This is a genomic window from Armatimonadota bacterium (genome assembly GCA_037138755.1).
Taxonomy (GTDB): domain Bacteria; phylum Armatimonadota; class Fimbriimonadia; order Fimbriimonadales; family Fimbriimonadaceae; genus Fimbriimonas.
In genome coordinates, this window is the sequence record JBAXHT010000001.1 from 1892486 (window position 1) to 1948671 (window position 56186).

The 56186-nt window shown below is 54.2% G+C and carries 56 protein-coding genes; 40 read left to right on the forward strand and 16 right to left on the reverse strand.

Features of this window, described 5'->3' with window-relative positions; all coding sequences use genetic code 11:
- Position 1: 1 nt before the first annotated feature.
- From WCK51_08975 to WCK51_08985, 3 genes are all read left to right on the forward strand, one after another.
- Complete coding sequence (locus tag WCK51_08975; protein MEI7577013.1) at positions 2-646, forward strand: YggS family pyridoxal phosphate-dependent enzyme; 645 nt, start codon at positions 2-4, stop codon at positions 644-646.
- Positions 647-666: 20 nt separating this feature from the next.
- Complete coding sequence (locus WCK51_08980; protein ID MEI7577014.1) at positions 667-1077, forward strand: cell division protein SepF; 411 nt, start codon at positions 667-669, stop codon at positions 1075-1077.
- A gap of 76 nt (positions 1078-1153) precedes the next feature.
- The gene (locus tag WCK51_08985; GenBank protein MEI7577015.1) at positions 1154-2461 is read left to right on the forward strand and encodes an MFS transporter; all 1308 of its coding nucleotides are present in this window, start codon (positions 1154-1156) and stop codon (positions 2459-2461) included.
- A gap of 548 nt (positions 2462-3009) precedes the next feature.
- Here WCK51_08985 and pheS read toward each other — a convergent pair.
- Positions 3010-4038 carry a phenylalanine--tRNA ligase subunit alpha gene (gene pheS, locus WCK51_08990; protein MEI7577016.1) on the reverse strand — a complete coding sequence of 343 codons (1029 nt, stop codon included), beginning with the start codon at positions 4036-4038 and terminating at the stop codon, positions 3010-3012.
- A gap of 43 nt (positions 4039-4081) precedes the next feature.
- On the opposite strand from pheS, the gene WCK51_08995 reads away from it, so the two are divergent.
- From WCK51_08995 to rpmA, 12 genes are all read left to right on the forward strand, one after another.
- Positions 4082-4564 (forward strand): GNAT family N-acetyltransferase, encoded by a 483-nt coding sequence (locus WCK51_08995; protein MEI7577017.1) that lies wholly within the window; start codon positions 4082-4084, stop codon positions 4562-4564.
- A 49-nt stretch (positions 4565-4613) separates the two neighbouring features.
- Positions 4614-5237 carry a flagellar basal body-associated FliL family protein gene (locus tag WCK51_09000; GenBank protein ID MEI7577018.1) on the forward strand — a complete coding sequence of 208 codons (624 nt, stop codon included), beginning with the start codon at positions 4614-4616 and terminating at the stop codon, positions 5235-5237.
- 117 nt (positions 5238-5354) lie between these two features.
- A complete protein-coding gene (fliM, locus tag WCK51_09005) occupies positions 5355-6380 on the forward strand; it encodes a flagellar motor switch protein FliM (GenBank protein MEI7577019.1) in 1026 nt (341 codons plus the stop codon).
- Positions 6381-6384: 4 nt separating this feature from the next.
- On the forward strand, positions 6385-7296 hold the full coding sequence (gene fliN / locus WCK51_09010) for a flagellar motor switch protein FliN (protein MEI7577020.1): 912 nt from the start codon (positions 6385-6387) through the stop codon (positions 7294-7296).
- A 9-nt stretch (positions 7297-7305) separates the two neighbouring features.
- Positions 7306-7836 carry a flagellar biosynthetic protein FliO gene (locus WCK51_09015; GenBank protein MEI7577021.1) on the forward strand — a complete coding sequence of 177 codons (531 nt, stop codon included), beginning with the start codon at positions 7306-7308 and terminating at the stop codon, positions 7834-7836.
- A 3-nt stretch (positions 7837-7839) separates the two neighbouring features.
- On the forward strand, positions 7840-8601 hold the full coding sequence (gene fliP / locus WCK51_09020) for a flagellar type III secretion system pore protein FliP (GenBank protein ID MEI7577022.1): 762 nt from the start codon (positions 7840-7842) through the stop codon (positions 8599-8601).
- 39 nt (positions 8602-8640) lie between these two features.
- Positions 8641-8913 (forward strand): flagellar biosynthetic protein FliQ, encoded by a 273-nt coding sequence (locus WCK51_09025; GenBank protein MEI7577023.1) that lies wholly within the window; start codon positions 8641-8643, stop codon positions 8911-8913.
- Entirely contained in the window at positions 8913-9071 is a 159-nt protein-coding gene (locus tag WCK51_09030; GenBank protein MEI7577024.1) for a hypothetical protein, read from the forward strand. Before WCK51_09025 ends, WCK51_09030 begins: the two co-directional genes overlap by 1 nt.
- Before the next feature lie 118 nt (positions 9072-9189).
- Entirely contained in the window at positions 9190-9960 is a 771-nt protein-coding gene (locus tag WCK51_09035; protein MEI7577025.1) for a flagellar biosynthetic protein FliR, read from the forward strand.
- A 3-nt stretch (positions 9961-9963) separates the two neighbouring features.
- A complete protein-coding gene (gene flhB, locus WCK51_09040) occupies positions 9964-11028 on the forward strand; it encodes a flagellar biosynthesis protein FlhB (GenBank protein MEI7577026.1) in 1065 nt (354 codons plus the stop codon).
- A 221-nt stretch (positions 11029-11249) separates the two neighbouring features.
- Positions 11250-11564 carry a 50S ribosomal protein L21 gene (gene rplU / locus WCK51_09045; protein ID MEI7577027.1) on the forward strand — a complete coding sequence of 105 codons (315 nt, stop codon included), beginning with the start codon at positions 11250-11252 and terminating at the stop codon, positions 11562-11564.
- A gap of 21 nt (positions 11565-11585) precedes the next feature.
- Positions 11586-11846: a 50S ribosomal protein L27 gene (gene rpmA / locus WCK51_09050; GenBank protein ID MEI7577028.1), complete on the forward strand. Its 261-nt coding sequence runs from the start codon at positions 11586-11588 to the stop codon at positions 11844-11846.
- Positions 11847-11896: 50 nt separating this feature from the next.
- Here rpmA and WCK51_09055 read toward each other — a convergent pair whose 3' ends face one another.
- Together WCK51_09055 and WCK51_09060 are read right to left on the reverse strand one after the other, a co-directional pair.
- Positions 11897-12736, reverse strand: a complete 840-nt coding sequence (locus WCK51_09055) for a hypothetical protein (protein ID MEI7577029.1) — start codon at positions 12734-12736, stop codon at positions 11897-11899.
- 42 nt (positions 12737-12778) lie between these two features.
- The gene (locus WCK51_09060) at positions 12779-14332 is read right to left on the reverse strand and encodes a hypothetical protein (protein MEI7577030.1); all 1554 of its coding nucleotides are present in this window, start codon (positions 14330-14332) and stop codon (positions 12779-12781) included.
- A gap of 196 nt (positions 14333-14528) precedes the next feature.
- On the opposite strand from WCK51_09060, the gene WCK51_09065 reads away from it, so the two are divergent.
- The 5 genes from WCK51_09065 to WCK51_09085 all read left to right on the forward strand — a co-directional run bounded on the left by WCK51_09065 (position 14529) and on the right by WCK51_09085 (position 21565).
- Positions 14529-14783, forward strand: a complete 255-nt coding sequence (locus tag WCK51_09065) for an AbrB/MazE/SpoVT family DNA-binding domain-containing protein (protein MEI7577031.1) — start codon at positions 14529-14531, stop codon at positions 14781-14783.
- Positions 14780-16111: a TolC family protein gene (locus WCK51_09070; GenBank protein ID MEI7577032.1), complete on the forward strand. Its 1332-nt coding sequence runs from the start codon at positions 14780-14782 to the stop codon at positions 16109-16111. Before WCK51_09065 ends, WCK51_09070 begins: the two co-directional genes overlap by 4 nt.
- Positions 16108-17541, forward strand: a complete 1434-nt coding sequence (locus WCK51_09075; protein MEI7577033.1) for an efflux RND transporter periplasmic adaptor subunit — start codon at positions 16108-16110, stop codon at positions 17539-17541. The genes WCK51_09070 and WCK51_09075 overlap by 4 nt, the downstream gene beginning before the upstream one ends.
- Positions 17541-20981: an efflux RND transporter permease subunit gene (locus WCK51_09080; protein MEI7577034.1), complete on the forward strand. Its 3441-nt coding sequence runs from the start codon at positions 17541-17543 to the stop codon at positions 20979-20981. Before WCK51_09075 ends, WCK51_09080 begins: the two co-directional genes overlap by 1 nt.
- Positions 20982-21076: 95 nt before the next feature.
- Positions 21077-21565 (forward strand): fasciclin domain-containing protein, encoded by a 489-nt coding sequence (locus WCK51_09085; GenBank protein ID MEI7577035.1) that lies wholly within the window; start codon positions 21077-21079, stop codon positions 21563-21565.
- Here the strand turns inward: WCK51_09085 and WCK51_09090 are convergent.
- Positions 21562-22623 (reverse strand): glycosyltransferase family 4 protein, encoded by a 1062-nt coding sequence (locus WCK51_09090; protein MEI7577036.1) that lies wholly within the window; start codon positions 22621-22623, stop codon positions 21562-21564. The two genes, WCK51_09085 and WCK51_09090, sit on opposite strands and share 4 nt — an antisense overlap.
- A 98-nt stretch (positions 22624-22721) precedes the next feature.
- Between WCK51_09090 and WCK51_09095 the strand changes: the two genes are divergently transcribed.
- The 4 genes from WCK51_09095 to WCK51_09110 are packed head-to-tail and all read left to right on the forward strand — an operon-like array spanning position 22722 to position 27444.
- Entirely contained in the window at positions 22722-23990 is a 1269-nt protein-coding gene (locus WCK51_09095) for an MFS transporter (protein ID MEI7577037.1), read from the forward strand.
- A 10-nt stretch (positions 23991-24000) separates the two neighbouring features.
- Positions 24001-24447: an Hsp20/alpha crystallin family protein gene (locus WCK51_09100; protein ID MEI7577038.1), complete on the forward strand. Its 447-nt coding sequence runs from the start codon at positions 24001-24003 to the stop codon at positions 24445-24447.
- Positions 24447-26885, forward strand: a complete 2439-nt coding sequence (gene lon, locus WCK51_09105; protein ID MEI7577039.1) for an endopeptidase La — start codon at positions 24447-24449, stop codon at positions 26883-26885. Before WCK51_09100 ends, lon begins: the two co-directional genes overlap by 1 nt.
- A 4-nt stretch (positions 26886-26889) precedes the next feature.
- Positions 26890-27444 carry a hypothetical protein gene (locus WCK51_09110; protein ID MEI7577040.1) on the forward strand — a complete coding sequence of 185 codons (555 nt, stop codon included), beginning with the start codon at positions 26890-26892 and terminating at the stop codon, positions 27442-27444.
- Here the strand turns inward: WCK51_09110 and mgtE are convergent.
- Together mgtE and WCK51_09120 are read right to left on the reverse strand one after the other, a co-directional pair.
- A complete protein-coding gene (gene mgtE, locus WCK51_09115; GenBank protein ID MEI7577041.1) occupies positions 27441-28856 on the reverse strand; it encodes a magnesium transporter in 1416 nt (471 codons plus the stop codon). The two genes, WCK51_09110 and mgtE, sit on opposite strands and share 4 nt — an antisense overlap.
- A gap of 139 nt (positions 28857-28995) precedes the next feature.
- Complete coding sequence (locus WCK51_09120) at positions 28996-29532, reverse strand: HD domain-containing protein (protein MEI7577042.1); 537 nt, start codon at positions 29530-29532, stop codon at positions 28996-28998.
- Between the two features lie 26 nt (positions 29533-29558).
- Between WCK51_09120 and WCK51_09125 the strand changes: the two genes are divergently transcribed.
- From WCK51_09125 to WCK51_09135, 3 genes are read left to right on the forward strand one after another with little or no spacing between them, the layout of a single operon-like run.
- A complete protein-coding gene (locus WCK51_09125) occupies positions 29559-30443 on the forward strand; it encodes a hypothetical protein (protein MEI7577043.1) in 885 nt (294 codons plus the stop codon).
- Complete coding sequence (gene ppk1, locus WCK51_09130; GenBank protein ID MEI7577044.1) at positions 30440-32506, forward strand: polyphosphate kinase 1; 2067 nt, start codon at positions 30440-30442, stop codon at positions 32504-32506. The genes WCK51_09125 and ppk1 overlap by 4 nt, the downstream gene beginning before the upstream one ends.
- 10 nt (positions 32507-32516) lie before the next feature.
- Positions 32517-35012: a hypothetical protein gene (locus WCK51_09135; GenBank protein ID MEI7577045.1), complete on the forward strand. Its 2496-nt coding sequence runs from the start codon at positions 32517-32519 to the stop codon at positions 35010-35012.
- Here the strand turns inward: WCK51_09135 and WCK51_09140 are convergent.
- On the reverse strand, positions 35003-36103 hold the full coding sequence (locus WCK51_09140; protein ID MEI7577046.1) for a sugar phosphate nucleotidyltransferase: 1101 nt from the start codon (positions 36101-36103) through the stop codon (positions 35003-35005). The genes WCK51_09135 and WCK51_09140 overlap by 10 nt on opposite strands.
- 63 nt (positions 36104-36166) lie before the next feature.
- Here WCK51_09140 and WCK51_09145 point away from each other — a divergent pair, with 63 nt between their 5' ends.
- From WCK51_09145 to WCK51_09185, 9 genes are all read left to right on the forward strand, one after another.
- Positions 36167-37282, forward strand: a complete 1116-nt coding sequence (locus WCK51_09145) for a TIGR03790 family protein (protein ID MEI7577047.1) — start codon at positions 36167-36169, stop codon at positions 37280-37282.
- Between the two features lie 56 nt (positions 37283-37338).
- On the forward strand, positions 37339-38010 hold the full coding sequence (gene plsY / locus WCK51_09150; protein ID MEI7577048.1) for a glycerol-3-phosphate 1-O-acyltransferase PlsY: 672 nt from the start codon (positions 37339-37341) through the stop codon (positions 38008-38010).
- 73 nt (positions 38011-38083) lie between these two features.
- On the forward strand, positions 38084-38791 hold the full coding sequence (locus WCK51_09155) for a zinc ribbon domain-containing protein (protein ID MEI7577049.1): 708 nt from the start codon (positions 38084-38086) through the stop codon (positions 38789-38791).
- Positions 38788-39873 carry an LptF/LptG family permease gene (locus WCK51_09160; protein MEI7577050.1) on the forward strand — a complete coding sequence of 362 codons (1086 nt, stop codon included), beginning with the start codon at positions 38788-38790 and terminating at the stop codon, positions 39871-39873. Before WCK51_09155 ends, WCK51_09160 begins: the two co-directional genes overlap by 4 nt.
- On the forward strand, positions 39870-42110 hold the full coding sequence (locus tag WCK51_09165) for a hypothetical protein (GenBank protein MEI7577051.1): 2241 nt from the start codon (positions 39870-39872) through the stop codon (positions 42108-42110). The genes WCK51_09160 and WCK51_09165 overlap by 4 nt, the downstream gene beginning before the upstream one ends.
- A gap of 206 nt (positions 42111-42316) precedes the next feature.
- Complete coding sequence (locus WCK51_09170; GenBank protein MEI7577052.1) at positions 42317-43177, forward strand: alpha/beta hydrolase; 861 nt, start codon at positions 42317-42319, stop codon at positions 43175-43177.
- A 75-nt stretch (positions 43178-43252) separates the two neighbouring features.
- Complete coding sequence (locus WCK51_09175) at positions 43253-45139, forward strand: glycosyltransferase family 39 protein (protein MEI7577053.1); 1887 nt, start codon at positions 43253-43255, stop codon at positions 45137-45139.
- A 9-nt stretch (positions 45140-45148) separates the two neighbouring features.
- Complete coding sequence (locus tag WCK51_09180; GenBank protein ID MEI7577054.1) at positions 45149-46153, forward strand: lactonase family protein; 1005 nt, start codon at positions 45149-45151, stop codon at positions 46151-46153.
- Between the two features lie 170 nt (positions 46154-46323).
- Complete coding sequence (locus WCK51_09185; protein MEI7577055.1) at positions 46324-46815, forward strand: hypothetical protein; 492 nt, start codon at positions 46324-46326, stop codon at positions 46813-46815.
- 33 nt (positions 46816-46848) lie between these two features.
- Here WCK51_09185 and WCK51_09190 read toward each other — a convergent pair whose 3' ends face one another.
- From WCK51_09190 to WCK51_09210, 5 genes are all read right to left on the reverse strand, one after another.
- Positions 46849-47208, reverse strand: a complete 360-nt coding sequence (locus tag WCK51_09190; GenBank protein ID MEI7577056.1) for a hypothetical protein — start codon at positions 47206-47208, stop codon at positions 46849-46851.
- Entirely contained in the window at positions 47192-47950 is a 759-nt protein-coding gene (locus WCK51_09195; protein MEI7577057.1) for a hypothetical protein, read from the reverse strand. Before WCK51_09195 ends, WCK51_09190 begins: the two co-directional genes overlap by 17 nt.
- 186 nt (positions 47951-48136) lie before the next feature.
- Positions 48137-48526, reverse strand: coding sequence for a 50S ribosomal protein L7/L12 (gene rplL, locus WCK51_09200; protein MEI7577058.1), 390 nt, complete (start codon positions 48524-48526; stop codon positions 48137-48139).
- Between the two features lie 61 nt (positions 48527-48587).
- Positions 48588-49115 (reverse strand): 50S ribosomal protein L10, encoded by a 528-nt coding sequence (rplJ, locus tag WCK51_09205; GenBank protein ID MEI7577059.1) that lies wholly within the window; start codon positions 49113-49115, stop codon positions 48588-48590.
- A 227-nt stretch (positions 49116-49342) separates the two neighbouring features.
- Positions 49343-50608, reverse strand: a complete 1266-nt coding sequence (locus WCK51_09210) for a hypothetical protein (GenBank protein ID MEI7577060.1) — start codon at positions 50606-50608, stop codon at positions 49343-49345.
- A 65-nt stretch (positions 50609-50673) separates the two neighbouring features.
- On the opposite strand from WCK51_09210, the gene WCK51_09215 reads away from it, so the two are divergent.
- A complete protein-coding gene (locus WCK51_09215) occupies positions 50674-51018 on the forward strand; it encodes a PadR family transcriptional regulator (GenBank protein ID MEI7577061.1) in 345 nt (114 codons plus the stop codon).
- A complete protein-coding gene (locus WCK51_09220) occupies positions 51008-51652 on the forward strand; it encodes a hypothetical protein (protein ID MEI7577062.1) in 645 nt (214 codons plus the stop codon). The genes WCK51_09215 and WCK51_09220 overlap by 11 nt, the downstream gene beginning before the upstream one ends.
- 323 nt (positions 51653-51975) lie before the next feature.
- On the opposite strand, the gene WCK51_09225 is transcribed toward WCK51_09220, so the two are convergent.
- From WCK51_09225 to WCK51_09235, 3 genes are all read right to left on the reverse strand, one after another.
- Positions 51976-52470, reverse strand: a complete 495-nt coding sequence (locus WCK51_09225) for a DUF1269 domain-containing protein (protein ID MEI7577063.1) — start codon at positions 52468-52470, stop codon at positions 51976-51978.
- Positions 52471-52572: 102 nt separating this feature from the next.
- The gene (locus WCK51_09230) at positions 52573-53223 is read right to left on the reverse strand and encodes a BON domain-containing protein (GenBank protein MEI7577064.1); all 651 of its coding nucleotides are present in this window, start codon (positions 53221-53223) and stop codon (positions 52573-52575) included.
- 87 nt (positions 53224-53310) lie between these two features.
- Positions 53311-53862, reverse strand: a complete 552-nt coding sequence (locus tag WCK51_09235; protein ID MEI7577065.1) for a hypothetical protein — start codon at positions 53860-53862, stop codon at positions 53311-53313.
- Between the two features lie 86 nt (positions 53863-53948).
- On the opposite strand from WCK51_09235, the gene WCK51_09240 reads away from it, so the two are divergent.
- On the forward strand, positions 53949-54305 hold the full coding sequence (locus WCK51_09240; protein MEI7577066.1) for an immunoglobulin domain-containing protein: 357 nt from the start codon (positions 53949-53951) through the stop codon (positions 54303-54305).
- A 54-nt stretch (positions 54306-54359) separates the two neighbouring features.
- Entirely contained in the window at positions 54360-55442 is a 1083-nt protein-coding gene (locus WCK51_09245; GenBank protein ID MEI7577067.1) for an acyl-ACP desaturase, read from the forward strand.
- Positions 55443-55488: 46 nt separating this feature from the next.
- Here the strand turns inward: WCK51_09245 and WCK51_09250 are convergent, their stop codons facing one another.
- On the reverse strand, positions 55489-55725 hold the full coding sequence (locus WCK51_09250; protein ID MEI7577068.1) for a hypothetical protein: 237 nt from the start codon (positions 55723-55725) through the stop codon (positions 55489-55491).
- Between the last annotated feature and the right edge of the window lie 461 nt (positions 55726-56186).

Sequence of the window (56186 nt, forward strand, 5' to 3'; positions counted from 1 at the left end):
AGTGATCGACCGCTATCGAAAAATTCAGACCCGAATCGACGAGGCATGTCAGTCGGTAGGAAGGGAATCATCTTCGGTCACTCTCATCGCAGTCTCGAAAACCTATCCTGCTTCGGCGATCAAGGAGCTATACGACTTAGGGCATCGCGACTTTGGCGAGAGTCGCCTGCAGGAACTGATCCCAAAATGGGAAGAGCTTCCCAAAGACATTCGATGGCATTTCATCGGAAAATTGCAGTCGAATAAAACAAAAAAGGCAGCCGAGATCTCACACTCGCTTCACACGATAGAAACAACTTCTCAACTGAAAGAATTACACAAATCAGCAAGACGAGTTGACGTGTTCATCGAACTGAATATTGCCGAAGAGCAACAAAAGAGCGGAATTTTACAAAATTCGCTTGACAGCTTTGCACAGGATGTCATAAGATGTGAGCAGGCAAATTTGTCAGGTCTGATGACAATCGGCCCAGTCGCAGAGGATCCCGAGCAGTCGAGACCCTACTTCAGGAAGCTCCGGCAACTTGGGGAAGCGATTGGAACCAAGAATCTCAGCATGGGAATGAGCCTCGATTTTGAAGTGGCAATCCAGGAAGGAGCAACCCACATCAGAGTTGGCACTCTGCTTTTCGGAGCACGAAATTAAAAAGGAATCAATAAGAACTCATGGAAGAGATGGTAATGGACAAACCGTCCGTGTTTGGCAAAATCGCCAACCTATTCACACGCACTGAAGAAATCGATGATTTCGAGCCCGATGTCATGGAGCAAGCCGTGGTGCACAGCCCAATGCGACCGAGCCACCGCTATACGGTGACCATTCGTCGCGAAATGCAGCACTTCGACGACGCCATGGCGGCCGCAAACGGCCTGAAGCACGGCGAACAACAGATTTTGAACCTGAGCCTTCTGGCCCCAGAGGTCAAAGAAAAGGTTCTCAACTTCCTTTGCGGCGTTAACTACGTTCAAGAAGGAACCTGGGAAGAGATTGGACCGGACGTTTACCTGGTCGCTCCCAAACAAGCCTTAGTAGAGGTTGCTCCTGCAACCCCGCGGATGAACGCTCTCAAGAATTAAGAGAAGAGCGTCGCCTTCCTCCATTGCTCCCGCGTTTTGCCGACGCGGGGGCTTTTTTGTGGCTATAATCCGCCAAATGGATATTGCAACCAGAACTCGTGCGAAGATCACGAAGCGGCTCATCCCGTTTCTGTTGATTCTTTTTCTGCTTGCATTTCTAGATCGCACGAATGTCTCAATTGCCGCCCTCGGGATGAAGAAGGATCTCGGCTTCACCGAGGCGATTATTGGCACAGGGGCGGGGATCTTCTTCCTTGGCTACTTCCTGCTCGAGATTCCGGGGACGCTGATTGTTGAGCGCTGGAGCGCGAGGAAGTGGATCGCAAGGATCATGGTGTCGTGGGGCATCATCGCTACCTTGATGGGCTTCATCGGTCTCCCTATCTTCTCCGCTTTCGGGTTAGAAGATCAGTTTTATGGACTTCGATTCATTCTCGGTTTAGCCGAAGCGGGGTTCTTTCCAGGCGTGATTGTTTACCTCTCCCACTGGTTTCGGGCGGAGGATCGGGCGAAGACGAAGTCGCTGTTCCTGATAGGCATTCCGTTGGCGACGATCATCTCAACGCCGCTGTCCCAGTTCATCATGCATTCGGTCGATTGGATGGGATTGGCCGGTTGGCGCTGGGTGTTCTTCCTGGAAGGCGTTCCGTCGGTGATCATGGGTGTCGTGACGTGGTACTACCTCACTGATCGGCCGGAGCAAGCCACTTGGCTGGATGACGAAGAGAAGGCTTGGATAACGACCGAGCTTGCCAACGAGAAATCGGCGAAGATGTCGCTTGGCGGCGACCAGATCAAGGCAGGGCTGCGGAATCCGCAGATTTGGCTGCTCGCACTGATCTACCTGTTTGCCGTGACCGGCATGTACGGATTTACGTTCTTCCTGCCGGCGATTGTTGACAAGTTTAAGGGCACTTCTGTCGTGGTTCAGACTCTGATCTCTACAGCGCCGTACATGCTTGGTTTTGGAGGAATGCTCTGGGCGGGCGCGCACTCGGATCGTACTCGCGAGCGGCGGTGGCATACCGCTATTCCGTTGTTGCTAGCTTCGGTGGCGATGGGTTGCGCGGCGTTGTTTGCATCATCGACGGTTTTGGCGACAGTGTTTATGTGTCTGTTAGGGCTGACGTTGTATTCGTACCTGCCTGCGTTTTGGACGCACCCGACTTCGACGCTGACGGCTTCGTCAGCGGCGTTTGCGGTTGGGCTGATTAACTCGGTGGGGAACCTGGGCGGGTTCTTTGGGCCAAAGATTGTTGGGGAGCTGAAGACTCGGTCGGGGTCGTTCGAGAGCGCATTGTGGTTTTTGGCGGGGTGCATTTTGGTCGCAGGGGTTTTGGCGACGATGTTACGAGCTGGGCGCGGACATGCGGTTAGCGAGTGACTTGGTGGAGAGAACTGCGACGGATTTTGGTGGGGAATCAGGTTCAAGGAGTTGCTCATTTTAGGATTTTGGTGGGGACAGGTGGGGACAGCTTTTGCAGGGCGGAGTGGGTGTAGCGAAAACAGAGTGGCGGTCGTGTGTTGAGTTGAGTTCGTTGAACGGTTTAGCTTCAGACGTGCGGATTCCTTTTTGAATGGTGGGTAGGACGAGGCAGCTTTTCTGCCACTCGTCTTGAGATATGGCTGGGCGGTATGGTGGTGGTCTGAGGGAGATTGTGAAAATTTGATCATCACTCTATAGGCAACGAAACGAGGCGAAAGTCAACCAGGTTCGAGTCTTTTGTTGCAGGACTTCGCTGTTAGGCCGGGCTCGGACTGTGGACGGGTGGCTCAGGCGCACTTCCACCCGCCGGCCCAATGCCACACCCCACCCAAGACAGGTTTGCTCCTATCGCATTCTCCTATGTCGAACACGATAGGAGCAAACCTGCCTCGGGACCCGTGCCCCCTGGCGGGTGGAAGCTCGCTCGGAGTTGAAGCTTGCCAGTTTTACCGCAGTTCAATCGGCTCGGCTCTGAACTGCTCTAAGAACCGGAGATCGTTCTCCATGAAGTGGCGCAAATCGTCGACCCCGTAGCTCATCATCGGAATCCGCTCGACGCCCAGCCCGAAGGCGAAGCCGGAATACCGCTCGGTGTCGATGCCGTAGTTTTCAAGAATGTTCGGGTGAATCAGTCCGGCTCCGCCGAGTTCGACCCATTTGCCGCCGAACAGCTTAGGAGTCGAGATGGCGTAGTCGACGCCGGGCTCGACGAAGGGGAAGAAGTCGGGGCGGAATCTCACCGTAACTTCGCTGCCGAACATTTCGCGGGCGAAGAGGCAGAGAGTGCCTTTGAGGTTCGCCATCGAGACCCGTTCGTCGATCATGAAGCAGTCGACTTGGTGGAAGGTGTGGCTGTGCGTGCGGTCAACCGCTTCGTTTCGGTAGGTGCGACCGATGGTAAAGGCGCGGAGCGGCAGAGTGCGTTTGCCTTGTTGGACTTCTTCGAAGACGCGGCCCTGGAGGGCGGTGCATTGGGTTCTGAGGACGTGGTTGTCGTCGATATAGAACGTGTCCTGATCGTCCATCGCCGGGTGGTCGGGTGGGTAGTTCAGGGCGTCGAAGTTATAGCGGAAATGCTCTAGTTCCGGGCTTTCGAGGTATTCGAATCCGAGTCCGCCGAGGACCCGCTTGATGCGGTTCATCGTCTGTTGAAGAACGTGCTCGTAGCCGACCTGAGTCGGACGTCCGGGCATGGTCACATCAATCCGTTCCGCCTCGAACTGGGCGGCGAGTTCGCCTCCCTTCAAGTCTTCTTCCCGAACCGCAAGAGCCTCCTCAACCGCGCCCTTGGCAGCGTTGACAGCCTGGCCAAAAGCCCGCTTATCGCCCTGATAGGAGCCGACTTCGCGGAGCTTTCCACTGATTAATCCGTTGTTTCCCAAGAACTTGATCTTCAGGTCCCGCAATTCGGCGGTAGAGCCTGCCGAAGCAATTTCGGACAGGGCTTGGGCTTGGAGATCGAGCACTTCTTGCATGAGAGACCCCTAGGTTGTACCTTGCCGAGGGTTACACTGAGGCGTGCTGACAAAGCGATGGATCTCGGTTGAGGACTTCCAAATGATGGCAAGATCGCATCAAGAGTTCCTTGATGCCACGGGTCTGACCGCGGCAGAAGGTGCCCTTCTCCCGGAAGAGTTCCTGAGGGACATCGTTGAAAAGTACGCAAAACAACCCGAGTGGTTGGGGTTCCTCGCAATCCGTAACGGTCTGGTCGTCGGGTCGGGAGCATTTAAGGATCCACCTTTGGAAGGTTGGACGGAGATCGGCTACGGAGTCGCTCCCGAAGTTGAGGGTCAAGGAGTGGCCACTCAAATCACGACCTGGCTCTGTGAGTACGCCTCTTCGATGGGCGCAACCACTGTACGAGCCAATACTCTCCCAATTGCACCGGCATCGCAAATGGTGCTTCAAAAGAACGGATTCGAGTTCGTCGGAGTGTTTGAGGATCCGGAGGACGGAACTGTCCATCGGTTTGAAAAGCAACTCTCGCAAAAACACTAGGTCAGCACGATTACCTGCTGTGGAACCTACTAGGCACGGAGAGGGAGTTATGTCAGCGAAAGCAGAAAAGAAAGAAGAAGGCGCAGAGGGCGGAAAGAAGAAAGGCGGGAAGCTACCAATTATCCTGGCTTTGGTGCTCGTCCTTGGGGGAGGCGGCTTCTTTATGATGAAGGGCAAGGGCAAAGAAAAGAAGAAGGAGCCTGAAATCAAGTTGGCTCATGCTGAGCTCGAGATGAAGGACGAGTTCACGATCAACTTAGCGGACGGGATGACCTACGCCCGTTGCAAAGTTGCGTTCCTTCCCAAGGAAGGATTCCAGGCGGCAACGTTTGATGCTCATGCTGGTGAAGTGGCCGACGCCGTCATCACGGTGATCAAGTCGACCAAGAAAGAAGAAACCCTTACCGAAGCTCATCTCACGGCGATGAAAATGAAGATTGCCGCGAAGTTGAACAAGATCTTCCACGAAGAGAAACCCGAAGAGGAAGAGGAGTCCGATAAGGACACCAAGAAGAAAAAGAAAAAGAGTGACGAGGACGCAGGGGCTAGTCACGGCAAGAAGAAGTCGAGTCATGACGAAGAACCCGTCGAGGAAGAAGAAATCCCAGAGGGCTGGCACTCCGCAAAGGGTCCGATTCTGAAAGTTTTCTTCAAAGCATTTGCAACGCAGTAATCGTCGAAGCAGAGAGTGGGGCAAAACCTAGAGCAAGTCTCTAGGTTTTTTGCCGTTTCCCCTTAAGAATTTGGGGGTTGTGCCGAAATCAACTGTAGACCTTTTGGGGAAACGCAGTTGTCAGACATCCTATCACAAGCCGAAATAGAAGCACTCTTGAATACGCTCGGCGCCGAATCCGGCGGTGGTGGCGGTGGTAGTTCGCCGATGGGTGGTGGTGGTGCTCCTAAGCCAAAAGGAAGCGGAGCACGTGCCCCGAAGACGCAAAACTACTCTTACGAGGTTTACGATTTTAGGCGTCCAGACAAGCTGTCCAAGGATCAGCTTAGGACGCTCTCCATGCTCCATGACACGTTCGCTCGAGCGGCTGGATCGGCACTCTCGGCTCAAACTCGATCGCAAATCAACATCGAAATGATCTCGATGGAGCAGATTCCCTACGACGAGTACTTGCGATCAATCAGTGCTTCGGTGTTCGGAATCGTCTCGCTTCCTCCGCTGAACGGTCAGATTGTCGTTGAGTGCGAGATGGGGCTGATGTTTGCTTTGGTGGACAAGATGCTTGGCGGCCCTGGCCGTCCCATGGAACGAAGTGTTCTCACTGACATCGAAAAGCCTCTTGTTCGTTCTATCTTGGATCGAATGCTCGGCGCACTCAAGCAGTCATGGGAAGGCGTCGTCGTTGTATCGCCAAGCGTGGACGGTCTAGAGACTTCGAGCCAGTTTGTTAGTGTTGCCCCGCCAAATGACATCGTGCTTGTCATCCTCTTTGAAGTCAAAATTGGCGAGATGCGGACGGCGATGAGCATCTGTATCCCCTATCTGGTTCTCAAACCGATCACGATCAAGCTCAGTGCTCAGAAGTGGTTTGCATCAAGCGGCAAGCGGCAGAGTCCAGCGATTCGTCGACTTGTGTCGAACCAGGTCACCGCCACCGAAGTGCCTTGTCAGGTGCTTTTGGGTAAAGCGGTTGTTCCTTTTGAAGAGTTTTTGGAGGTCAAGGTTGGCGATGTGATCAAGCTCGACCAGATGACTGAAAAGGACCTCACTTTTATGATTGCTAACGTGCCGAAATTCAAAGGGCGACCGATGATGAATGGCAAGCGCTACGTTTTCTCCATTACCGAACCTATCCAGCAGTAAGAACATGACTCAGTTACAACTCATTCAACAATTTAGCGAGCTGCTACCGTCGATCTGGGAGACCGTCGGCGAAACCGTCAGTTCTAACTCCCCGGTCCCGGCGAAGTTCTCATCGCCGATCGCAATGCGGGCTAACGTATCCGAGGTTTCGGCCGAGCTTGCAGGGAACATCCTTGCGATCCAGTTCGCGATGGCCAACAACCCCGAAGCGATGCAAATGATCCTGGTTCGGCCCGAGACAGTTCTTGAAGTTGCAAAAGTCGTCACAGGGATGTCTTGGGAAGAAGTCGATGATGACGTAATGGCCGAAGTTCGGCCCTTCGCCGAGTCGATTGTTCAAGGTTTGTGTTTAGGACTTGGAAACGCGCTGCTTGACACCGTGGTTGCAACGGGCATGAGCATCCGCTACCAAATGATCCAGCTCGCCGATAACCTTGCCCACGCTCCTTCGGTTCTGCGTTGCAACATTGCGATGCAGATTGGCGAGGAGACGGGCGTCATTCTTTGGCTGATGGACGACGATACTGCGAAGCAGATCGTCGGCGGAGACGAGGAGGAAGAGGCCCCGATTGGAGTGCCAGGAATTCCTGCGATGCAGATGGGCGGAATGCCCATGATCGGAGGATCTGCTAAGCCTGCCTTTGAGCACGATTCCTCGATGGACGTGCTACTTGATGTGCCGTTGGAAATTTCAGTCGAACTAGGGCGGGTGAAGATGGTCGTTCGCGACGTTCTTGACCTCGGAACTGGTTCGATAGTTGAAGTGGATAAGGCGGCAGGTGAGCCAGTTGACGTGATGGTTAACGGACGTTTGGTTGCCAAAGGTGAAGTTGTGGTTATCGAAGACAACTTCGGTGTTCGCATCACCGAAATTCTGAACCCGGCTGAGCGGTTCCGAATGGACGCCGCTGCTTAAGAGGATTTGATGTTACGTTTCTTCGCTCTGCCGGCCCTCTTGGTTTCTGCTGCGGTTTCGGCTGCGCAGAGCGGAATGCTTGGCACAAAAGGCGAGTCCGCCACCCAGTTCACCCCGACCGCGAGTTCGGGCGGTGGTCTGCTCCAGATGGTGGTTGCGGTTTTTGTCGTGATGATTCTGATGAAGCTGTTCTTGCCGAAGATGATGGCAAAGTACGGTTCCAAGCTTTCGACAGGGTTGAACTCGGCGATTAAGGTCGAGGAGTCGGCTTCGTTTGCTGGTGGCTCGATTCACTTGGTGACCGTCCGAGGACGAACCTTGCTTCTTGGATCGACTCCGACGACGATTTCAACGCTGGCTGACTTGGGCGAGGCACCGAAGAACGATCCGGGGCCGACGTTTATGGAGATGGTCGAAGCCGCCCCTGAGCTCGAGTTTCCGACTCCGCCTTCGATGGATCAGATGCGGGCCGCAATTAGTGTTGCCGAAGAGAACGAAGCTGCAATCGCGCTTCAACGACTGAATCAATTGATGAGATAACCCATGAAAAAGCTTCTATGGATCATTCTGGTACTTGGCTTGGTGGGTATCGCATCCGCTCAAGCAGGGATCCCCTCTATTAGTATCGGCTTGGGCGCTCCTCAGTCTGGAGCAAAAATTAACCCAGGTGGTGGCAATACTGAAGTTGCGACTTCGTTGCAGATTCTGGCGATGCTGACGGTGCTTTCATTGGCACCGGCCTTGATGATTCTCACGACGGCGTTTACTCGTATCGTCATCATCTTTAGCTTCATCCGCACGGCTCTGGGCACCCCGACAATTCCACCAAACCAGGTGGTCATTGGGCTGTCGTTGTTCTTGACGTTCTACGTCATGGGGCCAACTTGGACGAAGGTGAACGACACTGCGATTCAGCCGATGCTTGCGAAGAAGATTGACCAGAAGGTCGCCTTAGAGCGAGCCAGCGGCCCGGTACGAGACTTTATGCTGAAGAACACCTATGAGAAGGATTTGAAGCTGTTCTTGGATCTTCGGAAAGAGAAGCCCGCGACCAAGAAGGAAGTTTCGCTGACCTCGCTGGTTCCTGCCTTCGTGATCTCCGAGCTTAAGACCGCCTTCATCGTTGGCTTCTATATTTTCATCCCGTTCCTCATCATCGACCTCGTCGTGGCCAGCGGCCTCATGAGCATGGGAATGATGATGCTCCCGCCCTCAATTGTCTCCCTGCCTGCCAAGTTGCTGGTCTTCGTACTTGCCGACGGCTGGGGGACCCTAGTCTCCGCGATCTTAGCCGGGTACAGATAGCCCGCCTAAGACTGAAGACCAAAGACTCAAGACTTTGCAATGAACCAAACTCTCGCTCTCGATACCGCGCGACTCGGACTCCAGACCGGACTTCTTGTCTCGCTGCCGGTGCTCGCCACCGCGCTCTTTCTCGGCCTCATCGTCTCCGTCTTCCAGGCGGTGACCCAGATTCAGGAAGCAACGCTCGCCTTCGTTCCCAAACTCATTGGAGTGGGAGTGGCGACGGCGTTCATGGGGAACTGGATGTTGACCACGCTGGTCCAGTTCGTCCACCTCTGCTTCCAACGTGCGGCGAATATCGGGTGGCAATAATGCAGTTGGAAGCCGTTGAACAGCCAGTGCGGCTGACCGTCATCGAGGGCGGACTTCGACCGAATGGTGAGACCGAGCTGCCTTACTCTTTTGACCTCAAAAACCTATTCAGAAATCTAATGAACGAATCAGATCAGATGACACCCTCGGAGAAGTAGTAAGTCGATCAACTCTCCCGGTTCGCTTCGCTTACCGACCTCCCTAATCTTAGGGAGGTACTGCGGAGAATCGAACTACTATCCTCCAACCTCAAACTTCAAACCGTTAACCACCAAAATGCCCCCCCTCAACGACTTCCAGGCCCTGTATGCGTTCTTCATCGTGTTTGTGCGATGCAGTGCGGCGGTCTTGTCGTCGCCGCTTTTCGGAGCCCAAAACACACCGGTACAGATTCGAGTGTTTACTTCGCTTGCACTGAGCGCAGCACTGAGCATGGTCGTTCAAGCGAAAATCGGACCAGCACCGGAGCACCTTGGTGGAATGCTAATGGCACTCCTCAATGAAGTCGGCGCAGGGCTCCTCATCGGACTCCTGATGCAGATGACGATCCATTTCGCGACGATGGCCGGCTCGTTCTTGGACCTCCAGATTGGCCTGGGTATGAGCCAGACGCTCAATCCGGTTCTCGGAATTCAGGTTTCGGTGATGGGGCAATTCAAGACGATGCTCGCGATCATGTGTTTCTTGGCAATGAACGGTCACCACATCGTCATCCAGGCCATTGTCAAAAGCTACCAAACCGCCCCGACTCTCACCGCGAATCACATGGGAATGATTCACAACGGGATCATGCAACTGATCGCCCAGGGCATGCTCATCTCGGTTCAAATTGCCGCGCCAGTGCTTGGCGTTTCGATGATTATCGACGCAGCTCTCGGCCTTATGTCGAAGGCATTGCCTCAGCTTCAGCCGATTCAGATTGGCACTCCGGCGAAGCTTGGGCTGGGTATTGCCGCCGTTTCAATGACCCTTCCTGCCCTGGTGGCAGCAACCAACGCGGGGATTTCCCGTTCCGCTGAGTTGATCGGAAAGATCTTTGGAGGCTAACAGATGGCAGAATCCGCAGGAGAAAGGACAGAACAGCCAACAGACCGTAGGAAGCGCGAGGCGCGCAAGAAAGGTACGGTCACTAAGTCAACCGATTTGATCGGCGCTCTCGTTTGGCTCGCGCTGCTGATCGCGATTCCCGCAATTTTTCGCATGGGGTTCACCGGCTTCATGGAAGGATTCAAAGCTGCCGTTACAACGAGTTCCACTGAGCTTACAGTTGGAGGAATTCAGCGTGTGACCAAAGCGGCAATGTTTCCGATCTTGCCTGCGCTCGCGCTGCTGATGAGCGTTGCGATGATCGTAGGAGTTGCGGGAAACGTTGCTCAAGTCGGCTTTGCCTTCTCTCCCGAGGCGATGAAGCCGACCTTCCAGAAGTTGAATCCGATGAACGGGTTCAAACGGCTATTCGGCAAACCGGCAATCTTTGATGCCTTTAAGGGCATCGTCAAGCTATTTCTCTTTTCGTTCTTGGTTTACACATCGCTGCTGTCCCACTGGCAACGGCTCGCGATGATTTGGACGCTGACCCCGGCTGAATCCTTTGGAGTCATTGGCGAGGTGGCGCGAACAGTGAGCCTTCGAGTCGGGATCGCCTGGTTGGTTCTAGCTGCGGTGGACTATATGTTCCAGCGGCAGCAGATTCTGAAGCAACTCAAGATGACGAAGGAAGAGGTGAAGCAGGAGTACAAGGACGCGGAAACTTCGCCCGAACTGAAAGGCGCGATGGCGCGGCGGCGACGACAGATCATGAAGATGCGGACATCGCAAGCAGTCAAGTCCGCCGATGTCATCATCACGAACCCGACCCACTTTGCGGTTGCGATCCAGTACGACGCAGCAAAGAACCACGCTCCGGTTGTCGTGGCGAAGGGTGTCGACCACCTTGCTCTGAAGATCAGGGAGATAGCGGCGGAGGCCAAGGTTCCGGTGGTTGAGAACGTTCCGCTCGCGCGAGCGTTATACAAACAGTGCGAGATCGGAGACTTCGTTCCGCGCGAGCTTTTTGGTGGCGTGGCAGAGGTTCTAGCGTATGTCTACCGAAGCGTCAAGAAGGTTCGGAGGTAGGTCTGGAGTGCGGAAACATGTTTCCGCTTTGGATCAGCCGAGCTTGCTCGGCGTGGAGATGATAACCAACTCCGGCCGCGATGAATCGCTAGAATCGAAAGCGGGAACAAGTTTCCGCACTCCAGATGGGTTGCAAAGAGCGACAACCATCAGACATAATAGATGTTCGCGCCCTCGCCGACGGATTTCCTGCGTCGAGACGAGTACGGAGATTTAGGATTATGCAAGTCATTGTGAAGACCGGTGGGAAGCAGTATGTAGCTTCAAAGGGCGACGTGATCATCGTTGATAAGCTCGAAGGCGAAGCTGGAACGTCCGTGGAACTGACCGAAGTGGTTGCCGTTGTTGATGGCGATAAGACCGTGGTCGGTAGCCCATTCATCAAGGGTGCTAAGGTTGTTGCAGAGATCGTTCGACAGGGTAAAGCCAAGAAGATCAACGCGTTCAACTACAAGCCAAAGAAGAATGAGCGAAAGCGATGGGGCCACCGACAGCCGGAGACCCACATCAAGGTGACCGAGGTCGTCGCCAAGTAAAAGGATTTAAGGGAGCAATTTATGGCACATAAGAAAGGTCAAGGTTCAACTCGAAACGGTCGCGACAGTAACAGTAAGCGACGCGGAATTAAGAAGTACGGCGGAGAAGTCGTCAAGCCGGGCGCAATCATCGTCCGACAATGCGGCACCAAGTTCCACCCAGGTCCTGGCGTGGGAATCGGTCGCGACTTCACCATCTTCGCCTTGATTGATGGTCAAGTCAAGTTCGAAGGTCCGAAGAACAAGCGCCGAGTCGCAGTTTACGAAGCTCAGGCTGCGTAAGTTAGATCAGTGAGCCTTTGGCCTTGCCAGTCTATGAGACTGGCAAGGCTTTACTGTTTTTGCTGCCCTCGTAGTTTTTCGATATCTGCGATTCGCAGGTTCACATTAGCCAATCGGGTTCCGCCCTTGCGAATCATGGAGTCTCGATAAACATACAAGTGTCTCAATGCCTCGTCGTACCGCTTCATGGGCTTGAGCGCGATTCCCGCATACAGGTGAAATACGCTGCGATCAGGCCATCGCTTTAGTGCCGCTTCACATGTTGCCAGCACCAACGGGTAGTTCGAGTTGAGTTCTGGTCGTATGGACTTATCACCAGATCGTCGGTAGGCGGCAGTGTATTCCTGTGCGAGCGCGAATGCAAAGAACGGCTCGTCTGGGTGCAGTTTTTTGCATTCAGCGATAACCGGTCGAAGTTCGGCTCCTAAGTTGTTCTGACCAGTAGCGACTAAAGCCAAGTTTTGGTGTAACAACTTAGAAGGTCGAAGGCCCTTGAAATCGCCACTAAATCGCAGAGTTGGGAATTGTGACGTGCGTCCAACCGCGTCAAAGTAGGATTCGGTGACTGCTGCGGCATAACAGAGGGATAAGTTCTCCGTTACGGCGTTTGACGAGCGAGCCTTTCTGAATGGCCAGGCTTTCACGAAGCGAGAGAATTCCTTAACTCTGCCTTCATCCCGCGCGGAGTCGAAGAGAATTTTTACTCTGAGCGGAGTAATTGGCAGTTCCGCCAGCCGTTTGGAGTTTTCTGCGAACGTCCCCTTGAATTCATATGTCTCCGACTGCGGAGTGACCTTTGCCAGCGCAGAGATTGAAAGCTCGCCACGATAGTCGATGAATCCTTTGGGGAAGACTTCCTGCCCATTCAGTTCGGTCTGGGCAAGAAGCATAACCCCCACGAGTAAATTAATTCCCATGTCTTTGAAACTCCGCTAGTCAGCCAGCCCAGACGCTACTTTTCGAACTTCAAATTCTAATTCGGCCGGACCCGTATTATCGATTGTGTCGTGAAAGTCACCTGTGTAGCCACCCGCCTCATATCGAGCCTGATAGCGAGTTCGGTGCTGGGTTGTTGTCCTGCAGAACATTTTCCACTTTTCGACGGGATCTGTGCAAGGACCGATTCCGAGTTCGAGTCCTGTGGTAGACGAGAATCCCTGCTCCTCACCTATTGCCTTAGAGATATCAAAATTGACCGTTAACTCTTTCCAGATCGGAAACTCAATTCCTCCGGACACCTCGACGGGAAATCCGGTTGTCGTGTCCTGTCCGACATCTGCAGTCATTACGGCGGTCTGTCCAACAAAAGTTAGTCGCCCTGCCACCGTGGCACTGCCTACTTGTTGTTTTACGGCCCACTGAGTCCAACCTGAAGTGCGAGTAAAATTCACCCCTTCTAAAAGCTCACTGGGCGCGTGAATATACATCTTCAAACTGCCTGTGAAAGGGCCCGGATTATCAGAACCTGTGTCAGTTTGTTTTGCCTTGATCTCCGTGGCTACGGGCGAATGCCAAAGGTTTTGCAATCCTGATTGCCCCGAATTGTACACATACCTGACACCAAAGCAAATGCCGGATTGCTCGTCATCCACGCGATTTGCCGTTCCGACCCCGGTGACACTTACTGACGGATTGCAACTTGTGGTCCAAGAGCCTAGCCTGGAAATTCCGATAAGAGTATCTATGACACCCACTTCGTAGACTGGCATCGGGAGTCCATAACCGGTTTCTTCAATCACTGAGACTCCGACGTGCGCCTCTTGCCGCTCGTAGTCTGTCCCGCCAGCCGGTACAGGGTATCCCGGACCTTCGTGTGTACCAATAATTGAGACTTCTCTCTTGGACGTACTCTTAGCTAGCCCGAGTGCTTTCAAATCTAAAGTGGCCTCTGCGCGCCAGTCACCCTGCGCACCGGCGTTGAAGCCGTTGCCCTGCGTTCCTGCTGCTGTCACTTTGATGCCACCTTCAATTTCGATCACCGCTTTGCCATTTGTATCCAGTTTCAGTTTGGCGATTTTTTGCCCTCTGATGATCGTCACGATTTCTGGCATAGGCCGGATGATGTCTTCTGGTCGTGGAGCGACCAGTGGCAGACCGAGGGCGACTTCAACGGTTGCGCCTTCGGACTTTTGATAATTTGCAACCGAAGACAGCTTTACGAATCCGTATTGGGGTGGTGCTCCGGATCCAATCCATTCGATTGTAACCGTTCGCTTCCCAGTGCCCTCGCCTCTTGCAGTTGCCTCCACTCCGTCGACTCCTGCGGAAGCCGAAGCAGCGAAAAACGCGGTCGGGGTCGTACCGAACAAAGATATGAACTGCCCTGTGCCTCGCCCAGTTACAACTTCAGTAATCTTGAACTGACCATTGTTGAGGACTACTCCCGAGCCTTGCCCTCCTCCTCCCGGCGACTGTGCAGCTCCAGCTGAGATTAGGGAAAGTGCCGCTACGACTGATACGGCAGACTTAGCGACGAAACTCCACATGGCGGGGGGGGGTACTTCGGTTCATGTCAATTTGCATTATATGATAGTCTTACAGGGAATTGTGGAAATAGCGCAAAAATATCTAGAAATTTAACTTTTCTGTTCCATGCAACCTCCAAATCCTAAACCTCGTACGTTTCATCAGTCAACTCGTACAGGTGTGTGCTATCATACATTTCATACATCTTTGAGCAACATGAAGTGTGGACTTAATTTCGATGACGCCTTTTATGGCTCTGCCACGGTCGGGGACCGGGGGCAGATTGTGATTCCAGCGGAGGCGCGGCATGAGCTGGGGATTAGCCCCGGAGATAAGTTGCTGATTATGCGGCACCCGATCCACAAGGGGCTCATGATGTTTCAGCTCGACGCTGTGCGCGAGTTCCTGGACGAGTTCACGGCAGGCATCCAGCGAGTTGAGACGAGTATGAAACAGGGGGAAGACGAATGACATTGACAGGACTAAGCATGGCTCTCGGAGTGCTGTTTGCACCCGCAGATACGCTGACTATTGAACAGGCGATTCTGATCGCGGCGCAAAACTCGTTCGCCATCAAGAACGCAGACGCGACCGTGCGAAGCAACGAGCAGAAGGTTAAGGAAGCTAAGGGTGCGACTGGGCCAAGGATCGCGACGAACTACAATTACGTTCGATTTGGGCAGCCACAGCGCGGAAATCTGGGCGGCCAGGAGATTACGTTTGTTCCTATCGACACCAACACCTGGACCTCGCAGTTAACGATGCCAATCGACATCGTTGGGTTCTGGAACAAGAACAAGAAGGGCGCCGAAGCGGGAGTTGAGGCATCGCGAAACACCAGAACGGCTGCAGAGAATGATCTTCGCCAGGCGGTCCGAAAGGCTTACCTTCAGGCACTGCGAACCAAGAATCTGGTCAAGGTGGCCCAGCAGGGACAAGTCAGCATCCAAGCTCAAGTTGAAGTTGCAGAGAAGAAGCTCCGAGAAGGCGCGATTGCCAGAATCGACCTCGAGCGGCTGAAAGCTCAGAAGGCGTCGGCAGATTCGGACGTGCTCAATGCAACCAATAACTACGAAGTCGCAAAGCAAGTTTTGAATCTTCAACTGGCTAGACCGATCGAAACCGAATTTGAAGTTACCGACGTCAAAGCCCCAGGAAGGCCCGAGACTGGCCTAGAGAAACTAGTGAATCTTGGACAGCAAACCAGGCCAGAAGTCTTCTCGTTTAGCAACACTGTCAAGGCTCTGGATGCGGCAAAGACACTCGCGGGTCAGGGACTTCTGCCGAGCTTAAACTTGGCTATCCAGAATCAACAAGCGCTCGACCCGGAAGGGTTTAACCCAGTTCGCGAAGTCAACACCACATCGCTTGCTCTTTCGATCCCAATTTTCGACTCAGGAGTTGCTCGGGCCAAGAAGGCTCAGACCGAAGAGCAAATCTATCAGACGACCCAGCAACTTGCTCAGATCCGTCTTGGGATCTCTCAGGAAGTGAGGACTTCGCTAACGACGATGGAGAACGCGTTAGCGCGAAAGACCGCTGCAACCGAGCAGCTCCGGCTGGCTACCGAAGTCGCCCGCATTGCGCGGGTCAGACGCGACGCCGGAGAGGGAACTGTTCTGGAGATCATCGACGCGGAAACGACGCTGGTGAACGCGCGAAACGCGCTGATTAACGCCGAATTCGACTTTTATGCCGCGCACGCTGACCTTCAGCATGCGATTGGCGCTGACGATATCGACGCCGCGCTTCGGGCTTACGAAGCAAGTCTTACAAAGGGAGCAAAGAAGAAAAAGTGAGAAAGGGGAGTTTGTTTGGTTTGGCATTGGCGGTTGCCCTCGGAGCCTCGGGCTGCGTAGATCGTCAGGCGCAAAAGGACGCAGCAGAGACCGGAAAGATTCTTTCCGATCCATCCAAATCTGTTGTAGTTTCGGCACCTAAAGTTGAAGACATCGAGGACGTGATCAACATTAACGGTGACGTTGTAACGAGCGACGAAGGAACGATTTCTGCCGTCGGGAGCGGAAAGCTCGCTGCCGTTTATATCACCGACGGGCAGTCGGTTTCGGCAGGCCAAGTGGTAGCCGTCCTGGATAGTGAGAACCTACAAGCATCGGTATCCCAGGCACGAGCGGGACTCGCTTCGGCGACGTCCCAGCTGAACCAGGCGCGAGCGAGCGCACGACTCTCGCCGAGCCGTTCGACGGCGGCGGTTCGCCAAGCGGAAGCCGCCCTCAAGTCGGCAAAAGCTCAACTCGCCAAAGCCCTGAAAGGCGCGAGGCCCGAAGAGCAGGAGCAAGCGACCAACAACCTCCGTGCAGCTAAGAGCAACTTGGAGACCGCGAAGAAGAACCTTGATCGAGTGCGAACCTTGGTGAAAGAGGGTGCTCTCGCGGAGGCCCAGTTGGATACAGCGAAGAATGGGTACGAGTCGGCTCTTGCGCAGTACGAGAACGCGCTCGCCGCAAGTTCCATCAGTAAAAGCGCAATCCGGCCCGAGGACATCGAAACTGCGCGAGAGGCCGTCCGGCAAGCGGAACAGGGAGTTGCCTCAGCCAAGGCAACGAAGAGCCTCGACGTGACCCTAACCGACCAAGTCAGAACTGCCGAAGCCCAGGTGCAGTCGGCAAGAGCTCAGCTAGCCGTCGCCGAAAAGAACCTCAGAGAAGCCTCGATCCGGGCTCCGTTCAGCGGAAAGATCTACGGTAAGCCGGTTCAAAGTGGAACCGTGGTCGCTCCCGGAACCCCAATTGCGAAGATCGTTGGTGGGCAAGGAATCTACTTTGAAGGCCAAATCCCCTCGGACAAGATTGGTAAGGTCGAGATCGGAACTCAGGTCAACATTAAAACCGACGCGGGTGAAGGAACTTATAGTGGAAAGGTCGCTTCGATCAGCCCGCAAGGCGATTCGGTAGGACGATTGTTTAATGCTCGCGTTGTTTTCACCAACGGCAGCGGTCAGATTCGGCCAGGAATGTTTGCAAAGGGCTCAGTCATCATCAGCCGAATTCCTGGCGCAATAGTGGTTCCGGATTCTGCGGTCCTGACTAAAGATGGAAAGCGTTACGTGGTTGTTGCCGAAGGCACAAAGGCAAAGCGAGTCTTCGTGACGGTCGGCCTGAGGGTCGGCGACATGGTTCAAGTGACAGGCCTGCCGAGCACCGCCCAACTTATCACCAAAGGACAAGAAGGGCTCGTTGATGGCTCAGTCATCAAGGTTGTGAAGTAATGACAAAACTGGCACTTTCAAGGCCGATTTTCATCTTCGTCCTGGTTATCACCACGGTGCTGATCGGCCTCATCTCCTATTCCGGAATGCGAAAAGAGAACAACCCCGAGGTCAACTTCGGGACAGTTGTTGTCACCACCGCTTACCCAGGCGCGGGACCTGAGGACGTTAACCAGCTCATCACCCGAAAGGTTGAGCAAGCAGTTTCCGGAGTTAACGGAATCCGCGAAGTCCAGGGACAGTCGCAGGAAGGAATCTCTGTTGTGACGATTCAGCTTGAACTGGGTGTGAATACGGAGAGCGCTGTCAACGACATCCGAACCAAGGTTGATGGAATTCTCAACTCGATTCCGAAGGACGCTCGCAAGCCGGTTGTTGCAAAGTTCGACAACTCCTCGACCCCGGTTCTGACGCTTGCCGTTAGCTCCGACAAACTCAGCAGCCGCGACCTTCGGGACTTGCTGGAAGATAAGATCATCGACAAGTTCAGCCAGGTGAACGGGGTCGCCCAAGCTCAGCTGAGCGGCGGTGACGTGCGCGAGATCCAGGTTCGGATCAAGAAGGACAAGCTCCTCCAGTACGGTGTCGGAGTCTCGGATGTGCTCAGCGCTGTGCAAAGTGCGAACGCTAACGTTCCCGGTGGAAAGTTTGTCGCCGGTGGACAAGATGTTTCGGTCCGCGTGAAAGGTGACTTCACAAAAGTCGCCGACGTCGAAAACGTCGTCATCAAAGTCAACGACCCCAATAACCCGCAGGCGAAGGCCAAGCAGGTTCCACTTGGGGCTGTTGCTGAAATTGTTGACTCGGTTGAGGAACGGTCTCGAATGGCTCGTTTGAACGGCGAAGACACCGTCGTTGTCTCGATTCAAAAGACTAAGGAAGGGAACACGGTCGAGGTGAATACCGCGGCCAAAGCATTGATCACCAAGCTTGAGAAGGAGTTCCCACTCAAGTTTACGGCGGCGTTTGACGAGTCCAAAACTGTTGACGAAGCTCTGAAAGACGTTCAGTTCTCGCTTTTCTTTGGCGTCTTCTTGGTCGCAGGAATTGTTTACATCTTCCTCCATAACTTCCGAGGAATGCTCATCGTCGCGCTGGCAATTCCGACTTGTATCTTCGGTGCCTTCATCGTCATGCGCGCAGTTGGCTTTACTGTTAACACGCTCTCGATGCTCGGCCTGTCGCTTGCGATTGGCGTTCTAGTGGATGACGCGATTGTTGTTCTAGAGAACATCTTCCGGCACCTCAAGATGGGTGAGGATCCACGAGACGCGGCGGTAAACGGTCGAAATGAGATCGGCGTTGCGGCACTCGCGATCACGCTTGCCGACGTTGTCGTCTTCTTGCCAATTGCGTTTGCCGGCGGTATCGCTGGTCAGTTCTTCAAATCTCTGTCGTTGACTTATGTCTTCGCGGTTCTGTTCTCCCTATTCGTCTCCTTCACCCTGACGCCGCTCTTGGCGGCTCGCTGGTACAAGCGAGGCGAGGATATCGAGCACCCCACGGGATGGTTTGCCAAGGGCTTTGAGAAGCGATTCGCTCGGCTTGAGGACCGGTATCGCCGAATCTTGGAGTGGTGCCTGAATCATCGTTGGTTCACGTTTATTGCTGGTAACTCGCTGTTGCTCGGCGTCATCATGCTGATTGCGGGAGGAAGTGCGGCGAATGTGGCTGGTGCGATCAAGACAGCGATGCCGTTACAGGTGATCTATGTTGCTGGCGGCATTCTTGCCTCCCTCATAGGCTTCTTCGTTCACAAGCGGTTTACTTTCCGCCCTATTTGGGGAGCTGTGCTGTTCGGGCTGATGTTCCCGGTTTTTGCGGTCGGCGGACACATGTTCGGTCAATGGAAGAAGGAGTCAGTCTTCAAGTTCTCCTTCGTTCCAAGCACCGATCCAATTCAAATCAAGGCGGCGATTGAGCTGCCGGTTGGTTCCTCGCTAGAAAAGACGGACGAGGTCGCTCGCATTGTCGAGGCGCAGTTCGTCAAGAACCCCGACATCAAGTTCACAATCACGGAAGTTGGAAAGCAAAGTGGAGCGCGGGCTAACGATAGCAACGCCACCAACTTCGCAGAAGTGACCGGAACGCTGTATGACCGACAGTCATTCATTGACCGAGTGCTGGGTTCTCACGAGAAGCTTCGCACCCGAAAGGCTCCATCCATCGTTGCGGACCTCACCAAGGGTGTCGGAAAGATCGCTGGAGCTGAGGTCCGGATCTCAGGCGTCTCGGGGTTCAACTTCGGTGCTCCGATTCAGCTCGCACTGATCTCGGATAACCGGGCGTTGCTCACCAAGACTGCGGCCGATATTCGAGACCGACTTGCTGCAGGTGAGATCAAAGGCGTTATTGGGCCTGACGTCAGCGTCAAGTCCGGTAAGCCCGAAATCCGGCTCCTCCCGGACTATCGCAAAGCGGCTGACCTCGGTGTTGACGCAACCCAGATGGGAAGCGTGATCCGTACGATGTACCAGGGTAACGACGATAGCAAAATGCGCGTTGAGGGCCGTGAGTATGGTGTTCGGGTCATGCTCGACTATGAAGATCGAAACAATCGCGACACGCTCGCAACGGTTCCAATTCGGTTCAACCAGGGTCGTCCGGTCTATATCGGCTCAGTTTCTCGACTTGACGAAGCTCCCGGCTTCACGGCGATCAACCGCCGCGACCGAGCTGAAGAGATTCAGGTCACGGCGAACCTTTTGCCAGGCTTCGCCAACGGCGTGGTCGCCGGAGAAATCAATAAGTGGATCAAGGACAAGAATTTGTTGCCAGAAGGCGTTCAGCTCCGACAGCTCGGAGAGGCAGATGCCCAAGCACGGGAAGGAATCTTCTTGTTCTCAGCTCTTTTCCTCGGAATCTTCCTGGTGTACGCCGTTCTCGCCTCCCTGTACAACAACTACCTCTATCCCTTCATCATTCAGCTTGCCCAGCCGCAAGCGATGGTTGGTGCGCTTCTGGCGTTGGTGATCACAGACCAAGCGTTTAGCGTCATCGGGTTTATTGGAATTGTTGCGCTCGTTGGTCTGGTTGGCAAAAATGCAATTCTGGTGGTCGACTACACGAACACACTTCGTGAACGCGGCAGAAGCCGACATGATGCGCTAGTCGAAGCGGGCCCAACCCGATTGCGACCGATCTTAATGACTACCCTGGCACTGGTTCTTGGCCTACTTCCGGTTGCGATGGCTCTTGGACGGGGTTCCGAGTTCCGCCAGAGCATCGGAACCATCGTCCTCGGAGGAATCATCCTTTCGACGATTCTCACCCTGGTGGTCATCCCTTGTTCGTACACAATTTTTGACGATCTGTCGAACTTGTTCGCGAAATGGATGAAGAAGCCGCTGAGCTTTGGCGGCCCGCAAGGCTACCAATCAGGTGCGATCACCGACGAAGCGGGCGAAATCGAAGCGGAAGAAGAAGTCGAATCGGTCTGACAGTAAAATGCCCAGGAAAATGAAGCTAACTTCTGATCCTGGGCCACCGTAGAGTTTCCTACCACTCCGGATAAGCCGGGGGGAGAAACAAACCAATGAAGATTCGCACTTCCATTCTATCACTTTCTGCAATCCTGATGGTTGCGGCAATCCCAGCTCGCACCAACGAAAAAGATATCGTTGACACTGCGGTAGCTGCAGGATCGTTCAAGACCCTCGTCAAGCTCGTGAAGGACGCTGGCCTCGTTGAGACTTTGAAGAGTGCAGGACCTTTCACTGTCCTCGCCCCAACCGATGCCGCTTTCGCAAAGGTTCCAAAGGCAGTTCTCAAGAAGCTCGCAGGTAACAAGGAACTCTTGAAGAGCGTCCTCACCTACCACGTTATCAGCGGAAAGGTTCTTTCGACCGACCTCAAGGAAGGCTCCGTCAAGACCGTTCAGGGCGAGAGTGTCAAGATCAACCTTCACGGTGGCGCTTTCTTTAACAAGTCAAAGGTTGTTAAGGCCGACATCATGACCAGCAATGGCGTGATTCACGTGATCGACTCGGTTCTTCTTCCTCCGTCCGTCGCCGCAAAGCTCTAACTTCGGGCGGCTTTGGCATAAATTGCCTCGAAGCGATCCACCATCCTCTGGGTGGTGAATCGTTCCTCGACTGCCTGACGAGCGCGAATGCCCATGGCCTCGCGCTCGTTGTCATTTGTCAGCAGGTAAGAAACGGCTTTGGCGATGTCGTCTGGTTCGAGGTCGACCAGGATTCCGGTGTGGCCGTCTTTGACAACTTCCGGTAAACCGCCGACGCGCGACGCTACCACTGGCTTGGAACGAGCCATTGCTTCTACCGCAGCAACTCCAAACGTTTCGATGTAGGAAGGCATCGCCGAAATCGAAACCGCATCCAGCAGAGCTGGAATGTCCTGTCGCTCACCGGTGAGTGTCACCCTTTGGTGGAGCTTTGCGTTGGTCAGCTCGCTTTCCAGTTCCTTCTCGAAGCCAGGAACGACCCGACCAACGAACATGAGGTGCGCATCTGGGTGTTGGGCGGCAACTCCTCGCATCGCCCGAATCATCTCAACATGCCCCTTCTCTCGGCAAATCCGACCTACGATGGAGACAATCTTTTTGTCTTGTTCGATCCCAAGAGTGTCTTTGGTGATTCTTGGATCGGTGTGCGGAATGTCCAGCAAATCGGTTCCGTTGTAGACGGTGTCAATGTATCGATCCGGAACACCTCGACCATGGAGCATCCCGCGGACGAAGTCGCTAACCGCGATCAGCCGATTGTGCTTTCGCGCTAAACGGCGGTAGATGTTATCGTTGTTAGCGATGTGAACGGAGGTGATGATTGGCACCCGAGTGATCAAACCAGCCGCGTGGCCTATGTACGCCGTTCGCGTAAGGTGGGTGTGGACGACGTCAATCTTTTGCTTGCGAATTTGTTTGACGGTGTAGCCGAGTGTGTTCAGCCAGCCTCTGCCACGCATTCCGATTTGGTGGTTCGGAATCTCCTCTTCAAAGAGCGCAGTCGGCAACCAGCCGGGACCAGGAGTGATGACTTGGACGTAATGCCCGCGGTGACGCAAGTTAGTCGAGAGCGCGAAAACGTGCCGTTCAGCACCAGAAACGGCGCTGCTTGAGCACATTTGCAGAATTCTTAGATTTGAATCAGCCGACAAAGCCCCTCGCCCCACAGGATTGTACCGCCCGAGCAGGTTCAAACGATAGGGGTCATACTGATAGTATGGAGTCGGAAAACGGTCCGTTGAATCGCCGCATTTTTGACTTCTTGTTTGCCCCAGACTCTAAGTTCGTTCGCGTTTTTCGACACAGGGATTTCAGGATCATGTGGATGGGCGCATTCCTCTCCTTCATTGGTTCTTGGGTGCAAAACGTTGGACAAGGATTCTTGGTCTACGATATCACTCAGAGCAAGGAAAAACTGGCTTTGATTTCGTTCTGTGGGATGGTTCCCGTCACATTCCTCGGTCCATTCGGCGGGTCGATTGTCGATAGGTTTGACCGTCGTAAGCTACTCATATGGACCCAAGTGATGCTTGCCTTGGGTTCGTTTATCGTATTCTTTTCTTATCTACGCATGGGGCGAAACATGCCGATCGAAATTTTGGTGTTTGTCGCCCTGATGGGCGGCACCGTATCGTGCCTTGAGATGCCGGCTCGGCAGTTGGTGATTGCAGATACGATTCCTAGAGAGGACCTGCCAGTGGCGATTCCGTTCCAGGGCCTCACGTTCAATCTTGCCAGGGTGGTGGGGCCTGCCATCGGAGGAATTCTGCTAGCCACCATCGGAGTTCAGGCTTGCTATCTCGTCAACGGAATCTCGTTTGCTGCCCTCGTGATCGCAACCCTTGCGATCCGCACCCAACTCTCGATGAGCAAAGGCAAGGGCGAACCGATTGGAGACTTGCTGAAGGAAGGGTATCTGTACACGATGCAGGAGCCCCGGCTCAAGGCACTTTTCTATCTAGAAACTGGGGTGTCTTTGTTCGCTCTGTTCTATCTTGTCCAACTTCCCGCACTGGCAAAAGACATCTTGCATCTCGGGACAAGAGGCGTGGGAGACGTTTACACTGCGGTCGGTGTCGGCTCAATCTTAGCCCTGACGCTGACAGCAAAAACGGCCGACCTACACATCAAAGGCTACTTGGTGCGCGGTGCGATCACCGCAATGGCGGTTGGCCTTGCCGGGCTCGCGCTTTTGGAGAACCGCTTCCTAGTCTTCGGCATTCTCGTCATGCTTGGGATGGCGAGCGTCACTCTGTTTAACACTTGCAACTCGCTCTTTCAGCTCATCGCGCCTGAACGGCTACGGGGTAGGGTGCTCTCGATGCACATCTGGGCTCTTAGCGGCGTAGGGCCGCTTGGTGTGTACCCTTTCGGGCTACTAGCCGAGCATCATGGTCTCAAGATAGCCCTCGCTTGGGCGGCGGGACTAACCGGTGGTCTCGCGACGGCTTCTTGGCTATTGCGGCTGCGTTTGGAGTCAGAATAGAAGGGAAGAAATGGCGAGGCGCGAATCTGAGGAGCTGTTTTGGCAAGGTGGTGGCGATCTTGCGAAGCTGAGCGAGGAGCTCGGCGGGCCGCGCCCAAGAGTCGCGGCAAAGCGAGTCTGGGAACCTCTGGTCGATCTTATCGAAGAGACGGACCGCATCGTGCTTAAGGCCGAAATTGCCGGAGTATCGACGGCTGGCGTCGATGTGATCTACATCCAGGAGCGAAATTCTGTCGTGATTCGGGGCAGAAGAGACGAGGATGTTGACTCCGAGCAAGCCCGGGTCGGCGTATATCAATTAGAGATTCTTTACGGCGAGTTCGAGCGCGAAGTGCGGTTACCCCAGGTTGAGTTGAATACCAACGAAATGCGGGCGATCTTCCGCCACGGGTTACTCATCGTCTTGATTCCAAAAGCGGGCGCGCGGACCATCAAACTGGTCGTACGCGAAAACTGATGTCTGAAGTAAAACTCCCCATAGAAGAAGATATTGCGAACGAGCTCGACCTTGAGGCCTCGCTGGCAATCGCGGCGATTGATGCCGCCGAGGATGACCAGCCAAAACCGGTTGTGCCGGAGGAGATAAGCATTCTTCCGCTGCGGGACAGTGTGGTCTATCCTATGCTCATCGCTCCGCTTTCGGTGTCTCGAGAGAATGGGATTCAGCTCATCGATGAATCGGTATCAAATTCAAATCGGGTGATTGGCGTTGTCGCCCAGCGCGATCCTTCGCTCAATGAGCCTGGGTTTGAAGGAGTCTACGAGTACGGCTGCGCCGTCATCATCCGAACCTTGGTTAAGATGAACGACACAGTTCGGCTCATCGTTCAAGGGGTTCAGCGCTTCCGAATCGTGGAGCGACTTTCGGAGGAGCCCTACCTGCGAGCGCGAATCGAGCTGATTGACGAACCTGCCACCGAAGGGCACAGCGAAGAAGAACTTGAGGCGTTGAAACGATCAGTCTCCGCCTTGTTTGACCAAGCGATTCGACTTTCGCCCGGCTTGCCGGACGAGCTGCGATCCTTGACTCAGGCGGTGAACGAACCGAACGTGATGGCAGACCTGGTTGCTGCCCACATGTCCCTAAACGTTGCCAGTAAGCAAGAAATCTTGGAGACGGCGGACCTTGAGGAGCGGCTCAAGAAGTTGCTTTCGATGCTCTCTAAGGAGGTTCGCGTTCTGGAACTTGCTTCCAAGGTTCAGACAGAAGTCAATCATGAGCTCAGCAAATCTCAGCGGGATTACTACTTGCGCGAGCAGCTAAAAGCGATTCAGAAGGAGCTTGGTGAGTACGACGACCGCGCTGAAGAGCTGGATGAGCTTCGAGACAAGATTGAGACAGCGGAGCTTCCGGAAGAGGCGGATAAAGAAGTCAGACGAGACTACGACCGAATGAAGCGCATGAACCCGGGCTCGCCGGAATACTCGGTGGCCAGAACTTACGTGGATACGGTTTTAGCTTTGCCGTGGCACAAGTCGACGGTAGACAATCTCGACCTGCGACATTCGCAGTCGGTCTTGGACGGCGATCACTTCGGCCTCGAAAAGGTCAAAGATAGGATCATTGAGTTTTTGGCGGTTCGGAAGGTGAAGACGGATGGACGTCTGCGACAACCAATCCTGTGTTTAGTCGGTCCTCCTGGAGTAGGGAAAACCTCACTGGGCCGTTCGGTAGCGGATGCTCTCGGTCGCAAGTACGCTCGGATTTCACTCGGCGGGATGCGCGACGAAGCAGAGGTGCGCGGGCATCGACGAACCTATATCGGAGCCATGCCCGGCCAGGTCGTTCAGGCTCTTCGACGAGTTGAATCAAACAATCCGGTTTTGGTTTTGGATGAGATTGATAAGATCGGCTCAGACCATCGGGGTGATCCGTCTTCAGCATTGCTGGAAGTCCTTGACCCGGAGCAAAACTCGACTTTTAGGGATCACTACGTGGATGTTCCGTTCAACCTGTCGAACGTGATGTTTATCGCCACAGCGAATCGGCTAGATACGATTCCGGCTGCACTGCGTGACCGAATGGAGATCATCGAACTCGGCGGCTACACCGAAGCAGAGAAGATAGAGATCGCGGTGCGCCACCTGATTCCGAAACAAACCGAGGAGCATGGGCTGAAGGCGTCAAGGTTGCAATGGAACCGCGAGGCCGTTGTAGCTCTGGTTCAGCATTACACTCGCGAGGCGGGAGTGCGAAACCTAGAGCGAGAAATTGGCTCGGTCACGAGAAAGGCGACCAGGATGTTTGCCGAGGGTCGGGGTGCGAAAGTTGTGGTCACGCCGGCGTTTATAGAGAAGTCGCTAGGTGCACCTAGGTTTGTACATGATTTGGTTTCCGAACGAGAGATGGTTCCGGGTGTAGCTATCGGTTTGGCATGGACTCCGGTGGGTGGAGACGTCCTCTTCATCGAGACCTCTAAAATGCCGGGTTCGAAGGGCATGATGGTGACCGGGCAGTTGGGTGACGTGATGAAGGAGTCAGTGAGCGCTGCTCTGACCTATATCCGTTCTCGCGCCGATCAGTTTGGTTTGGTTAGCGAACAGTTCGAGAAACAGGAGATACATGTTCACGTCCCGGCTGGTGCCGTTCCGAAGGACGGCCCAAGTGCGGGTGTGACCATGCTCACTGCTTTGGTTTCGCTGCTGACAGGGCGCAAAGTGAAGGATCGTCTGGCGATGACAGGTGAATTCACCCTCAGTGGAAATGTATTGCCCGTCGGAGGCATCAAAGAGAAGGTACTCGCTGCGCTTCGTGCAGGTGTCACGACACTGATTCTGCCGGAAGCGAACCGAAAGGACTACTTCGAAGACGTCCCAGCGGATGTCCAAAAGCAGCTCAAAACTTACTTCGTTAAGACGGGCGACGAGGTTCTAAAGCTCGCATTGGAGAAGTAAGCCAATGCTCGAAACTCCGATCTCTGGTCGTTACGCAAGAGAAGAAAGATTTCTGACGTTTGAGGCTGCGCTGCCTTACATGGCACTCGTCTACGGATGCATCTATGGTGGCGGCTTCTTTGCGCTGTCGGCGCTCCTTGGTGGCTCCTTTCAGGCAGTGCTTTTGTGGGGGGCAGTTTGCTTTTCTGGAATCTGGGCGCACTTTTCCGTGCCTCGAATTCGGTTCGATTGTCGGACGAAGCAGTACCGCCGACGTCAGGGGCCAGGTTTCATCCCTCGACTTTGGGCGGGTCCAACAACTGACCTGGATGCCATTGTTGAGCTAGCCGAGCCTAGCCTGCTAAATCGTATTAGCGTCAACTACTACATCGTTCTTCACTGGAAACAGCAGCGGGCTCCTCTGATGATATTGGAGAAGCAGACCATTCAATCGACGGGTCATATGCAAATGGACGGCAGAGGAATCGTGGCGAGAGCTGTAAAATACGGTCAGTCCATCGGGGTCCCGGTTTACGATAACACTCACTTCCCAAGCCCATGCCCGGTTCCGGTCTTTTAGAACGACATTCCGAACGTCGCCAGAACCTTGTGCGCAATCTCGAAGTAGATAATTAGCCCCGTGGCATCGACAAAGGTCGAGATAAACGGGGCACTCATCACCGCCGGATCAACCCCTACGCGCTTTGCCCCGATCGGGAGTAAAGAGCCAACCGTAGCTGCCCATACAATGATTGCCGGGAGGGCAAATCCGACAACGATAGCTAACGGCAAGGGCGAACCCCAGCCGATGATTGGAATTTTCACTACACAGCGGATGAAGCCAAATATTCCTAAGAGCAGACCAATACACATCGCGACAAGAAATTCCCGGCGAAGGACCCTAAACCAATCCGAGGACCGAATCTCGCCTAGAGCCAGGGCACGAGTAATCGTTGTTGTCACCTGAGACCCGGCATTGCCTCCCGCGCCAATCAACAGAGGAATAACGAGTTGAAGCTTTGCAAGGATAGCCAGCGAAGCACTTGGGTCAGAATCCGCCCGGTTCCCCAGGTAGTACCGCAATACGTTTCCAGTCAAAAACTCGGCCACAAAAAGCACAGCGAGCCAAGGCAGTCGCCGCTTGATGAGTTCAATAACGCTCAATGAGAGATAGTTCTCCGCATCACCCGAGACGCCACCAAGCATGAGAACGTCCTCGGTGTGAGCTTCGTCAAGAATCTCTTGGGCGTCGTCTGCCGTAACGATTCCGAGCATACGACCGCGCTCGTCCAAAACCGGAATTGCCGAGAATCCGTAGCGGGCCAGAGTTCGCGCCACTTCTTCCTCTTCGGTTGTGACTGGCACTGTAATCACATCCTCAACCATCACCTCGCGAGCAAGAGCCGAGGGTTTGGAGCGAATGACTCGCTTTAGGGTGAGAAGTCCCAGAAGGTGGCGATCTTCGGAAAGGACGTAAATATAGTTGACCGTCTCAAATTCTTCATCGTTCGTTGTTCGAATCAAATCGAGTACGTCAGACATTGAGTCAGTCGGCATAACCGCAACGAAGTCTTCGGTCATCATCTGACCAGCCGAGAATTCGGGATAGCTCAGCAGGCGCCGAATCTCTTGAGCATCTTGGTCCGGAATAACGTTAAGAAGTGCCTCAAATCGTTCGTCTTCCAAATATTCTCGCAAAGCGAGAGCATCATCCATCGGAAGAATATCAAGATAGTGTGCGACTGTAGCGTCCGGAAGCTGCGTAACAATATCTCGGGCCGTGTCGTCTGGCAGTTCGATCAGTAGGTAAGCAGCAGACTCGGCGTCCAACTTTTGCAGAACAGAAAGGGAAATCTCAAACTCACAACGCTGCAAAGCGTCCGCAAGGTCTTCTGGGCGCTGGTTTTCTAGCTCCGCACGAACCACATACTTGTCTGGCTCCGTGGCTAGGTAGGAAAGGCGGTCAACTAAGGCGTTTTCGTCCGTTCTCATGGCGTGCTCCTTCTTCGGTCGGGCCGCCAAGGTTGGGGCGGCGTCTAGTCGGTACTACTTGGTTCCATTGGGTGTATCCCTCTGCGTGGGATTCAATAACAATTCTGGCAGGATGCGGCCAGAAAAGTACACAGAAATGTCACAATTCGTCAAAAACTGCCTGCCAAAGCGTGGGGTTGACGGAGGAAGGGATCAATCGTAGAATTTCTTCGGTTTGCCGCTTGTATCGTGCTAGTTTCTTCGGTTTTCTCGTGACTTTGGCTTGCCGGATGTTCGCCAGTCGGTCGGCGAGTTTGATCGCTTGAATCTCTTCGGGCATCTGAGAAATTTCTCCGAGCAGGATAGATGATCGTAGCTCCCAAACCTGTTGCTCGGTTAGCTCGCCACGTTCGAGCGCGCTGGGTTCGTATCGAGTCAGGTTAACGACCCCACTTGCGACTCTGTTCCCGAAAACTCCTTCAATGCTAGCAGCAGAATATTGGGTTTCTTCGAGAACATCGTGAAGACAGGCGATCACAAGCAAATCTTCGTCAGTAACTCCACCTACGTACCTGAGCAAGGACATCACCTCTATCGCGTGACTCACGTAAGGCAAAGGCAGGTCACCATCTCGATAATCGCCCGCATGAGCCATAACCGCGAACTCGATAGCCTGCTCTAACTTTCCCTTTGCCACACCCGATTATGCAAGCATATAGGGAGATGACACAGCTTTTCGCCGCAGCCGACATAGGGAGCAACACCGCCCACCTCCTTGTCGCTGCTTCCGACGGCGAAATCGTGATGCGGGTCGACAATGTCAACGAGTGGATCGGTCTTGGCGAAGTCGTTGCCCGAAAAGGCGAAATACCTAAGGACGTCGCGGATCAGTTGATTCTCGCGATGCGAGAATTCAAACGTGTTTCTGAGGCTAAAAAGGTTAAAAGGCTTTACGTTTTCGCCACCGAAGCAATGCGCGCGGCACCAAACCACGCCGATGTGATTCGACGAATCCTAAAAGACACTGGCGTTGGAGTGGAGATCATCGCTCCTGAAAGAGAAGCCGAACTCAGTTTCCGAGGAGTCCAACTTGACGCAAGGCACTACGGCGCCGAACTTCTGTTTGAGGTCGGGGGAGGAAGCGCCCAGATCGCCGAAGTGAACGATGGAGAATTGGGGACGAAGTGTTCGATCAAGATCGGAACCGGGAAAGTCCTGGCTGAATCAAATCTGACCAATCCCGGAAGTGATCTGGCCCTCAAAGTAGCTCGTGAATACATCCGCGAACAGCTTGCAAAGTGTAAGGTCGAGAAGAAAGCGCAGACAGCCGTCGTCAGCGGAGGCGTTGGACGCGGCCTCTGGCGCGCCCTACATCCCGACGGTGAAAAGGTTCTTGAGCTGTTTGAGCTGGAGTATTTGTTCAAAAGTGTTAAAGTTCTGCCTACTGACCGCGTCAGCTCGAGGTTTTCGGTAAAACAAAAGCGAGCAGGAACCTTATTGGTTGGCTCGCTGATCTACATAGAATTAATGAAGCACTTTGGAGTTGAACACCTCGTTATCAGCGAATTTGGGGTCCGCGAGGGTGCGGTTCTGGAGATGGCTCGATGACGAAGAAACCCCCAGAAGGGAACTTGGGCAGGTACATCAACCGAGAGCTGTCGTGGCTTGCATTCAACGAACGAGTTCTTGCCGAGGCGGAGAACGCGGCCAACCCCCTACTGGAACGCCTGAAGTTCCTCGCCATCTTTGAATCGAACCTCGATGAGTTCTATATGGTGCGGGTTAGCGGCCTCATCGAGCAATTCGATGCTGGAGTTCTGACGACCACCGTTGATGGCCTCAGTCCAAACGAGCAACTCCAGCAGATCTCCTCGCGCGTCGCTCCGCTGCGAGCCAAAGCAAGCACGCTTTTTGCCGAGGAACTCGAGCCCGCCCTTCACCGAAACGCGATTCACATCCGCCAGTACACTGAGCTCGCCGAGTCGAAACAGGAAGAGCTTGACGGCTATTTCCGGTCCCAAGTGTTCCCGCTTGTTACTCCGCTAGTTCTGTTCCCGGCGGTCTCGGTTCCGTTCATCAGCAACCGTTCTCTCAATATCGTAGTCCAGTTGGATATCGGCGATGGTGAGCTTCACCTGGCCCGGATCAAGATTCCGACGGTGATTCCGCGTGCAATTCGGCTGACTCCAAAGCGAAACGACTTCATCCTCCTAGAAGATCTCATCCTCAATAACCTGGATGCGTTCTTCCCTGGGGTCAAAGTGGTCCAGGCCCACTTGTTTAGGGTGGTTCGGGATGCTGACGTTGAGATTCGTGAGATCGAAGCGGCTGATCTCATCTCAACCATCGAGGAGACGATTCGACTTCGCCGGTTCGGCGATCCAGTTCTGCTCGAAGTCCCGACGTCGATGCCGCCGTTGCTGAGGAATACCCTCATGGGGCTCCTTCGGCTGGATGAGGACGACGTGCTCCAGATCGACGGAATCATTTCAATGGATGTCTTTTGGGAGCTCGCAAAGATCGACAAGCCGGGGTTGCGATTTGAAGCCCATGTTCCGTATCTGCATGAGCAGATGTCAACGTCCGCTGGACTCTTTGAGACCGTCTCTCAACGCGATATCCTCCTTCATCACCCCTACGACTCGTTCCGTCCAGTCGAAACTCTGATTGACTCAGCAGGTCTCGATCCGCAGGTTTTTGGTATCAAACAAACTCTCTATCGGGTCGGCTCGGAGTCGCCCATCGTTGAGAGCCTTTTGGCCGCCGCTGAAAGCGGGAAGCAGGTCGCAGCGATGGTCGAGCTCAAAGCGCGGTTTGACGAGAGCAACAATCTCGTCTGGGCAAGAGCTCTGGAGCGAGCGGGTGCCCACGTCACCTACGGATTCACAGAAATGAAGACCCACGCCAAACTGTGTTTGGTAGTCCGACGTGAAAAGCAGGGTCTCGTTTCCTACGCTCACATCGGGACCGGCAACTACAATCCCGCAACGAGCCGCCTCTACACGGACCTTGGTCTGCTCACGACCGATCCGGACATTACCCAGGATATATCCGAACTTTTCAACTACCTAACGGGAATAAGCCAACAACGGAACTACCGTAAGCTCCTAGTTGCTCCGGTGAATCTGCGCGAAGGAATCCTTGAGAGAATTCGGCGCGAAGTGACGAATGTAAAAGCCGGAAAGGTGGGAAGAATCATCTGGAAACTTAACTCCTTGGTCGATCCCGAAGTGATTGAAGAACTCTATATCGCCTCACAAGCAGGAGTGAAAATTGACCTTATCGTCCGTGGAATATGTTGCCTTCGTCCTGGCGTCAAAAAGCTTAGTGAGAATATCACGGTGCTCTCCATCGTAGGCCGATTCTTGGAGCATAGTCGCATCTACTACTTCGAGAATGCTGGGAAGCCGGATTGCTACATTGGTAGCGCGGACGCGATGCGCCGCAACCTCGACCGCCGGGTAGAAGTGCTCGTTCCGGTGGAAAACAAGAAGCTCCAACAGCACATCAAAGCTCATATTCTTGAGAACTGCCTCAAGGACAACGTCCAAGCCTGGACGTTGGATGTGAACGGCAAGTACACCCGGCGCAAGGCTCCGAAGGACAAATCTCACCAGTCTCAGACGTGGTTCATGGCGCGTCCAACATCGAAAACTCAGTTTTCGTCGTAAACTTGGAGCCATGCTCTTCGGCGACGCGTTTCTGTTCGATGTCACTTCGGGAGGAGGGCTCACCGTCAGAGCTCAGGGAATACCGATTATCAGGGCGTCGAGCCTGCAGTACTATGCGCCAGGCTGGACTAAGGGTTATTACAGCTCGCGTTGGAACGGACAGCAAGTCCGCAAACTGGACGCCAATACCATCGAAGTCAGCTTCAAATCGGGAGATGGCCAAGCTCACGGATTGACGACGTATCGTCGTGACGGGAATCGCCTGATCGTAGACCACACACTGAACTGGGACGGCGATGAACCTGCCCTCATCGAACTCTGCGCCGGCTTTGTCTGGCAACCGCCGTTTCAAGGCGGAACGTTTCAGTTTGGCGGTCAAAGCACGCTACCCATCACGACTCATCCCAGTACGAAAAGTCCGATTTCAGAACGGACAATAGGTGTTGATTCTTCGCAAAATCTAACAGGCGCCGCCCTGAGTCTACAATTCACGGCTGACCAAGCGGCAACGTGCTTCGATGCGCGCAACTACAACCAAGAATGGGCCGAAGACCAGGCTCTGCTCTGGCAAGGCTTCACTGGGATCCCGGTGAAGAAGGGAAGTCCGGCCACGGTTCACTACGAGTATCAGTTGCGAGCCAGGCAGCGAGAGTCCACCGAGCCAGGTATCGTCACCGAGAGCCTCCAAACCGAAGATGCCCTCTTCCCCAACGAAAAGCAGCCCCCGCTAATTCCCCAACCGAAAAACTCTCTGATCGACTGGAAGAACACCGCAACCCTTTCGGGACTCTGGGATTTCCCCGCTGGTCGACCAAAGTTCTTTGACCTTCTCACCAAGAAACTCAACGAGCGATTCGAGTTCCCCGCCAATCCGAGCGGCGATAAGATGAAAATCGATGGCGGAATGAGCGACCTGCAGAAGCGGTACGGCGGCTACCGTCTGGTGATCCGCCCCGATAGCATCAGCATGTACGGCGAAGGCGAAGCTGGTTTGCGCAATGCGGTGTATCGCCTCGCGCAAATGGCGTTCGTAAAACGCGGCAAGGTCGTTGTTCCCACCGGGACAATTGAGGATGAGCCGAGGCACGACTTCAGGGGAGCTCATCTCTTCGTCGGACCGAAGGCTCCTGAGTTCCAAAAGCGGCTCTGGGAAAACGTGTTGCTCCCGCTCGGAATGAACAAGGTTGTTCTGCAATGCGAACGAACCGAGTGGAAAACCCTCCCGAAAGTCAGCGATAACATGACGATGAAGCAGGCCGACCTCGTGGATTTGTTCGGCTGGTATCGGAAGCAAAATGTCGAGCCAATTCCCCTGATTCAGAGCCTTGGGCACATGGAGTGGTTCTTTGCCGGAGGTGCCAACCTTGATCTGGCCTACAACCCAGAAGTTCCGTACACGATTGACCCCCGTAAACCCGAATCGAAGCAGCTCATCGGAAAGCTGTGGGATGAAGTCGCAACCATTCTTAAGCCACAAACCTTTCACTTTGGACTCGATGAAATTGATATGCGCGGCTTTGCCAAAAAGGACCCGGCCCATGTCACGGAACTTTGGGAGCTGATGATCCCCACCCTGGGAGACATCGCCAAGCGAAATGGCGCGAAGATGATGCTCTGGGGTGATGAGGGGCTATCGCCCAGTGATGCCGTTGATGCGACGAACGGTTACGACCTGGAGAATGCCAGAAAGCGAAGGAAAGTGATTCCCAAAGGGGCGATGATTGCGGATTGGCACTACAGGGCCGATCAGAACCATCGTCCGTTCATAAAGTCACTCCAGACCTGGAAGCTCGAAGAACTCCAGCCAATCGCAAGTACGTGGTACCGTCCGGAGAACATTCGCGGCTTCAACGTGGCGGCGGATATCGAGCAAGTCGGCACCCTGATCACCACCTGGGCGGGCTACGAGAGTCACGAAATGGGCATGCTCAAGAACTTGAAACAATTCGAGGCGATGGTCTACGCTGCCGACTACGGTTGGAGCGGAAGGACCGAACTCATCGAAGACTTGGACTACCGAGCTGACGAAGTCTTTGCCCAGATGTACGCTCCTAGGCAAAGCGTTCTTGCCATCCAAAAGGCGACCACGATAGGCGACGGTACCCCCTTTGTCATCGCCGGAACGAAGTTCCGTAAACTCAAGAACGGCCAACTAGCCGGAGTCTCGCAAGAGCAGTTTGACGCCCCTTCCCAACTGCAAATCCCAATAGGGAAACCAGTCAGTCGCCTCTTCATCGCCGCCGCAACGTCAGTCAAAACGGAAGATGGATCACCGATCGGCAGCGTCGATGTCGAGTACGCAGACGGTACTACAGCTTCCATTCAGCTACTTTACGGAGCACATTTAAGAGCGGCCGATGATCCAAGGGCGACCTTGTACGGACCCAGGCAAAGCGGCTTCACGAACCTGTTAATCGCAACCAAATCAACCCGGATCAAGCGCCTCGTTATTCGAGAGACCGACCTGAACCTAGGTCTAAACGTCTACGGTATCACCTACAGGTGAGGGGAAGCCCCAAGCATCTGAACGATTTCCTTCACCCTCTGGGCGTCAGCCATCGAGGCGGTCAGAACCGCGTCATTCGTCTGAACCAGAATCATGTCGCGCAACCCAACGGCGGTGAGTACGCGATCCTCGGAATCATTGTAGAGGACGCAGCCGACGCAGTCCTTCGCCACTACCTGCCCAATTGAAACATTTCCATTCTCGTCGACTGGCATAGTACGCAGAAGGCTATCGAACGACCCGACATCGTCCCAAGGGAATGACGCTCGGACGCAAAAGACTTTTGAGGACTTCTCCAACAACGCATAGTCAATCGAGATGTTTGGAAGCTGTCGGAACAAGGTTGTTGCGTGTTCCTCGTGAGCGCGTCCCAACGCCTCGGACATGCTTAGAACAATTGAGGCAGACACAGGGTCAACCGCCGCTAATTCGTCACAGAATGTCGAAACTTTCCATGTGAGCATTCCGCTATTCCATAGAAAATTGCCTTGAGCGAGGAATGATTCCGCTGTTGCCAAGTCTGGTTTCTCGCGGAACATTCTGACCTTGGAAGTCAGCGCGTCGACTTCTTCGCCGTATTCAATGTAGCCAAAGCCGGTGTCCGGCCGAGATGGCCGAATTCCTAAAGTCACAAGAGAGTCCGTCTCTTCGGCAATCGTAATTGCGAGGCTATGATCGTCTCGGAACTGATCGGGATCGTCGATCTTGTGGTCGGCGGTCAGAATTGTCAGGGTGGCTTGTCGACCGGTCTCGCCATAGCGGGCCATGATCGAAGCCGCTACCCAAGCCAAACAACCAAGCGTGTTCCGCTTGTCTGGTTCAGCTAATACATTTTCTGGGGCTACAATCGACGCCTTGCGAATCGGCGCTGCTAAGTGCATGGACGTTGCAATAAACACATTTTCTCGTCCCAGAAGCGGCGCAATCCGGTTCACTGCTTCTTCTAACATCGTTACCGATGGGTCCGTTAGGCGAAGCAATTGCTTCGGTCGCAATTTGCGCGAAAGCGGCCAGAACCGTTCGCCCGAACCCCCTGCCATGATCACCGCAAAACGCATATGTCTGACTATTATTGGCAGAGTCGAATCCATTTACCCACGATTTAACCAATAATCAACATTATCATGGCGAGTGTTAATGGGTCTAATAAAGCAATGATGCTCGGAATCCTCCTGCTCGGCTGCGCCCAGACTGCCCCAGTTAAAGCAAAAACTACCCAGGTGCAAACCAACACCGAAGCAAATCGGGTCGCAGTCGTCGTGAATGCAACGAACACCGACAGCGTGCGAATTGGTCAGTATTACGCCACCAAGCGCAAGGTTCCGGCGCAAAACATCATTCGGATCACCACAACTCATAACGAAGAAATCACTCCCGAAGCGTATGCCCAAGAAATAGAAGCTCCGGTGCGAAAAGCACTCTCCAAACTGCCCGGAATTGACTTCATTGTGCTAACCAAAGGAACTCCAATCAGAATTGGAGACCAAGGCGGCTACTCGGTCGACGGCGCACTAGCCGCAATGAATCTGAAAACCCGACAGATCAAGCAAAAAGTCGGTCAGTTCATGCCTGATGAGACCGACATGGACATGGCAGTCAAAGAAGCTCGAAACCCCTTCTTTGCCTCGACTCAACGCTTCAGTAGCAAGAAGTTCGGGGGGATGTATCTCGTCACCCGCCTTATTGGCTATACAGTCCAGGATTGTTTGAAGCTAGTTGACAACAGTTTGAATGCTAAGGAAAGCAAAGGACCTTTTCTGTTGGACTCCCAGCCCGCCTACGGACCGGGGAGTGGCTACTACCCAATGGAGCAACAGATGTTGAGAGCGAACCAGTCGCTTCCTTTGAAAGGTATGGATGTCTACTACGAGCAAACCGACACCTTTTCCGATGGCCGTGAGACTCTGATGGGCTACATCAGCTGGGGTAGTAACGATAAGAGTTTCGACGTCGAGGCATATCACCGCTTAAAGTTTAAGCCTGGCGCTATCGCCGAAACGTACGTTTCAACGAGCGCTCGAACATTTGGATCTGTCCGCTCAGGACAGTCCTTGATCGGCGATTTGATTCAGCAGGGGGTGACTGGCGCCAAAGGATATGTGAGCGAACCCTTTACCTTTGCCCTTTGTCCGGCTGAACTCCTGTTCGGACGCTACTACAGCGGCTTCAACCTCGCTGAAGCCTTTTATGCAGCCTCACCAGTAGTGAAGTGGAAAGACATGGTCATTGGCGACCCCTTGTGCCGCCCGTTCAAGACCGGAAAGCTGTAGCCAAGCACGGCAAAATCGCTAGGGAATACGTCATAACTTAAGAACGATATTTCCCCATGATCTTGGTCGGTCTAGCCATCTTTGCATTCTTCCTCGGTTCCATCCCCTTCGGGATGCTGCTTGCGCGTGCCAACGGCGTTGATATTCGTGCCGTCGGCTCCGGAAACATTGGCGCCACAAATGTTGTTCGCGCTCTTGGGCCAAAAGTTGGCCTGGCGGTTTTCGTCTTGGACGTCCTCAAGGGGGTGATCCCCGCGGTGGCCACCAAGCACCTAGTTCATGCGCCTTTTGGCGAAATTCAGATTCAAACGCTGAGCATGATCATGGGTGTGATTGCGATCCTCGGGCACATGTTCTCGCCGTTCATTGGATTTAAAGGTGGCAAAGGCGTCGCAACTGGTTTCGGAGCGGCCCTAGGCGCGATCACGGGTGCTGCTCTTGTCGCTTTCGCGGTGATCATTTTGACGGTCGTGATCACGCGCTATGTTTCCCTCGGCAGCATTCTATCGGCGATCTCGGTGCCGATTGCCTCCATGTTGGTCTTTCACGACTCACCTCAGCTCCTCCCAATCTTAGTTGTAATGGTCGTGTTCATCGTCTGGAAACACCGGTCTAACATCGAGCGGTTGCGAAACGGAACCGAGTCGAAGTTCTCGTTCAAAAAGCAGATTCCCGACCGGGAAGAATCAGCAACGGAGGAAGCCGATAGGAACGATTCTTCTCGCTGACATCCACGCACCGCTGGGTTCCTTTTTCCCCTGCCTGCTGTTTTTGGGGTTCCCAATCTTTTTCGTCTATTTGATGAACCGCTCGGTGATGGGAGAAATAGGGTGTTTCACCGCCATTCTGATGTCCTTTACGGTCGTCTATTTGCTCTTCGTCATCTGGAAGATCGAAGATACTCGTCTCCATTATCTTGCTGTTGGAGGAGTTTTGACACTATTTGTGGCGCTTCCGATCTTGGAACGCACGATGGATAAGCTGGACGACAAGGCCATGCAGGGTGAGCAAATCGCAATTTGCTACCAGCAAATCAGGATGAACCCCCAGAATGCAATGGCAGCGTTTCGGCTCGCGAAGATTCTGTGGGACCGTGGAGACAAGGAAGTTGGCGCCTCGATTGCCTCCCAAGCGATCCCCCACTTACCAGCCAGCGCGTTCCGCGATGAGCACAGATTGTATCACTTCTGGCTGTCAAAGGTGGACATAACCGCCGTCAAAGACATTCACTGCGCCGCTTGCGGGGCATCGGTGCCGCCAAGCGCACTGATCTGCCCCCGTTGCCTGGGCTCCGTTCACCTGGACCGTGCAAGAAGCTCGTCCGTCCTCTACAATCGCAAAACTCAGAAGATCATTACAATCTGGTCCTCGCTCCTGCTCGTGTTGTTTATCGTGCCTATGATGGGGCAGTTCCCGCCCGCAGTAACCATACCGACCGTCATCGTGCTTCTCGGGGTTGCGGTTTGGGCTGTTGTAAGTGCTTTCGTCGTCACTGGAGAAGCAAAGTGAGGCGCATCGACCGTTACATCTACCGCGAAATCTTCCCGATATTCCTACTGTCGTTTTTGGTCGTGACCGTTCTTTTTCAGGCCGATGCCTACCTCTTTCTCGCCAAAAACGAGCTCACACGAAATGTCCCACTTCTAGCGACAGTTCAACTCATCCTCTGGGGAACTCCCGAAAGACTCAATCTCGTCTTTCCAATCGCGGTCGCTCTAGGTAGCTCGCTCGCCCTTTCGCGAATTTCTAGGGAGAGTGAAATTACTGCCATCCGCGCCGCGGGCGGCAAGGTTTCGCGCGTCGTTTGGCCTGTTCTTTGGTTCGGTCTTGCGGCGGGCTTGCTCAACTTCTGGAGCATCACTAAGCTAACTCCGTACGCAACCAAACGATCCCAAGACCTCCAGATGTCCTCGAATGTGCTCGCCGGAATGGGCACTTTCGTGTCGAACAAGCCGATCAAACTGGGTAACTATACGGTTTCCATCGGTTCGATCACCAAGGTTGATGAAGATACCCTCAGCCTCCGAGACACGATTCTGGTAGACCGAACCGACGAATCCAACTTGAGTGTCATTTCTTCGCAAGAGGGAACCTACCAGCGGGGGATTTGGAGGTTCTCAAATGCGGCATCGGTCAGTGTTAAGCCTGGACGCGAAAACGCGATCGTCTCGAAGTCAAAAGAGTTTGTTATCAACCAAAAGATCAGCCTTCCCGAAATGATGGGAAAGAGTCAGGACCAGGAGCGACCCGACCTTACGATTCCTGAGCTTCTGGAGCAAATAAAGCTGAAACGCACCATGGGCGCGTCATCGGTGCGCGATGAAATCACGCTTCATAAGATGTTCAGCATTCCCATGATGTGTGTCATCTTCGCCCTTGTCACCCCGTTCTTCAGCATCAAACTGGCGAAGTTCGGCGGCTTCGCGGGCGTCATGATTAGCATGGTCATCGTGATGGGCTACTACAACATCCTCGTGATCTGCACCGAAATCGCCGCCAAATCAGCAACAGTGAACCCCGCCCTGATCACCTGGCTGCCCGACATCATCTTCCTTGCAATCGGCCTCGTCTTTATGAGGAAGCTAGAGTGAGATCTGCAGCCGTACTTCTGGTCCTCGCTCCTACTCTCGGATTTTCACAGGGGCTAGTGATTCGTGACTTCGTACGCCGGCTCCCGTTGAAAGCCCCAGTTTCACCCTCAAACCCAACTCAACCCCAGCAGAAGCCGCTTCCGGCTCCTGATGACAAACTCCTCGAAATCGTCCAATTCGGAAACGTCTCTAACTCGGGCAAGAAGGTTAAGCTCACCGGCGGAGCGGAGATTCTGTACCGAGGCTATCGCTGCCTTGCCGACGAAATCGAGGGCGACCGAGATACGCAGATCTTTCGCTTCTCCGGAAACGTTCGCCTCATCGGCAAAGATGAAACCGTTGTTGGCGATGCTGTCACAGTCGATTTCAGCAAGCGAACCTTCCTCGCCAACTACAGCCAGGTCAAAATCTCGCCGAGTACCGTCGGAAACAAGATTCAAGGAGATGCCTACCTCAGTGGAAAAACCAGCCAAGGCAATAGCAAACGAATCGATGCCGTGGACTGCATCTTTACTTCCTGCGACTACAAAACACCCCATTTCCACCTCGACTCCGAGACCGCCACGGTGGAACCCGGAAAGCAAATCATCTTCAAAAAGGTCAAGCTCAACATCCTTGGAAAAAACGTTGTCAGCCTCCCGATCCTTTGGATTCCGCTGGGCGACCGCAGCTTCAAATATCTCCCCCAATTCGGCCAAACCGAAGACGAAGGTTTCTACATCAAAAACACCTACGGCTTCCCCATGAAGGGCGAAGACCGCGCCGCCGTCCGCACCGACTACATGTCCAAACTCGGCACCGGACTCGGCACGAGCTACTACTATCGGAACAAGGATATCAACGGAATCGCCCGCCTTTACGGCGTTTTCGGAAACATCAACACCTTCAACGCCAACCTCCAGCACGAGCAAAAGCTCAAATGGGGCAACCTGCTGATCGACCAAGACATCCAGCGCAACAACTACCTCACCACCCCTTCTGCAACGACAAATAACACCCGAATCCAAGCAAATATCGGTCGCACGACCACCCTCTCGTTCTCGCGCCAAGCACAAGAAACTGGCACCTTCAGCAACGAAAACCAGACCTTCACCTTGGGTGACCGACGACAGTTCGGCAAATCCAGCACCTCGCTGGACGCGACTTGGAACCGCTCTGGCGGCTCCACCGGTGCTGAGCGCCAGACCATCGACGTCCGTTTTCAAGGTCAAACCGACCTTAAAACCGCATCGGCATCGCTCGAGTACCAACGAACCATCCCCATTGGCGAGGTCGCCAACTTCTTCCCTGGCTCCGACCGAACGCCCGTCCTCACCCTCCGTTCCGACTCAAATCGTTTGATGGGCAGTAAGGCGAACAAAACTCTCCCGTTCACCACCGAAATGTCGCTGGGCGAATATCTGGACCCAATCACTCAAAGCCGGATCACTCGCACGAACTTCCAACTCGGCTTTAGTCGCGCCACGCGAGACAAGGGACCTTGGAAGCTCGACTTCAACGGCAACTTCCAGCAGGGCCTCTACTCGGACGACACCGCCCAATACCGCCTCAACTTCGGCACGGCCGGAACCTATTCTCTCGGCCGCCGCCTTACGGCGAATCTCCGCTACTCCTACCTCCGCCCCTTCGGCTACTCGCCACTCGCAATTGACCGAACCGGAATCACCAACTACTCCAGCTTCGACCTGAGCTGGATGACCAACGAAAAATCGAGCTTTGGAATCCAAACCGGCTACGACTTCACCCGAGCTGAGCGCAGCGAAGTCCCCTGGCAGCAAGTCGGAATCCGTTCCGAGTACCGCCTTGGTCAAGCCTTTTCCCTCAGGACACTTTCTTCCTATGACACTTTCAATTCGGTGTGGAGCAACGTTCGCCTTGACATGCAATGGCAGACGCCAACCTTTATGTCCTCGATTGGAGCCCGCTACGACGCGCAGCGTTCGACATGGTCAGCAATCAACCTGATGCTCGACGGCTATCGCATAGGAAAAACACGGATAGGTGCAAATTTAGCCTACAATGGTTATACAAAACAGTTCGATACCCAGCAGTATTCGCTTGTGTACGACCTCCACGATGCCGAGGCAATCCTCACCATCAGTGACTTCGGCTCCGGCTTCAGAAGTGGTCGAGAAATCGCCTTCTACATCCGCCTCAAGATCATTCCGTTCGATACGAACAACGGCTTCGGGCGACGTGGTCAAGCCTTCGGAACGGGCACCGGAAGAGACTTCTGATCTCCGTAGACTGCATGATTCTTTGCGTCTCAGCTATACACATTCCGCAATGTGTATATAATTCGGTTTAACGGTCAATCAGTCATTGGGAGAATCCTGATGTTGGTGGCACATACTCCCGACGACAGGGTGAGAAACAGACAATGCAGTTATCTCCGGAACGCAGACTTCGAGCCATCACAACGACTATCACCTTGGTGCTAGCCATGACTACCCTTGCTCAAAACGACAAAATGACACCAATCCCGATTCCGAAGCAGCCCGGTGCGATTGAGCTCGGCACAGGGAAGCTACCCGAGGCAACTGCAGAAGAGTCCTGGCATTCGCAGTACGGCAGCATGTTCGCTCGCAACGTCAGCGTCGCAACCCTCACTCCGTTCCTCCCGCCCAAATCCAAAGCCACCGGCGCAGCCGTCATCGTCGCACCTGGCGGCGGATTCCGAACTCTTTCGATGCAAAACGAAGGCTGGGACGTCGCAAAAGCCCTCAACAAAAGGGGCGTCGCGGCATTTGTTCTCAAGTACCGCCTGAACCCAACTCCAGCAGATTTGGCTGAGTTTGCCGCACCACCCAGGGGAACTGGCGGTGGTGCTCCCCGGCGCCCACCCACCTCGGCAGATCCATCCCAGGCCTTTGCACCGCAAGTTGCAGATGCAACTGCTGCTTTCGCCCTTGTTCGCTCGAGAGCCAAAGAGTGGAATATCGACCCAACCAAGGTTGGAATGATAGGCTTCTCGGCCGGCGCGATGCTCACCCTCCAAACCGCACTTTACGGAAAGGACGTCAATCCTGCATTTATCGGAGATATCTATGGACCGCTCGGAGCCGTAAAGGTCCCCGCCAACGCACCACCGCTGTACATCGCTCTCGCCGCTGACGACCCCTTCTTCGCCAACGCTGGCTTCGGGCTGATCGAGAGCTGGAAAGCCGCCAAGCGCCCAGTAGAGTTCCACCTCTTCGAGCAAGGCGGTCACGGCTTCGGAATGTATCCCAAGGAGACAACCAGCACCGGCTGGTTCGAAAACTTCGCCTCTTGGCTCCGCATGCACGGCTACATCAAGAGCTAGCCTGAATCTCAGATGAACTCCCTCGGTGGGCGATGCCCCCGAGGGCTCGATTTTGGGGGATACTGTCATTCAAACATGCTTGGCCTAGCAATTGTTTCGATCATATCTGTCGGTGCTAGTGCAGCATTTTCCTACTACGGACGACGGCTGTTTGCGGACCAGTGTTGGGCTGCAAAACAGGGCCTTTCGGGACTTGTTGGACTTGGCTTATGGGGGATGTTCACTTACTTCCAAGGAATGCTAGATACCAAAACCGTCGGAACCGGTGGGCTAATCCTTATTGGACTACTGACGACGTTCGGAGCCGGTTATTGGCTCGCTAAAGAGCGACACAAAGCTCCTGCAGAAACTCGCCCGCCGTTGGCCTTTTGGCTAGCCCTAATCCCACTCCTCATCTCCCTCGTCGGAGTCCTCACACCGTCCACATCCCTAGACTGGGATAGCGTCGCGTACCACCTCGCCGTACCTAAAATCTGGCTCCAGGAGGGTCACGTCAGCAGCGTTTCGTACATCCACCACTCCAACTTTCCCGCCGCTGTCGATGGCCTCTTCCTCATCGGTCTCAAGATCGGCGGTCAAGCCGGAGCCAAGGCGTTCGTCTGGTGGTTCACTGCCTTCGGAACCCTCGCCATCTACGGCGTCCTTGGCGACCGATTCGGCAAAAAGGCCGGAGCGGTCAGCGCGCTCATCTTCGCCAGCATCCCCATGGTCATCTGGGAAAGCGGCACTGCCTACATCGACGTCGCCCACGGCCTCTTCGCCGGGTTCGGTTTCTACTTCGCCGCGCTCCACATCGAGAGCCGCAAAAGGGAAGATGCCATCCTTGCCGGAATCATGCTCGGCCTCGCTGCTGGATCCAAGTACACCGGACTCCAAAGCATCGGCATCGCCGGACTCCTGATGCTCATCATGGGCGACCGCAAGCTTGCCGCCCAGGCTCTGACCATCACAGTTGCAATAGCCGCCCCCTGGTACATCAAGAACTGGATCGTCGTTGGAAACCCCGTCTACCCCTTCTTCTCCGGAGTCCTCGGTGGCAAATACTGGGACGCCGCTGCCGCCGCGATGTACTCCGAAGAGCAGAAAACCTTCGGCTATCAAGGAGTCGCTAATATCGGCAACAGTATCTTCGGCCTCGTCGGAAACCCGGGCCACTTTACCAACCCGGGCCAAACCACCGGCCAAGGCTTTGCCTTCGTCAGCTTAGGCTTTGCCCTCCTCGCCACCGGAGCCGCTGGAATCGCAAAAGGGCTCGCAAGCAAGTTCGACCGCAGCATCGCCCTGATGATCGGAATCCAGCTTCTCGCCTGGACCGTCCTCAGCCAGCAGTCGCGATACATCCTCGCCCTCGCCATTCCCCTCCTCGCCCTTGGCGCAAGAGCAATCGACTGGAAGCCAACCAAGCACCTCATCCCCGCCGCCGCTGGACTCCAGCTCCTAGCCAGTCTGTACATCTACAACTCGTCAGTTATTCAAGAACGCCTTCCGGTCCTCGCGGGCGGGCTCACCGAACAGGAGTTCCTGGAAGGATTTGATACCAACGACGGCCAAAGAGTCCCGGGAAAGGTCGCAACCGCCACCCTCAACAAAGTCACCAAAGATGATCCCGCCGTCAAAAAGATCGCTCTTCTCGACGAAGTCTTTGGCTTCTACCTCGACAAACCCTACTTCTGGGCCGGCCCCGGACACACCACCCAAGTCGCCTGGGCAAAAATGCAAACCGCGAAAGACATGATTGACAACCTGAAACAGCTGGGGATCACCCACGTCTATCTCAACAACCAGTACGTTGCTGACCTCGACAAGTGGAACCGAAGCTTAACCCAAGCCCGCTCCGAGCCCCTTGCCGAGGATATCCGCAACAAGTGGCGCCAACTCGTCAGCGACGCCATCTTTGAAGGCAAGCTCAAACCCACCCAACAACTCAGTCGAACCAAAACCCTTTACGAAATCGCACAGTAAACTCCCGCCATGGAACTCACCCGCTTACTCGCAATCTTTATCGGCACCTACACCTCCCCCGGTGGAAGCGAAGGCATCTATCAAGCCTTGCTCGACATCCAAACTGGTGAGCTCACCCAAAAGAAGCTATTCGCCAAGCTCCAAAACCCGAGCTATCTTCTTCGGCGAGGCGAAACCTTGTATGCCGTGAGCGAGAAAGCCAACGGCGAGATCTGGGGCTTCGACATGAAGGGCGAAGAGATCAACCACCAGCCCACCGGTGGTGACTACCCCTGCCACCTCGATCACGACGGTGACGGTATCGTTGTCGCCAACTACAACAAAGGCGTCTTCGCCCGCTACTTCCTCAGCGCTAAAGGCGAGTTGCAATCTCCAGAGTTTTTTACCAACAACGGTTCTGGCCCGAACAAGTCGCGCCAAGACGCTTCTCACGCACACTTCATCGGCGAAACCGAGAAGAATCTTTTCGCTTGCGACCTTGGCACCGACGAAGTTCTCATCTTCAAAAAGGGCTCTCTGAATGACCCAGCCAGGTTCAAAACCGCCCCTGGGGCGGGTCCCCGTCACGCGGCATTCGACTCAACGCGAAACATTCTATTCGTCAATAACGAGCTCAACTGCACCGTTTCTGCGCTCAAGTTCGACGAAAAGAAGGGAAGCCTTAAGGAACTCAACACACTCTCTACTCTGCCCGTCGGAACCGACCTGAAAGGCAACTCCACCGCCGAAATCCGCGTCTTCCAAAACAAATTCGTTTACGTTTCCAATCGGGGCCACCACTCCATCGCCAGCTACGCCATCCAAAATGACGGCAAGCTCAAGCTCATCGAAGTCACCCCTGCCGGAGTCAAAACCCCCCGAGGAATGAACATCGACCCCAGCAACACCTGGCTCCTTGTCGCCGGACAAGACGACAACGTGATCAAGTCCTTCCGCATCAACCCCAAAACCGGCAAACTTAAACCCAGCGGCTTCTCGCTGGCGGTCAGCAAGCCCGTCGATATCGCATTCTAATCCGAACTCCCACTCTCCTTCTCAGGAGGGAGAGGGGGCTGGGGGGTGAGGGAGGCTAATGCTGAAGCCGTGTACCGTAACCCGGCGTCGGCGCACACGGAACCGAGCAAGCTCGGCACAACCAGAGCGGCGCCATGCCGCCGCACTCCAAACATGGCTAAACTAAAGTCGTGACTCCTGCCCAACGCCTCCGCCGACTCCGCATCCTTCTCGGAGGATTCATTTTCGGCGTGGTCGTCAGCGGAGTCACCGCCTTTCCGCTCACCTGGGAGGTGAATCTCCTCGTCCAATGGTTCGGGCAGGGCGACGACGGTCTCGCTACCTGGCTCCGCATCGTTCAAGCCGGCCTCCAAAACAACGACCAAAACTACCCCTTCATCGCCTACGGAACGGACTGGCTTGCCTTCGGCCACCTCGCCATCGCCGGAGCCTTCATCGGCCCCTACCGGGACCCGGTCAAGAACAAGTTCATTATCCAATGGGGCATGTGGACCTGCGCCCTCGTCCCCCTCCTCGCCTTCACCTGTGGCCCCATAAGGGGCATCCCCTTCGGCTGGCGTATCATCGACTCCCTTTTCGGCATCGTCGGAATCGTGCCGATGTGGCTCGTCCTTAAGGACACCACCGAACTGGAAAACGAAAATCGCCCCGATTCAAAGTGAATCGGAGCGATCTCCCCGTTAGCCCTGCGAGATTTAGTTGATCTTGCTGGCTCGAAATAGCTCGAACGCGATTGAAAACAGCAGGACAAAGAGGAGAGAAAGTAGTTCAAAAGGTTTGCCACCAAGTAAGCCAAGAAAGACTAGTGCGATCATCATTGCTCCAAATCTTCCTCCCGCCGATGCGGTATCAAATGAGATAGCCCTTGATGTCGAGTTGCTAGAGGCGCAAACCAAAAGCAAACCAGCGAGCGTCAGTAAGCAGAAATCTCGTATCCCCAAGACTTCCGCGGGATTTCTCACAACACTCGCAATCAAGGCGGTGGCGGCTACGCCAAATGCCACCGCCCTAAAAAGGACGGTGACAAACAGATTACGATCAATCTTTCTGAGCATTGAGAGCAGCTCCAAGTTCGTACGCCAGGATTAGGAGTCCGATTACGCCGAGTAATTTCTTCCCAATTGCTTTCATAAGTTTCTCAAAGAACTCCTTTCCAAACTTGCCGATAATCTTCTTTCCGACTGAACCCTTAAGCAAGTTAATGATAGCCTTAATAATTGCTTTTACTTCTTCCCAGGCCTTTCGCTTTATTGCTTCAGCCAAGGAGTTGAACAGAGTCCCGAACTCCGCGACAAAGATCTTCATCAATTCCTCTAGCTCAGTCTTGGACAGACCCACCAAAACCGCCAGGAACTTGGCAATCAAAACCTCGCTTATCGGCTTCTGGGCAAATGGGATACCGGGACTCGTAATCTCCAGCAACTCAAGCTCAAGTGCCTCCATCTGTAGAAAGTTTACTGGTTGCGTCTCTGCCGCCTCCAGCTGGGTGATTGAGGTCGGGTCAGCTAGTTCCAGGATTTGATTAGAAGCCGCGGCCTGCTTATACTGGCCAAGTGCATTTAGGAGTCCTTGGACACTAGCCCGGCGCTGTGTAAGCGTTTGCGAAGCCCATTGATCGTAGATTGGTGTGATCGCGGCGATCATCGCAGTTGTTTCCGGTCCTGTTGGGAATGGCTCTGCCGGGATCGCAATCGCTTGGGCTTGAACAGGTTGTTGCGTTTCTGGCAGTGCCTTTCCAAAGACACTTGCCAATGCGATAGTAAACGAAGACTTGATGAGGTTTCTGCGTGATTGCATTAACAAATTGTATCAAGAAAGAAAACAAAGTAGGTAGCAAATAACTCTACGTTAAGAAAAAAGCGTGAATGAAAGCGCTTGCACCGAAAAGTAGGTGCAATATCACCGAGACAGAGAAAACATAAAAAAACTCGCCCCGATTCAAAGTGAATCGGAGCGAGTTTTGAAAGATCAATAAGCCGAGGATTACTTGATTTCGACCTTTCCGCCAGCTTCGTCGATCTGCTTCTTGATCGAATCTGCTTCGTCCTTCGAAACGCCCTGCTTCAAAGGCTGTGGAGCGCCGTCGACGAGGTCCTTGGCTTCTTTGAGGCCAAGACCGGTGAGTTCGCGAACGACCTTGATGACCTGGAGCTTCTGTCCGCCTGCCTCAGCAAGGATGACGTCGAACGAGGTCTTCTCTTCGACTTCAGCAGCGCCGCCGCCAGCTGGAGCCATTCCAGCGAACATAGCTGGGTTAAACGCAGGAGCTGCAGCGGTAACGCCGAACTTGTCCTCAAGTGCCTTCTTGAGCTCGGAGAGCTCGATTGCGGTAAGTCCGCTAATACTTTCAACGATTGAATCGATGGATGCCATTTCTTTTCTCTTCTGTGTGTGTTAAATCTTGGAGCCCTTACGGGGCTCAAAACGAATCTTCTTAGGCGGCTTTCTCCGCTGCCTGGTCGGCCACCGCGCCAATCGTGCGGATTGGTTCCGCATAAAGGGCTTCGATGGTTCCAACGAGGTTGCTGAGAGGAGCAGCGATGGTTCCGATAACCTGCGAGATGAGAACATCGCGCGGAGGAAGGTCCGAAAGGGCCTTGACCTGGTCAGCAGACATCGCTTTGCCACCAAAGAGTCCGCCTTTTACGACGAGCTTCTTGCTGGATTTAGCGAAATCGAGAAGTGCCTTTGCACAACCCGCTTCATCTTCGAAGATGTAAGCGTATGCGGTTGTGCCGTTGTGGAACTCAGCCGGAAGGGTGTTGACATCCTCGCCAACTGCCGCTCGGAACAACGTGTTCTTGACAACATGGATTTCGGCGCCCTTCTTGCGAAGGTCGGCTCGAAGCCCCTGCATCTGCTTAACACTGAGTCCGCGGTAGTCAGCAAAGATCACGCCCGACGACTTGGAGTACCACTCCTTCGCCTGCTCGATCACTTGTGCTTTTGCTTCTGTGGGCATTAATTTGCACCTGATCTCGAAAAGTTTCGAAGGGAAAACGGCGCAGAAGAGACGTCCCCGGAATAGGGACACGGGAATGAATCAAACCCGTTTTAAGCTCCTCGGCTGGCGTCCGGCTTGCGCTGGACATTAAGTTTCCACCTGCTGTCTTTAGAGAACTGACGGAGTATACCACGCCGGAAGCGGAAGAGTCTTCTCCCTGCAAAGTGCAGATCGGCCAATTCCCGCTATTTTAGGGCGGACGTCACCCAGTCAAAACTGGGAAGGCTTGAGCCGTCGCGCAGGCGGACACCGCTCGAACTTACCAACGAATCTCCGCTCTTCCCATCGCTCGAAGTCGATAGTCCGGCAATCTGAGTCTTCTCAATCGGAATCACTTCGCCGCTGTCTGATTTTCCATTCCCGTTCTGGTCGAACCACAGCGCTAGTCCGACCAGTTCCTTGCCGGATAACTCGCCATCGCGATTATCGTCAAGGGCAGCCATAGCGGTATATCCGTTCTCCCACAGCATCCACCACGTCGCATTTCCGAAGAGTTGTCGCCCTGATCGGATCCGTCCCTCGCGCATCGGATCCCAGACCAGAAAAGCGGTCGTTGGTTTGACCCACTGATAACGCTGCACCCGTGCTGAACCATCGAGATCAAAGCTCACAGTTCGCTTAGAATCGAGCAAATCGGCAATAGATGATGATCGGTCGAAACTGAGCACGATCGGCGTGATCATCCCAGAGTCTGGAACCTTCTCCAGCTTCGCAAGCTTCATCCGAACCAAATCGGACTTTCTGCCCTTTGGCACGAGTCGCAGATACGATTTTCCGGCTTCGTACGAGATTAGCGATCCCAGCCCGAAAATCGGCTTTTCTGAGATTTTTGAATCATTCTTTATGGCTTGATCAAAAGCGGTCGCATACTCATCAGCCGCCACCTTACGCCACTCTTCCGGCGTGTTCGCCTTTGAGTATTTGCCACTTAAGGGAATGCTCGCAGCCAGAAACGAACCAGATTCAAAGGTACATGCCAGGGTGAGGTGTGACAGTGCAGTGTCGGTACTCTCGGCTGACTTTTCCCGGAGTTGCCTTTCTAGTTCCAGTGATGTTGTCAGGCATCGAATTGCCTCACTGATGTGTTTTCGGTTTGCCTCTGTATTCTCAATCTCTCTGCTGCGATTCCAAGGATTCGTGTGGGTTCCAAGATGGTAGAAGTCGGCAACTTGATCTGGATCTTTCCGGTTTCCGAGGACTTCAACCTCGCCCTTCTTGATCCACCTGCTCTCAATGACACTCGCGTAGGTCGCAAAGTGTGCCCTCCCGAGCAAATAGAACAGTTTTGGACTTTTGGGCTTATCGACAAGTTGTTTTGTTAAGTTTGCAATCAGACGATCACCGGGAATCCGGCCTGGCATTACCGGCATTGCCCCGGTTAGCGCCAGCGCTGCAGCTACGAAACCAGCCACAAACACCTTCATCTCACGACCATTGTACGTCAGTTTCATGAAGATGTGAAGCGGCAAATTCAGAAAAGATGAGGTAAGTCGGAATTCGATGTATAATGCCATCAGTGGCACGCAAAAGCTCATCAGCCTCCGACTCCCTCGGAACCCTGATCCTCGCGGTTCTCGAAAACGAGACCGCGCACGGCTACGCCATCGCCGCCAAAATCCGGGCGCTCAGCGACCATAAATTCATCGCCGGAGAAGGCACCCTGTACCCGGCTCTGAGAAAACTGGAGGCCGAGCAACACATCCAGTCCGAATGGATCATCAGCCCGTCTGGCCCCGCAAAAAGGGAATACAGCATCACCGATCAGGGCCGCAAAGAGCTTGAACAAAGAAGGCACGAGTGGCAAACTTACCGCGACTCCGTCGACCTGATCCTAGTAAGGAAACCCATCCATGAACCATGACCTCCGAACTCAGTTCCTAGCCGAATACGCCTCCGAGCTCGAAAAACGGTGCGACCGGACGACCGTCATCGCCGAAACCCTTGAAGCGGCGGAACATCTCGATGCGCTTATCCGAGCAAATGTGGAGCTGGGAGACAATCAGGATGTCGCGACCCAGAATGCGATTGCGCAGTTTGGGAGAGCTCAAGAATTGGGAAAGAGTGTGGCAAAGGCAAGTTCTGCGTCGAGTGAAAAGCGAAGATGGATAATGATGTCCCTCGTCTCGTTCTTCATCAGCTATTGGCTGCTGCTCAAGCTTTGTGGAGTTGGCGATTGGGCGGGAGTCGGTCCGCCTAGCTACTCCGCTGTCGCCTTGCAGTATTCGGCTGCCGTGACTGCTTTCTGCTCAGCAATGATGTATTGGGGTCGAGATCGTCGCCGGCATAATCTGCTAACCCTCTTCATGTGTAGTGCTGCCTTCTTCACAGTGGGTCTCCCAGTTCTGCTGGCGGTTCCGTACGGAAGGGAAGCAATCGTCTACCATAGCTTTAGGGTCGGGTTGATCATGACGCCCATGGTGGTATTAGTCGTGGTTTCGGCTGCGCTAGGTTCGTTCCAACGAACGAAGGCTATCCGGGGAGACCAAGTAAAGTGAGTAACCAAGATGTCCGAACTCCTTGAGCCACACTTCTTGACAGAGAACTCATCTGGAACCTGGGAGATATTGACAAACGACAACTCCCCACATCAACCTCTCAATAAGAAGGTTGACTTTTCCCCGTTTTCGTCGCCTAGTAAGTGATGCTTCATTTTTCCATCAAGAAAAGCCCAGAATCTCCAAACGGACTGCCCCTTACTGCCCATCTTTCGACCAAATGCAAGCAACATTGAACCTAAGATGCCCCTCTAACTCTACACACGCACCCGAAAAAACACCCCGAGAGCAAAGCACTCGGGACGAATAATCCATCAAACAGATCAGCTTAAAAAGAATGCAGCGCGCGCCGTTTCCAGCGCCTTCTCATCGCCACGGGCGATCACGAGGAATTTTCCGGCTTGGACGCTCGTTTGATACTCCACAACGCTATCCTTCGGAATTCCCGAGCTGAGAAGAGCAGCGCCAAGCGCACCAAGCGCTCCGCCGACAATGATCCCTTCAGCGGCGCCAACCAGCGATGAAGCCAGCCAGCCCGCGACGACGATCGGTCCGACGCCGGGAATAAACAGAAATGCCGAGCCAAAAAGAAGGCCCCAAAGCCCACCCCAAAACGCTCCGTAGGAACCCGTCGCAATCATCCGATCCGAAGTGTTGATAAACCCAATCGGATGCTCCTCGCTATGGTAATCCATGCCCAATACGGTCAGGTCACTCATCTTGTAGCCTTCCTTCACCAACTGCCTCACCGCAGCCTCCGCAAGGTTGTGAGTGTCGAATGTGCCGGTAACGGTTTGCTGTGTTGTAATAGTGTTCATATCGTTTGCCCAGTTCGTGGGCCGCATGCTCCGCGGAAGCGGAGGCTTTAGCAGGGATAGGTGCCCAACTGCGGCCAGGGTTGGTCACCAAATCAAAGTTCATCAGACACCAACTTCAAGGAAGTTGTCGACCTTTGAAACGCCAGGAGTCGCCCATGCCGCCCGAACCGCATCGTTCTTCTCGCTCCAGCCCTGGACAACACCTCGAAGAGTAACGACGCCGTCATTAACTCGAACGTCAATCCGATCGGCCTCTCGCTGCGCTGCCTGTTTCAAGGTGTCCTCAATCTGAGTCTTGATGTGGGCCATCGTCGCTTCTTGCTTCACCACAACATGGTTAAAGATGCCCTTCAAGCCATACAGACGGTGAACCGCATGCTCCGCCGCTAGCCGCTGGTAGGGCCACTGAACGCTCCCGGTCAGGGTAACCCAACCATCCTCGGTCGTCACCGAGATCCCGGCAGGGACCGCCATGTCCCAAAGCAAGTGCTCCGCCGCCGCCTCAGCGAGCTGAGTGTCGCTGCGATCATGCTCATGTGCCAACTTAATGTCAAGCTCCTGAGCCAGGCCGCGAATTCCGGGAACGTGCAGCGCTGTTTTTTCGGCCTGCAGCTTCTGGTAGTAGCCGGGGACGACTCCCGTCAGCGTAACCACCTTCTCGTTCACTGCGACCCCGATGTGTCGCGGGTCAATCAGTGGGTTGGCGTGAAGCGCATTCATCACCGACAGTTGGAGTTCTTCGTCATGGGTCATTCTCGTAATTCCTTCGCTCCGTTGCCGGGGCTGGTTTGATGTTACGAGGGATGACTCCTTTCAGAAAAGTCAGCTTCTTTGTGTCGGTCAGATGACTGACTGATTAGCAATCGCCGCAAGGAACTCGTCCGCTTCCTCATAAGCCGTCCCCGCCCGGATGCCCGTGATCCGGCTCAGTCGATGAACAACCAACCCGTAAGGCTGCATCAAATCGTCGTAGTCCCGCATCGTCACCCACTCGCCATCAACGGAGAGAACTCGAACCGTCGAGACAGCACCATCTGGAAGAACCTGGATTTGGGCCACCGCGCCCGACTCTGCAATCTGCATCAGAGTCCGTTCGATCTCATCAAGGTCAATCACGAACTCGTACTCCTCGGGAAGGGAAGGGGTGAAATCACGCAGACGTCGTAGTCGCTCCGCGTAACGCTCACCAAAGTCGAAGCGACTCACGGAGTCAAGTTCGTACCATTCCACATCGGTGAACTCACCAAGAGTTCCCAGAAGCTGGACCTGGAAGTTTGCCTGATTAACCTCGAGCACGGTGCCCCAAAGAATCCCGTCGCTGTCCTCCCAAGGACAGAAGCCAAACGGCATCCCGTCCGCCAACCGTTCCCGCAACGTCTCGATCAAACTCATCCCCAGAGGCTACCATCTGTAATCGAATCGCTCCGAAATCAGAAACGTCACTGCCACCCAACCGTCGAACCCAGTAAGATATTCGCATGACCAGAAAGACCGCCCTCTTAGCCACCATTCCCCTGCTCGTTGCCATGATCGGATGCGGAGGAAAGCTGGATGAGTTGGTCAAGCCAATCATCGCGAATCAACCTTCGAATCAGACGGTAAAGACTGGAAATGCCTTCGGCTTCGCTGTCCTTGCCACGGGAGCAGGCCTGAACTACCAGTGGTTCAAGCTTAATACGACAACCAGCACTTACGAGCCAATTACTGGTGGAACAAGCCCAACCTATTCAAAGACGGTCTCCGTTGCTGGTGACATTGGAACATACAGGGTTGAGGTCTCCAACGCCGGTGGGACGACGACGAGCAACGCGGTGACGCTGACTTTAACGCCGTAAAACCGGGTGTTTTAACCGTGAAATCAGCTATCTTGAATAGCTTTGGCAACTGCAATGCTTTCTCAAGCAGAACGGTGGTATGCCTTCGAGCGCTCGGTTGCTGGCTTCTATCGCTGGTACATCGCACGGTCGCAGGAGTTACGCAACTGGAACGCTGACTTATCTTTGAACTGGCGAGACCTTCGCCAGGACTTGTCGGATTCCACGATGCGAATCGTCGAGGGCTACTACGCCGTCGAACAGTTCATTCCCGACTACGTCAGCAAAGTCCTCAACGTCATCCGCGAGAGCTACGGTCGCTCACAGTTCTACATCCGCTGGGGAAGCGAAGAAGAGCGCCATGCCGACCTTTGGCGAAACGCCCTACTGTTCAGCGGTCGTCGAAGTGAGAAGTGGTTGCACGAGTATAACTACCAGCTTAGAGGCCAAGAGTGGCACTTGCCGTGGGACGAACCGTTCCGCATGGTGTTCTACACTGTTTTCCAAGAGCGAGCAACCCAGGTTAACTACCTCAACCTCGGCTTGGTCGCCAAAGGCGAAAAGCAGATCGACGGAGTCGATGATACGGACCCGGTGCTCGCCCAAGCCTGCCGCCTCATCGCCATCGACGAAGCTGCGCACTACAACTTCTTCCTAGAACTGTCGCGCTTGATCTTGTACTACTTCCCTGAGGAAGGAGTTGCCGCAATGTACGACATTGTGAAGCACTTCATGATGCCTGCCCACGACATCATCCCGGACTACGATGAGTTCACTCGAATTCTGCACAAGGCGGGCGTGTTCGGCCTGCGACAGCATAGCCGAGACGTCGTTCAGGTTGTTCTGTCGCAGTTTGGAATTGAAGGCGTCAAGGCTCTTGAAGCCGGAATCCGGCGCTCACGCGATATTCCGGACATGGAAGGCAAGTTTCGCAGCGGTGCTTACTTGGACTCGATGGACTACGGCCTGGTCGAAAAGAAGGTCACCCAGCTTCACGCGCGCGTGACTCACTTCGAAGAGTCGTTTGGACGACACGAATTCGACCAGTTTGAGTTCGTCGAAAATCCCGAGCTGACGGAGATCGCTGAGTATCAGCGGCAGCAAAGGGAAGAGCACATCGCCCCGATTATGGAGCCGGAAGACGAAGCCGCAAACTGAGAAACTGCCCCGTGGACAACGTCCTCGGAGCAGTTTTATCTAGTCGTTACTTAGCGCAGCAGCCGCCCTTCGCGCAACAGCTACCTTTCTTAGCGTCGCACTTGCCCGACTTGCACATCTTGCATTTCGCGCACTTATCGCATTTCTTGTCCTTGCAGCAGTTGCCTTTTGCGCAGCAAGCTGGCTTTTCAGCCTTCTTGGCCGGAGCCTTGTGCTGAGCGATTCCAGCGGACGTAACGACGAGGAGGAGGGCGATCGCGCCCAGTTTGATGGTATTCAACATGATTTCTGTTTTCCTTTGGTAACGGGTGCCATCCGGCACTTTTGACGAGTGGGTGCGTCAGGAAACAGGCGGAGCCCTGGTCGGCGGTTGCCATACTGCTCCGCACCCGGGTGGACCCTGGGCTTCTGGAATCGGATCTCCGTTCGCCAGAACTATTAAAGATTGTGCATAGAGAATTGGTTGCGGAAGTGCAAGAGCCTCGAAGTCTGCCGTGATTGTTCGAGAGGCTGATGCTTCATTTTCGGTGTGATGCTCAATTTTAGTGAAAGAGCAACAGCAAGTCTCCTTCTCTCTCACTTGAGGCGCAGCAGAAATCTCCGGCTTGCAACACGCCATCTCGCAATGACCTATCACCACGCTTCCCGGCACCTGGCAGACTGCCAGGGCTAAGAAAAGCAAGATATGGAAGAGTCTTCGCATCCTCAACAACTCCCATTGTACAGCAGATTTGGCTTCCTCGT

What these genes read in the sequence shown, in the direction of transcription:
- WCK51_09220 (MEI7577062.1), top strand. Translation starts at nt 51,008, where the DNA reads ATGAACCATGACCTCCGAACTCAGTTCCTAGCCGAATACGCCTCCGAG.
- WCK51_09155 (MEI7577049.1), top strand. Translation starts at nt 38,084, where the DNA reads ATGAACCGCTCGGTGATGGGAGAAATAGGGTGTTTCACCGCCATTCTG.
- rplU (MEI7577027.1), top strand. Translation starts at nt 11,250, where the DNA reads ATGCAAGTCATTGTGAAGACCGGTGGGAAGCAGTATGTAGCTTCAAAG.
- WCK51_09135 (MEI7577045.1), top strand. Translation starts at nt 32,517, where the DNA reads ATGCTCTTCGGCGACGCGTTTCTGTTCGATGTCACTTCGGGAGGAGGG.
- ppk1 (MEI7577044.1), top strand. Translation starts at nt 30,440, where the DNA reads ATGACGAAGAAACCCCCAGAAGGGAACTTGGGCAGGTACATCAACCGA.
- WCK51_09190 (MEI7577056.1), bottom strand. Translation starts at nt 47,208, where the DNA reads ATGCTCAGAAAGATTGATCGTAATCTGTTTGTCACCGTCCTTTTTAGG.
- WCK51_09230 (MEI7577064.1), bottom strand. Translation starts at nt 53,223, where the DNA reads ATGACCCATGACGAAGAACTCCAACTGTCGGTGATGAATGCGCTTCAC.
- WCK51_09250 (MEI7577068.1), bottom strand. Translation starts at nt 55,725, where the DNA reads ATGTTGAATACCATCAAACTGGGCGCGATCGCCCTCCTCCTCGTCGTT.
- WCK51_09145 (MEI7577047.1), top strand. Translation starts at nt 36,167, where the DNA reads ATGATGCTCGGAATCCTCCTGCTCGGCTGCGCCCAGACTGCCCCAGTT.
- fliN (MEI7577020.1), top strand. Translation starts at nt 6,385, where the DNA reads ATGACTCAGTTACAACTCATTCAACAATTTAGCGAGCTGCTACCGTCG.
- WCK51_09110 (MEI7577040.1), top strand. Translation starts at nt 26,890, where the DNA reads ATGCTCGAAACTCCGATCTCTGGTCGTTACGCAAGAGAAGAAAGATTT.
- WCK51_09060 (MEI7577030.1), bottom strand. Translation starts at nt 14,332, where the DNA reads ATGTGGAGTTTCGTCGCTAAGTCTGCCGTATCAGTCGTAGCGGCACTT.
- WCK51_09140 (MEI7577046.1), bottom strand. Translation starts at nt 36,103, where the DNA reads ATGGATTCGACTCTGCCAATAATAGTCAGACATATGCGTTTTGCGGTG.
- WCK51_09085 (MEI7577035.1), top strand. Translation starts at nt 21,077, where the DNA reads ATGAAGATTCGCACTTCCATTCTATCACTTTCTGCAATCCTGATGGTT.
- WCK51_09000 (MEI7577018.1), top strand. Translation starts at nt 4,614, where the DNA reads ATGTCAGCGAAAGCAGAAAAGAAAGAAGAAGGCGCAGAGGGCGGAAAG.
- WCK51_09030 (MEI7577024.1), top strand. Translation starts at nt 8,913, where the DNA reads ATGCAGTTGGAAGCCGTTGAACAGCCAGTGCGGCTGACCGTCATCGAG.
- WCK51_09025 (MEI7577023.1), top strand. Translation starts at nt 8,641, where the DNA reads ATGAACCAAACTCTCGCTCTCGATACCGCGCGACTCGGACTCCAGACC.
- pheS (MEI7577016.1), bottom strand. Translation starts at nt 4,038, where the DNA reads ATGCAAGAAGTGCTCGATCTCCAAGCCCAAGCCCTGTCCGAAATTGCT.
- WCK51_09100 (MEI7577038.1), top strand. Translation starts at nt 24,001, where the DNA reads ATGGCGAGGCGCGAATCTGAGGAGCTGTTTTGGCAAGGTGGTGGCGAT.
- WCK51_09245 (MEI7577067.1), top strand. Translation starts at nt 54,360, where the DNA reads ATGCTTTCTCAAGCAGAACGGTGGTATGCCTTCGAGCGCTCGGTTGCT.
- WCK51_09095 (MEI7577037.1), top strand. Translation starts at nt 22,722, where the DNA reads ATGGAGTCGGAAAACGGTCCGTTGAATCGCCGCATTTTTGACTTCTTG.
- WCK51_09175 (MEI7577053.1), top strand. Translation starts at nt 43,253, where the DNA reads ATGCTTGGCCTAGCAATTGTTTCGATCATATCTGTCGGTGCTAGTGCA.
- WCK51_09225 (MEI7577063.1), bottom strand. Translation starts at nt 52,470, where the DNA reads ATGAACACTATTACAACACAGCAAACCGTTACCGGCACATTCGACACT.
- WCK51_09170 (MEI7577052.1), top strand. Translation starts at nt 42,317, where the DNA reads ATGACTACCCTTGCTCAAAACGACAAAATGACACCAATCCCGATTCCG.
- WCK51_09240 (MEI7577066.1), top strand. Translation starts at nt 53,949, where the DNA reads ATGACCAGAAAGACCGCCCTCTTAGCCACCATTCCCCTGCTCGTTGCC.
- WCK51_09210 (MEI7577060.1), bottom strand. Translation starts at nt 50,608, where the DNA reads ATGAAACTGACGTACAATGGTCGTGAGATGAAGGTGTTTGTGGCTGGT.
- WCK51_09015 (MEI7577021.1), top strand. Translation starts at nt 7,306, where the DNA reads ATGTTACGTTTCTTCGCTCTGCCGGCCCTCTTGGTTTCTGCTGCGGTT.
- WCK51_09065 (MEI7577031.1), top strand. Translation starts at nt 14,529, where the DNA reads ATGAAGTGTGGACTTAATTTCGATGACGCCTTTTATGGCTCTGCCACG.
- WCK51_08985 (MEI7577015.1), top strand. Translation starts at nt 1,154, where the DNA reads ATGGATATTGCAACCAGAACTCGTGCGAAGATCACGAAGCGGCTCATC.
- WCK51_09035 (MEI7577025.1), top strand. Translation starts at nt 9,190, where the DNA reads ATGCCCCCCCTCAACGACTTCCAGGCCCTGTATGCGTTCTTCATCGTG.
- WCK51_09180 (MEI7577054.1), top strand. Translation starts at nt 45,149, where the DNA reads ATGGAACTCACCCGCTTACTCGCAATCTTTATCGGCACCTACACCTCC.
- plsY (MEI7577048.1), top strand. Translation starts at nt 37,339, where the DNA reads ATGATCTTGGTCGGTCTAGCCATCTTTGCATTCTTCCTCGGTTCCATC.
- WCK51_09090 (MEI7577036.1), bottom strand. Translation starts at nt 22,623, where the DNA reads ATGTGCTCAAGCAGCGCCGTTTCTGGTGCTGAACGGCACGTTTTCGCG.
- WCK51_09235 (MEI7577065.1), bottom strand. Translation starts at nt 53,862, where the DNA reads ATGAGTTTGATCGAGACGTTGCGGGAACGGTTGGCGGACGGGATGCCG.
- flhB (MEI7577026.1), top strand. Translation starts at nt 9,964, where the DNA reads ATGGCAGAATCCGCAGGAGAAAGGACAGAACAGCCAACAGACCGTAGG.
- rpmA (MEI7577028.1), top strand. Translation starts at nt 11,586, where the DNA reads ATGGCACATAAGAAAGGTCAAGGTTCAACTCGAAACGGTCGCGACAGT.
- fliP (MEI7577022.1), top strand. Translation starts at nt 7,840, where the DNA reads ATGAAAAAGCTTCTATGGATCATTCTGGTACTTGGCTTGGTGGGTATC.
- lon (MEI7577039.1), top strand. Translation starts at nt 24,447, where the DNA reads ATGTCTGAAGTAAAACTCCCCATAGAAGAAGATATTGCGAACGAGCTC.
- WCK51_09070 (MEI7577032.1), top strand. Translation starts at nt 14,780, where the DNA reads ATGACATTGACAGGACTAAGCATGGCTCTCGGAGTGCTGTTTGCACCC.
- WCK51_09055 (MEI7577029.1), bottom strand. Translation starts at nt 12,736, where the DNA reads ATGCTTCTTGCCCAGACCGAACTGAATGGGCAGGAAGTCTTCCCCAAA.
- mgtE (MEI7577041.1), bottom strand. Translation starts at nt 28,856, where the DNA reads ATGAGAACGGACGAAAACGCCTTAGTTGACCGCCTTTCCTACCTAGCC.
- rplJ (MEI7577059.1), bottom strand. Translation starts at nt 49,115, where the DNA reads ATGCCCACAGAAGCAAAAGCACAAGTGATCGAGCAGGCGAAGGAGTGG.
- WCK51_09195 (MEI7577057.1), bottom strand. Translation starts at nt 47,950, where the DNA reads ATGCAATCACGCAGAAACCTCATCAAGTCTTCGTTTACTATCGCATTG.
- WCK51_08980 (MEI7577014.1), top strand. Translation starts at nt 667, where the DNA reads ATGGAAGAGATGGTAATGGACAAACCGTCCGTGTTTGGCAAAATCGCC.
- WCK51_09125 (MEI7577043.1), top strand. Translation starts at nt 29,559, where the DNA reads ATGACACAGCTTTTCGCCGCAGCCGACATAGGGAGCAACACCGCCCAC.
- rplL (MEI7577058.1), bottom strand. Translation starts at nt 48,526, where the DNA reads ATGGCATCCATCGATTCAATCGTTGAAAGTATTAGCGGACTTACCGCA.
- WCK51_09080 (MEI7577034.1), top strand. Translation starts at nt 17,541, where the DNA reads ATGACAAAACTGGCACTTTCAAGGCCGATTTTCATCTTCGTCCTGGTT.